Genomic DNA, 55,901 nt, shown 5'->3' on the forward strand with positions numbered 1-55,901 from the left:
TGGATATGCGCGATGCGGCCGAGGTTGGCCTCGATGGTACGGGCGAGATCCCCCTCCATGATCTGCATGTGATAGATGTCGTATTGCAGGAACAGGTTCTTCGAACCGACGCGCTCGATCAGCGCCAGCGCCTGCTCCGAATAGTTCAGGAAAAAACCCGGTATGTCGCGCGTGTTGATCGGCTCGATCAAAAGCCGGATGCCGGCCTGCTCCAGTTTCTCGGCTGCAAACGCGAGGTTCTCGGCTAAAGTATTTTCCAGCACCGAACGATCCACGCCCTGCGGCGCGATGCCGGCGAGGCAATTGACCTGCTCGCAGCCGAGCGCATGGGCATAGCTGATCGCCTTGGCGATGCCTTGCCGGAATTCCGGCGCGCGGTCGGGCAAAACCGCGATGCCGCGCTCGCCCTTGCCCCAGTCGCCGGCCGGGAGGTTGAACAGCACCTGTGTCAGGCCGTTCTTCTTCAGCCGGGCCGCGACCACGTCAGGCGTATGATCATAGGGGCCGATATATTCGACGCCCTTGAAGCCGGCGCGGGCTGCGGCATCGAAGCGATCGAGGAACTCATGCTCGCCAAAGAGCATCGACAGATTGGCTGAAAAACGCGGCATTCTTTTTCTCCTTCTTCTGCTTGGCCCTAGGCGTGTTGAGATTCAGGTCAGGCAGAGTCGAAAACGGTGACTTTCGAGAACCGGAGCGGAACGTACTTTCTGTACGTGAGCACCGGAAGCGCAGGAAGGCGCCGTTTGCAGGCCTGTCTCACCTGAATATCGGCGCGCCTAATCGAGCAACACAATCGCCGTCGGCGCATCCTCCTGGCTTTCGGCAAGGTCCTCGAATTCGGTGATCTTGTCGATTTCCGTGCCCATGGAAATGTTGGTGACGCGCTCGAGGATGAATTCGAGCACCACCGGCACCTGGTATTCCTTCATCAGCCGCTGCGCTTCCTTGAACGCGCCGGCGAACTCTTCCGGTTTGCGCACCCGGACCGCCTTGCAGCCCATTGCTTCTGCGACCGCGACATGGTCGACGCCGTAGCCGGCCTCCGGATCGTTGGCGCGGTTGACGTTCTCGAAGGCCAGGCTCACCTCGAAATCCATCGCAAAACCGCGCTGCGCCTGGCGGATCAGGCCGAGATAGGCATTGTTCACGACGACATGGATATACGGCAGTTTGTGCTGTGCGCCGGCCGCCAGTTCCTCGATCATGAACTGGAAGTCGTAGTCGCCCGACAGCGCCACGATGGTGCGATCCGGATCGGCGGCGCGCACGCCAAGCGCTGCCGGCAGCGTCCAGCCGAGCGGGCCGGCCTGGCCGCAATTGATCCAGTTGCGCGGCTTGTAGACATGCAGGAACTGCGCCCCGGCGATCTGCGAGAGGCCGATCGTGGTGACGTAGGTGGTGTCACGGCCGAACGCCTTGTTCATCTCCTCATAGACGCGCTGCGGCTTCAGCGGCACCTGCTCGAAATGCGTCTTGCGCTTCATCGTCTTCTTGCGGGTCTGGCATTCCTTCGCCCAGCCCGACCAGTCGCGCAGCTTTCCTGCCGTCTTCCATTCGGTGGCGACGTCGAGCAGCATCTTCAGTGCCGCACCGGCGTCCGAGACGACGCCGAGATCCGGCGCGAACACCCGGCCGATCTGGGTCGGTTCGATGTCGACATGGATGAATTTCTTGCCCTTGGTGTAGACATCGACCGAACCGGTGTGGCGGTTGGCCCAGCGATTGCCGATGCCAAAGACGAAATCGGCTTCCAGCATGGTCGCATTGCCGTAGCGGTGCGAGGTCTGCAGCCCGCACATGCCGGCCATCAGCCGGTGATCGTCGGGGATCGTGCCCCAGCCCATCAATGTCGGTATGACCGGCACGCCCGTTATCTCGGCGAATTCGATCAACAGATCCGACGCATCGGCGTTGATGATGCCGCCGCCGGCGACGATCAGCGGCTTTTCCGCGGCATTGAGCATCGCCAAGGCCTTTTCGGCCTGGGCGCGCGACATTGCCGGCTTGAACGGGACAAGCGGCACGTAGGCATCGATATCGAATTCGATCTCGGCCAGTTGCACATCGACCGGCAGGTCGATCAGCACCGGACCAGGCCGCGACGAGCGCATCAGGTGAAACGCCTTCTGCAGCGCCATCGGCACGAGATAGGGCTCCATGACCGTGACCGCCCATTTGGCGACGGGTACGGCTATGGCGGCGATATCGACCGCCTGGAAATCCTCCTTGTTGAGCCGTGCCCGCGGCGCCTGACCGGTGATGCACAGGATCGGGATGGAGTCCGCCGCCGCCGAATAAAGCCCGGTGATCATGTCGGTACCGGCGGGGCCGGATGTGCCGATGCAAAGCCCGATATTGCCCGCCTTGGCCCTCGTATAACCTTCGGCCATGTGCGAGGCCGCCTCGACATGCCGCGCCAGGATGTGGCGGATCGAGCCCCTCGCCTTCAGCGCCGAATAGAACGGATTGATCGCCGCGCCCGGCACGCCGAAGCCGCAGGAAATGCCTTCCTTTTCAAGAACGAGAACCGCTGCATCGACAGCGCGCATCCTGGCCATGTCCAGCCTCCTCAAGATTGTTGGTTGGTTGACAATGCCAGTGTCGTTTTCATTTTTCAATTTTTTCAGAATAATTTTTCATTTCGAGAAAACCCCTTCTATACACTGATTCCACTGGCTTTTTCGTTTTCCATGAATCCGGCCATCAAAATCGATGAAAAAGTTTTTCATTGCGATTTCGGCGAAACCGGCGACAATGCCGCCATGGAAACCAGCGAAAAACGCCAGCGCGGCCGGCCGCGCGCTTTCAACGGTCCGTCCGAGGCCGGTTCTGTACAGTCGCTGGACCGGGCCTTGCGCATCCTGGCCATCGTCGCTGAAGGCAGTGGCCTGTCGCTGAGCGAGATTTCGGCGCGTAGCGAGCTCGCGGCGTCCACCGCCTACCGCATGCTGACGACGCTGCAGAACCACGGCATGGTCGAGTTCGATACATCGGACCAGCTGTGGTCGATCGGCGTCGAGACCTACCGCATGGGTGCCGCCTTCCTGCGCCGCCGCAAGCTTGTCGACAGGGCCCGCGTGGTCATGCAGGAATTGATGGAGAAGACCGGTGAAACCGCCAATCTCGGCGTCGCCGAGGACGATTGCGTCGTTTTCGTCAGCCAGGTCGAGACCCATCAGGCGATCCGCGCCTTCTTCCGTCCGGGCACGCGCAGCTCCTTCCATGCCTCGGGCATCGGCAAGGCGGTGCTGGCGCAGCTCGAGCCGGAACGCGTCGCCGCCATCCTGCGCAAGTCGGGCCTGCAGCGCTTCACCGACAAGACGCTGTCCGACATTTCGGCGCTGGCCCATGACCTGGCTGTCATCAAGCACCGCGGCTGGTCGGTCGACGACGAGGAGCGGCATCCCGGCATGCGCTGCGTGGCCGCCGCCATTTTCAACGAGTTCGGCGAGCCGATCGGCGGTGTCTCGGTCTCCGGACCGACGGTGCGGGTGACGATGGAGCGGCTGGACGAGATCGGGCCGCTGGTGCGCGACGCCGCCGCTGAGGTGACGAGGATGATCGGCGGGTTCCGATTATAATGCGGAGAACGCTTCAGCTTTTGCTCGCCGCTTCACTGTGCGGATGCGTGGCGACGGCGCCCGAGCCCGCCCCTGTCTCCCAGCAAGTCAGCGAGATTCCGATCTCGCTCGCTTTGGAGGAGACAATCACGATCGGCATTCGCCAGCATTTGCAGGATCCTGTATCCGCCAAATTCGGGACGATGCGTGCCGGCGAGCGAACGCTCGACGGCCGCCGCGAAATCCTGGTCTGCGGCCATGTCGCTGCAAAGACGTCGTCCGGTGGTCATACAACAGGCCAACCGTTCGCCGCCAAGATCTATCCGGATGAAGGAAGCAGCTTCGAACTCATCGCCATGGGCGATCAATCGCAGAATGCGAGTGTTGCCCGCATCTGCCGTGCAGCGGGATTGCCGATCTCCGAACCGTAGCCCGCACCGCGGCGCGCTCAAATCAGGAAGGAGGGGCTGCGTACAGCCCCTCCTTTCCGTGTGGGGGTGCCTCCTCTTAAAGGCGGCAATAGTGGCGGTAGCCGTCATAGCCGACATAGGTGTCGGAGTACGGATCGTAACTGGCGTAGCGGTTGGCGCAGCGGCGGACGTGCCAGGAGCCACCCTCGTCGTCGACATAGACGGTGCGGGGCTGCTGGTTGAGCAGGCTGCCGAGCACGAACCCGCCGACGCCGGCGGCGATGCCGATGCCGATTTCGCGGTTGTGGTGATGGCTGTGGGCGGCCGACGGCTGGACGGTGCCGACCAGCGAGGTGGCGGCGACGGTGCTGGCGATGAGGGCAGAAGCGATTTTGCGCGTGAACATGACGATCTCCTTGTTTCGTTGCGAGAGGCGATCCATCCGCCTCTTGATCATCTGTCGTTTCGGCGCGGAAAAAGGTTCGAAAGAAATTTTGGATTTTCTTGAAGGCTGGAATCAGCCGATGGAAACCATGATCTGATCGATCGAGAGCTCAACGCAAAAAAGGGCGGCTGAAGCCGCCCTTTCCGCGAGGCAGGTCGTCTCGCTCAAAGGAAGATGATCACCTTCCCGTGGTGATGATGATGCTTGTGGTGATGATGCTTGTGGTGATGATGCTTGTGGTGATGGTTCCACCACCACCAGGGCTTGTCGTGGTGCTTGTGATGGTGGTGATGATGGCCGTGAGCGGAGGACGACTGGACGGTACCGGCGAGCGCGCCGTTGGCGAGGAAGATGGCGACCAGGCCCGAAGTAAGAATGCGCTTCAACATGATGATCTCCTTGATCGAGGCGATCATTCGCCTCTGGAGATCAGTTGCGGTGACGTGGTGAAAGGTTCGAAGGCTTTGGGTGAATTGTGAATAGTCAATGGTCCGAAAGGCGTTTGCCCATTCACCATTCATCCCATCCCAGTCACATGCCGCAGCCAAAACGCCATCGCGATAAAACCGACGATGGCGGCGATGCCGGTCCAGTCGATATTGGCGGCCTTCACGTCCCTGATGAGCTTCACCGCAAGCAGCCAGGCAATGACGACAAGCGGCAGGATGATGACAAGTCTGATCATGCGACACCCCGTTCGATGCGTTTGCACCTGAGAGATATGTAGGGATCGCATTGGCGGTTTTCAGCATGGCGGCCCGCCCACCTCGGCGGCGTCCATCAGCGATCGAAAACGGAGTTTTGTCTTTACTGGCGCACCAAATATGCTAACCGGAGCGCCGTGCCCTTGTAGCTCAGCTGGTAGAGCAGCGGTTTTGTAAACCGAAGGTCGGCGGTTCGATTCCGTCCGGGGGCACCACCCCTTCGCTCTTCGAGCTTCGGGTGGCAGGCCACCCAAAGCTCGTTAGACGAAGGAGGACTGCCGACGGTTCTATTCGGCGGAGCTGGCAGCACGACATCAGGCCAACTCGCAGCCGTCGGACCTTCTAGGAAAATGTCGCGGCCTGTATGGCCGCCGTATCGCCGAACGTGTTTCTCACCCTGACCGACCTGTATACATAGGCGGCCCAGATCCCTGTGACTATGAAGGATGCCAAAGGTGTAACCAGAGCCCCTCCGGCAAGCAAACGGTTTACCGGGACACCAAGCACAATCGATATCCAAACTGCGTCCAGTATGAACAAGAGAGGGATCGCAAACCACAGACATATGAACAGCTGCGGGAAGCGGTGGCTTCGCCGCAGCATCGAAACAAGCACGACCAGCTGAAGCACCAGAAATGCCAGATTGAGGGCTGCCTCGCCATAGATGGCCAAGGCCCCGTTGGGCACTGTAACAAGCTGTTGGTAGGTTTTGACCAGACTGGCCATATCGACAAGTGTGCGCAACGGCGAAAGGGACAGACTGATCGCCAGCAGGATCAGGCAGCCGCCGAACCCCACGAGGTCATCTGGGCTCTGTGAGGATTTGCGCGACGACCGGACGGCGAAGAAAACCGGCACACCAATCAGCAACAGAAGTATCAGCCAATGCCACATCTACCCACCCTCGAATGCATCCTTAGGTTGTTTAAATCGCACCTCTGGATTGTGCAAGCATTTTTACAGAGATCAAGGCATCGTAGAGATTTTCGGGTTTAGGTTTGCAGAGGACGCTTTCCGTCGCTCGCAATGGCCGCATCTCACCCCAAGTCAAAATGCCGCGGAAAGGCCTGGTGCAGCAGGAGCAGCATGGTCTTGCGCAGCACGTCGGTGTCGCGGCTGGACGGGTTGAGATGGTCCCAATACCAGGCGCCGTGAACCAGATAATTCAGGCTCTCCGACAGCGTGTCTATGTCGACGCCGGTGTAACCGCCGCTGCGCGAAATCTCGATCAGCAGTTCGCGCGCTTCGGCCGTGTAGGCGAGATCGCTGGGCAGGCCTATCTCGTTGTAGAGCTGCATGCTCTTGCGGTCGCTGGAGAACACGACGAAGACCGACACCCAATTCGGATGCTGGCGGGCAAAGCGTTGCGCGCAATCGACCGCGCCCAAGACCCGCTCGACCGGCGACAGGCCGGGCGCCCGCACCAGCGTCAGCCACAGCGCGTCATATTGGTCGCTGAGATATTGCAGGACGGCCCGGAACAGGTTCTCCTTGCTGCGAAAATGAAAGACCACCAGTGCGTTGGACGAGCCGACATGCCCGGCAATGCGCTGCATGGTGACGCTGGCCAGCCCCTCCTCCGCGATGAGCTCGATGGTGGCGTCGATGATGCGCTGGACGCTCGCTTCGCCGCGCTCGCGCCGGCGGTCCTTGGGCGCGGCGTCGTTCGTCGCACCCTTGGCCGCCTTGCTTTTTCCCGCATCCGGAGTGGCTATGCGTTGCGCCATTGTCGTCAGGCCTTTCCCCGGCGGCCGAAACATCCCGCCGCTGCCTTGGCATGCCGGCGCCCTGCGGACTCACAGCGCCGGGCGTGTCCCGGCATTCGTGTACCACTGACCACGAGCCGTCTCATAGGCCATACCCGCCCGGAACACGTCAGCGTCGCTATAGGTGCGGCCGACAATCTGGATGCCTGTCGGCACGCCGTTGGCGGCGCGGCCCGACGGGATCGACAGAACCGGGCAGCGGCTCAGCATGTTGAACGGCGTCGTCATCACCCAGCCCAGCGACGGGTTCACCTCTCGTCCATTGATCTCGACCTTGCCTTTGGTCTGATCGAATTCCGCCGGCACTGCGGGAAGCGCATTGGTCGGGCAGATCAGCACATCGTATTTTTCCAGCAACGGCCCCAGCGTCTGGTACATCCTGGCCGCCACGTCCAACGTTGCGACAAAGTCCGTGGCCTTCGACTTCTGGCCGTCCTGCGCAAACTGCCTGGCATAGCTGGTCATGTCCTTGCCGTGCTTGGCGAGCAGCGGCGACAGCGAGGCGCCGAAGAGATGTTCGAGATAGGCCATGCCGGCCTTGAGCACCTCGTCGCCCCAGCCGAGGTCCACCTCCTCGACGGTGGCGCCGAGCGAGCGGAACACATCGCAGGCAGCGAGCGTGTTCTTGCGCACGTACGCATCCACCTCGAAGGACCCGAGATCCATGGAGAATGCGATCTTCCAACCCTTGATCGGCTTGTAGTCGAGCGGCAGGCGCAGTTTCGGGCGCAGCGTGGCGATGTCGAGCGGGCTCGGCCCGGCCATGACGTTCTGCAGCAGGATCGCATCCCCGACGTTTCGGGCCAAGGGCCCGGTGTGGCAGTAGAAATCGAGATTGAACGGCGGCTCATCGGGATTGCGGCCGTAAGGCGGCTTGAAACCGACCAGGCCGCAGGCCGAGGCAGGGATGCGGATTGAGCCCGCTATGTCCGAGCCGGTTGCGATCGACGACGTGCCGGAGGCCAGCGTTGCCGCCGAACCGCCCGACGAACCGCCCGGCGTGAAATCCGGGTTCCAGGGGTTGCGCGTGACGCCCCAGCGCTTCGACCAGGTATAACCGGCGCAGCTGAATTCGGGCGTCGCGGTGCGGGCGTGGACGATGCCGCCGGCCTTCATGACACGCTCGTTCATGGTCGAGGTATGGCCGCCAATGGCGTCCCCGGACAGCAGCGAGCCATGCGAGGTCGGCTTGCCCTTGATGTAGCTCTCGTCCTTGATGCCGATCGGCAGGCCCTCGAGCGCGCCGGTTCTGGCGCCCTTGGTGTATTTCGCCTCGGCTTTTCCGGCGAGAGCCATCGCCTCGTCGAAATGCGTGAAGGTAAGGCAATTGATCGTCGCCTTGGTCGCCTCGGCGCGGCGGATGGTGGCCTGCATCAGTTCCACAGGCGACAGTTTCTTCGCCTTGAACAGCCGCAACGCCTCGCTGGCCGGCATGTAGCAAAGGTCGAGATCGGACATCGAAAATCTCCCGCGGCGGCTTTACGGCATCTGGCATTGGGGATGGCCGAGCCGCGATGCGCAGCCCGATGTTGGTCAGCTTCGGCCGGCGGCGCTGCTATTTCTGCAGATCGGTCCAGATCCTGGTGTAGAGCGCCTGGACGTCGGCGGGACAGGCCGGCATGAATTGGCCCTTGTCGGCAAATTCGGCCGGAACATCCACTTCGGGCGCGCCCTTCATATCGGCCGGCAGGAAGGGCTCGGAGCCCTTGATGCCATTGGCGTAGTGCGCGAAGGCCGAGATCATCGCTGCATTCCTGGGGTCCATGATGAAATTCTGGAAGAGCTTGGCGTTCTCGACGTTCTTGGCATCCTTGAGCACCGCGACATTGTCCATCCAGATTGGAAAGCCCTCCTTGGGATAGCCGTAGACGATCTTGTCGTTCTCCAGCCGCTCGCGCAGCGATATGCCGTTCCAGTTGACGCCGGCGGCAATGTCGCCCCTGCCGAGACCGTCAACGGCAGCGTAATCGAGCGACAGCCATTTCGCTTTCGCCTCGATGAGCTTGTCATGCACCTTCTTCAAAAGCACCTTGTCGTCGGTGCAGTACTTGCCACCCTCATAGGCGATGGCGAGGAACATGATGTCTCCCATTTCGGGCACGACATTGATCTTGCCCACGAGTTCCGGCGGCGGATCGAGGAAAATCGCCGAGGTGTTCGGATCGCCCGCATAGACCGATTTGTTGACCGAGATGCCGGTCGTGCCCCATTGCCACGGCACCGAATATTTGCGGCCGGGGTCGAACGGCACGTCGACCCATCTCGGATCGACGTTTCTAAAGTTCTCCATCGTGTTGGGATCGGTTTCCAAGAGCAGGCCTTCGCTGATCCAGATCGGCATCACGCTGGCCGAGGGCACGACGATGTCATAGCCGGAAGCGCCCTGGCGGACCTTGGCCAGAGCCGTATCGTTGGAGTCGTAGTCGGTGACGGTAACCTTGACCTTGTAGGTTTCCTCGAACTTCTTGATCAGGTCCGGGCTGGTGTAGTTGCCCCAATTGTAGATTTGGAGTTCGCCCTCGGCGCGGGCAATGCCGGTCATCGCCAGCAGCGACAGGCCGAGCGCCGTGGCGGTCGATTTCAACTGCATGCTTGTGTCTCCCATTGTTGGGACCGGCGGGATTGCGCCTCGAGTCCCTAAGTTCCCTTCGTCCTGGTGATCATTCACCGGCGAATGCCGGCTGACCAACTCGGTATCTCGGGCAACGGTATTAATTACTAAACATACAGTCAATATCTTTTAGCGACACAACTGCATCATCGGCACCGGCAGTGCGCCGGCGAAGCCGACATGATATGGTCAAGGTTGGGCCATTGATGAATTGGGGCAAGCCGTGGCGTGAGCGCCGCAGCCTGCAGGGCTTGGATCACGGTCATGCGCCTTTTTCTGGCGGTCGTGCTGCTGATGACCATGGCGCTCTTCTCCGCTGCGCGCGGCGAAGAGCGGATAGCGCTGGTTGTCGCCAATCCGGCCTCTGAGGGCTCACCGGCAATCGCCAACGCCGACCTCAGTGCCGAACTCGTTGCAGCGACACTACGATCGCTTGGCTTCACCGTCCGGCAGGTGTCGGATGGCGACCGCGCCGATGTCGCGCGCGCCATGCATGATTTCGCCCAATCCCTGGCCAAACCGGACTCCGTCGGCATCTTCTACTATGTCGGCCACACCGCGCAGGCCAACGGCAGGAACTATTTACTGACGCGCGGCACCCGGATCGATTCAAAGGAAACGGTCGACCAGACGGCATTGCCCCTCGATCTGTTCATGCAGGCGCTCGAGGCAACCCCGACATTGAAGGTGGTTCTGCTCGACAATCCCGGCGATGGCCACAACCCTACTTCCGGCGTGATGCAGGGTCTGGCGGCGGTCGATCCCCTCACCCACGCCATCGTCGCTCTGTCGGCCAAACCCGGAACCGTTGCACTGGACGAAGCCCGCCCCGTCACCGTATTTGCCGATGCGCTCACCGCTGCGCTGGTCAAGCGCGGCGCGGACATAGCCATCATCCTCGCCTCGGTCAGGCAAACCACTATCGACAAAACGTCAGGCGCCCAGTGGCCATGGATGGCATATGGCCGCTCGGCAGACGCTGCCTTTGTGCTGACGCCGGACCAGGTGGCCGGCGCGGCACCGGCGCTGCCGCTTGTGCCGGAACCGGCACCGCCGGCGATGGCGAGCGGCGGCTACATCTCCGGGAGTGGCGGTTGGGAGCCTGATGGCAGCGACTACGCCGATGGCAGCGGTCAGGAGCCCTACCCCATGGACGTTGTACGGGGCTCCGGCAGTCCCGATGCCGCGATGGGCGACAGCGCCAAGGAGGCGGCGCTCTACGAGGAATACAAACGCCAGGAACAGCAGCGCCAATTGCAGGAAGAGCAGGCTCGGCAACGATACGAAGAGGAAAAGCAACGTCTTGAAGACGCAGCTGTGGCCGCTGCCCAGAACAATCTCGGCGGGACCTATCCGCAGGATGGCGGAGCCACCGGCGCCGAACCGCCCCCCGATAAGGCAGGGATCCCCCCTGAGGACGGCATGACATCGGCCCCGCCACCCGCGACCGGCGCCGAAAGTCCGCCGGAGGCGCAGGCGCCACCGAAACCAGCGCCGCCGCCCATCGACCAGGCGCAAAGCCCTCCTTCCGGCGGCGCCCTTCCACAACCCGAGACGGGCGCTGTCGAGGTGGTGCGCCATCCAACCATCGATGCGCCGGATGAGATTGTCGCCGGCGAGACGGTGACCGTTTCGATCGCCCTTACCGAAGAGCAATTCACGCCCGAAGTGAAGGTGAAGGCAGCGCCGGGCTCGTCGGTGACGGAAGATGGCGCCCTGGCCATGGCGATGCCGGCGGGAACCGAGCAATGGCCGATCGATATCGATCTGTTCGCCTCCGGCTTCGATCTCGCTGACGGCGGCAAATGGAGCCGACGGACGACGCTCTACCGCCAGGGCGACAGCGACTTCGTCCGCTTCGACGTCAAGGCGCGGCCGATCGCCAAGGACAGCAAGCCGGCCCAGTTCATCGCGCGCATCTACAGCGCCGGGAGGTTCCTGGGATCGGCATCGCGGTCGGTTATCATTCGCCGCACCGCGCCTGTCGAGGCAGCCGCTCTGAGCGCCACAGCCGAACGCTCCGCAGCACCTGCCATGCTGATGCTGGCCGCAGCGGCGCCGCAGCCGGCGGTAACTGGCAATGTGACGCTCGGCGGCGCAGCCGGCGATGACGTCCCCGATCTCGACGTGACCATCCTCTATGACGATCCGAGCGGGCTGGGTTCGGGGCAGATCATCATCCATTCGCCGCATCTGGCCGGTCCGGTGACCGATACGTTCTCGACGCCACCTGAGATGGCGGCATGGCTGGACTCCGAATACCGCCGCCTGCTGCAGCTCGGATTGAGCCTGCGCGGCGCCGTTTCGCTGCAGCAGCCTGCCGCAAGCAGCGATACGGGGGCGCAAAAGCGCTTTGTCACGCTCGCCGCCGAAGGTTTTGGCGATGCGCTCTACCGCGACTATGTGCCGAAACCGTTCAAGGACGTGTTCTGGTCGCTGCGCGGCAAAGGCGAACTCCATTCGATCCAGATCACCTCGAACAGCCCGACGCTGCCCTGGGAATTGATCCGCCCGCGCAGCGCCGACGGCGCCGTCGCCGACGGTTTTCTCGGCATGGGCTACCGGCTGGCGCGCTGGGCTCCGCGCAGCAGTGCCTCACAGGTCGACAACCCGCTCGACCGCATGACCTTCACCGGCGTCGCGGCCGTCGCGCCCTCCTATCTCGACAAGCGCTCGCTGCGCTTTCAGCAGGACGAGATCGCGGCGCTGAGCAAGCTTTACGGCTACCGCCGCTTCGATGGCGATTTCACCCTCTTTCGAGAAACTGGTCGGTGAAGTCTCGACCGGTTTCATTCATTTCTCCGGTCATGGCGAGGTCAACCAGCCGAGCAGTGGCCGGCCGGTCTTTGCCATCGATCTCGTCGACCAGTCGCTCGACCCCGATACATGGGCCGCGCTGGTCGCGGCCGCGCATGGCAAGGGCAATCCGTTCTACTTTTTCAACGCCTGCGACACCGGCCGTTCGCAGATGCTCGGCGGCTTCGTGCAGGGCTGGGGTCCGGCAGTGCTGGCGGGCGGCGCTTCCGGCTTCATCGGCGGCATGTGGCCACTGACCGACCGCGCGGCAGCGGCCTTCTCGACCGATTTCTATGGCGGCATCAGCACGCGGATCAAGGACGGGCCGGTCTATCTGGCCGAGATCCTGCAGGATGTCCGCAGAGAATTCTACCAGACCGGCGATCCGACCTATCTCGCCTACACATTCTACGGCAACGCCAACCTGAGGATTGTCGCGCAGTAGGCGACGGATCGTCGTTGGCAGATTGGCTTCAGCCTACAACGCGTTTTGGGGGCATGGCACGCCGGCGCCGCCGCAGCGTGAGGCCATCGGCCTGGAGCTCATGTCTTCGGACTGCCGCACAAGCTCCGCAAAGAGAAGGGCGAAACTTCCCATCACAAGGAAGACGATAATCAGGCGTGTCACCGGCAATAGACAGGTCTCGACTGGCTAGCCCCCCAGCCACCCATCCTCTGTCGGCTAACATGATCGATCAGGCTTTACGAGTGTTTAAGCTCGCTCTTAACCATCACATTCGCCGTTCCGGCGACATGAAGCGCGAGCCGCCGATTTCGTTTCGCCGCGGCCGCAACTGGCCCGGACGATGCCTCCCTTTGCAGATGCGCTTGCCCATGCTACCCCACGCAACCGCCGCCGACCGCCATCGGCCGACCGCCATCGGAATGTCATGAGCAAAGCCAATCTCGCCTTCGTCTCCTCCGACACTGCCGATGCCAAGGCGGCGATGGAGAGCCTGTCGGCCCGCTATGGCCAGGCATCCTTCGACGACGCCCAGGTGGTGGTGGCGCTGGGTGGCGACGGCTTCCTGCTGCAGACCTTGCGCGACACGATGAGCACGGGAAAGAAGGTCTACGGTATGAACCGTGGCACCATCGGCTTCCTGATGAACGAGTACCGCGTCGGGGGCCTCACCGAGCGCATCGCGGCCGCCGTCGCCGAAACGATCCGCCCGCTGGAAATGCTGGCGTTGACGCATGAGGGCGAGACGGTTTCGGCACTCGCCATCAACGAGGTGGCGCTGTGGCGTCAGTCCTACCAGACGGCAAAGATCCGCATCACCGTCGACGAGCAGGTCCGCATCGAGGAACTGAACTGCGACGGCGTGATGATCGCGACGCCGGCCGGCTCCACCGCGTACAATCTTTCGGCGCACGGGCCGATCCTGCCGCTGGATGCGCCGTTGCTCGCGCTGACCCCGGTCAGCCCGTTCCGGCCGCGCCGTTGGCGGGGTGCCTTGTTGTCAAACAAGGCGACCGTACGCTTCGATATTCTGGAGTCGGAAAAGCGCCCGGTGAACACCGCCGCCGACCACACCGAGGTCAAGGCGGTGGCTTCCGTAACGGTCCGCGAATCGCCGACTGCGACGGCAACGCTGCTGTTTGATCCCAACCATTCGTGGAACGAACGCATTCTCGCCGAGCAGTTTCGCTATTGAGCCGGCGCAAAGAGTGACTACCTAATTAAGCATCGCGATTAAGCTTACGTTTTCACAATCGTGCCAATCCCGCCCGTTTCTGTTGACAAATCGCGGGCTTGCGCCTAATCGCAATACCAATCTTGCAGGCACGCTGTGCTTGCCGCGACGGATGCCGTTGCGCTTCCCCGAACCAGCCAAAGACAGCAACTCTTGTCCTCAGACACCACGACCGCTCTAGAAGCGTTGACCTTTTCAGACCTCGGCCTGTCGCCCAAGGTCCTTTCCGCAGTCACCGATGCGGGCTACACCGTGCCGACGCCGATCCAGGCTGGCGCCATCCCGCATGCCTTGCTCGGCAAGGATATTCTGGGCATAGCACAGACCGGCACCGGCAAGACGGCTTCCTTCGTGCTGCCGATGCTGACCCGCCTCGAAAAAGGCAGGGCCCGTGCCCGCATGCCGCGCACGCTGATCCTCGAGCCGACGCGCGAGCTCGCCGCGCAGGTCGAAGAGAATTTCATCAGATACGGCAAGAACCACAAGCTCAACATCGCGCTGCTGATCGGCGGCGTCTCCTTCGACGAGCAGGACAAGAAGCTGGAGCGCGGCGCCGACGTGCTGATCGCCACGCCCGGCCGTCTGCTCGATCACCGCGAGCGCGGCAAGCTGTTGCTCAACGGCGTCGAGATCCTCGTCATCGACGAGGCCGACCGCATGCTGGACATGGGCTTCATCCCCGACATCGAGCGCATCTGCGAGATGATCCCGTTCACCAGGCAGACGCTGTTCTTCTCAGCGACCATGCCGCCGGAGATCACCAAGCTCACCGAGAAGTTCCTGCATGCGCCGGTGCGCGTCGAGGTTTCCAAGGCGGCATCCGCTGCCACCAACATCATCCAGCGCCTGGTCAAGTCCGGCTCCAAGCCGTGGGACAAGCGCGAGACGCTTCGCAATCTGATAAAGGCCGAAGACGCCGAGCTGAAGAACGCTATCATTTTCTGCAACCGCAAGGTCGAGGTCGCGGAGCTGTTCCGCTCGCTGCTGAAGTATGATTTCGACGCCGGCGCCCTGCATGGCGACATGGACCAGCGCGCCCGCATGCAGATGCTGGCCAATTTCCGCGATGGCAAATTGCGCTATCTCGTGGCGTCCGACGTCGCCGCGCGCGGCCTCGACATTCCCGACGTCAGCCACGTCTTCAACTACGACGTGCCGATCCACGCCGAAGACTATGTCCACCGCATCGGCCGCACCGGCCGCGCCGGACGCTCGGGCAAATCCTTCACCATCGCCACCAAGTCCGACACCAAATACATCGACGCCATCGAGCGGCTGATCGGCAACAAGATCGAGTGGCATGACGGCGACCTGTCGACCGTGGTCGCCAGCGAAGGCGGCGAGGACGAAGCGCCCCGCCGTGGCCGTGGCGCTCCGCGCCGCGCCGGCCGCAAGGACGAGGACCGCAAGGCCCATGATCGCAAGGAGGGTGGCGAGCGCAAGCCGCGCGAACGCCATGCCAAGCGCAGCGACGACGCGCCAGCGGCAGATGCCGCGCGCGAGGAACAGCCGGTGGTAGCCGAGGCCGCGGTCGCCGACATCGGCGAACGGCATCAGCGCAAGGAAGCGATCCGCTCCGAAAACAGCGACCGCAAGGTCTCCGATCGCAACAACGAGAACCGCGCCCCGGAACGCGGCGACACAAGGCCGCAGCGCGCCAGCAACAGCCGCCCTGCCCGCGGCAACAACCGCGGTGAAGACAATGACGGCACCGTCGGCTTCGGCGACGACATGCCGGCCTTCATGAAGATCGTCGCCAAGGTCTGATTCCATGAGCCGCGGCGTCCCGAGGACGCGCGGCTTTCCTGGACGCGATTGGGATGCGAGATCTGGAGCCCGCTCAGGATCAATCAGCGCCATGCGCGGTAATCGCAAGACAGGCTCGATCTGCCCGATCTCTTCCGGCCTGGAGCGCTTCAAATACCCGTCGATGCTACAGGCTTTTGAGTTCCAGGCGGGATGCCAATAAATCCAGAAATGCCCGAACCTTGGCCGAAGATGACCGGCCTTCCTGCCACAAGGCATGGATCGGCACCGGTGCCGGCTCGAATTCCGTCAAAACCAGTTCGACGAGACCGTCGTCGACCAAATGTCTTATCTGCCACAGAGGCGAGAAGCCCAAACCCAGTCCGTGGATTGCGGCGGCATAGACCGAGGTCATCAGATTGGAGCGAAAAGCGCCTGCGACCTTCACGGTCCGGGGTTTCCCGTCGATCTGAAACGTCCATTCACCTGGACGCTCGTTAGCGGTTCTGATGATGCAACTGTGCTCACTCAGCTGGAAGGGATGGGCCGGCCGGTCGCACCGCGCGAAATAGGAAGGCGCGCCGAACACAACGCGCCGCAACGCTCCCAGGCGTTTGGCTTTCAAGTTGGAATCCGGCAAATCGCCGATGCGTATTGCCAGGTCGAGACCTTCGGCGCCAAGATCGGCAAATCCATCGGAAAGTTGAAGATCGACCTCGACCCGGGGAAATGTCCGCATGTATTCCGCGATGACAGGCATCAGGACGTTCGGGCCAAACAGAACCGGCGCCCCGATGCGCAGGACGCCTGCCGGCTCCGATCGTTGATTGATCGCCTGAAGTCTTGCGTCGTTTATTTCGTCGACCGCGGGTTTGATCCGGTTGAAAAAGGCTGCTCCGACTTCACTTGGTGTCGAGCGACGCGTTGTCCTGTGGATCAGCTCGACGCCGACTGATTGCTCCAGTGCCGCCAGGGACCGGCTGACCGACTGCAGCGAGCGGTTCAGCCGATGTGCGGCAGTCGTCAGACTTCCATGCTCGACGATCGCGATGAAAGCCTCGAAATCGTCCATCCGGCTCATGCATTCTCCCGACATTCGACATAATATATCGCAAAAACGGGTAATTGTAACGACAATTGCGACGTCGTACCTCTCTGCAAGTTGTCCCGCGAGGACAGGCTTGATGGAAGGAAATCGTCATGCAAGTAGCCAATCCAACTGTTCTGGTTGTTGGTGCCACAGGCCGAGTTGCGGGACTTGTCGTGCCTGAACTTGTCCGCCGCAATGCCAATGTTCGAGCGCTCGTTCGCGACCCTGCGAATGCCGAAAAGGCCCGGAAGGTGGGGGCATCCGAGGTTGCGACAGGAGATTTGCGAAATCGTCAGAGCCTCGAAAGGGCGGTCGCGGGCGTCGACGGCGTCTTTCACATTGGGCCGGCTTTTGCTCCCGATGAAGCAGCCATGGGCGTTGCCATGGTTGAGGCCGCCACGCGAGCAGGAGTTCGAAAGTTCGTCTTCTCGTCGGTGATCCAGCCTACCAATACGCGACTGAAGAACCATGCCAGCAAGGTGCCTGTCGAGGCTGCTCTCTACTCGACGACGATGGAATATACGATTCTGCACCCTGCCAATTTCATGCAGAACCTCGCAGCGGCCTGGCCGTCCGTCGTTGAACATGGTGTTTTCTCGGAACCGTTTCCAAAGACGGCGAAGCTGGCCCGCGTCGACTACCGCGATGTCGCTGAGGTGGCGGCGATCGCCCTAACCGAAGCGCGATTGTCCTACGCGACCCTCGATCTGTGCGCTGACGGCATGCACAGCCGGGAAGACATCGTTGCGATGATGAGTGAGGAACTTGGCAGACCCATCTCTTCTGGTGAGCCGACATTTGGCGAGTGGGCGGCCGAGGCACGCCTTCCCTACAATGACCGCCAAATGCAGGTGCTGGCCAAAATATACGCCCACTATGCCCACTATGGCCTTGGCGGAAACAGTCTGACATTGCGCGCCGCCCTGGGCCGCGAACCGCGTTCGTTGCGCGGCTTTATTCGAAACCTTGCCCAGCAAATGGCGCAGGCCGCCTGACTGCGCCCAGCCGCGCATACTTCCACTTTTCGAGAAGGAGATAGGTGATGCGACCGTCATCCCACAAGGTTTTGAAATCGAGGAAGCTACCGGCCTCCTACAATGCGCTGGTAATGCCATTCGTACTTTCCATCCTGATGTCGTGCATTGTTTCCGCGGTAGCGACGCTGATCAATGCGGGCTGGACAACCGGTTTCGTGGCGACCTGGCCGTATGCATGGGGAGCATCATGGCTAGTGGGCTTTCCAAGTCTGCTGCTGGTCTTGCCGATCGTGCGCCGTATCGTTGCGGCAATTGTCGATCAGCCGACCTCGTAGGCCTTGATTACGGAGTCCGACATGCCAAACAAGAACGGCCCTTGCGGGCCGCTTTTACCTTCGACTGACGGCTCGCAGCGCCATTGTCGACTTCCGCGACCAGATACCTGTCTTCATGCGGGCAGCCTTCATGCGCGCCGGCCCTCATGCCGATCGTCGTCCGAGCCTGACTCCCGAGCGCTCTCAAATGCAGCCGGCCAGCTTGCACTCTTGGCAAGCTCCTATCCTGGCCCGTCCGTCACATCGGGCCGGGCATCATCTTGGTCGGTTTTTCCAGCATCGGAAACTCTGCCTTGCTGCATTTCACGTTCGGGTTGGTCGGACTGAACATGCCGTTCGGATTGTCTCTGAACAGCCAGGCATGAAGGTCGTAGTGGACGAACTCCCTCGGAATGAGCGGATAGTGCCCTTCCATCGGTCCCATGAAGGTCTGGCCAAATAGTTTTGGAGGTTCCTTGGTGTCTGGCGTCAGGGGCACCAGCCATTCCACGCCAACCAATTTCAAGCCTTTCTTGGTCGGCTCGTAGATCAGCACATTGGGGCGCATCGGATCGAGTTTCTGACCGACACTCGGGACGTTGACGAAATGGATGCCCATAGCGCCCTTCGGATAGTCCATTGCGCCCTCGATCCTGTCCCCGCTGTAATAGACGCACCCGACAGTCGACAGATAAAGGTCGCGGACGGCGACCGTGTAGTCTTCATATTTGGCGAGCGATTCCTTCAAAGCTTCGATGTCGGCTTTGTTGGCGTCCTCGGCTCGAGCCGTGGCCGCTGCGCACCAAGCGGAGACCAGACCTGTCAAAATGAGGACGCCGCAACGCCCAAGACGAGCTGTTCTTGTCATGCATTCCTCCCAGATTTCCTATCTGGCCGTGCAGGACCGGGGCCGACTAAGTGACTGCGCGGCCGTTTGTATCGCCCCATCCCCTCTGGAACCGCACCAATGCTAATCCCTTCCAAGGCCTCCGGAAAGGAATTATTAGAAATCTCTAATGCGTTAGACCTTTTGACGGACCACAGGAGCCCAAAAAGAAAGCGGCCCCTTGCGGGGGCCGCCTTCGCATTTCGATGCCGAACAATTCAGGTCAGCGGCGAAAGCTGGATCTCGACGCGCCGGTTCTGCGCACGGCCGGCCGCCGTTCCGTTGGACGCGATCGGACGGGTCTTGCCGAATCCGGTGACGGCGAAGCGGCGCGAATCGACACCTTGGCCTGAGAGATAGTTGGCGACCGCCAATGCGCGGCGCTGCGACAGATCGAAATTGTGTTCGTCGCCGCCGGTCGAATCGGTATGGCCGAACACGTCGACCGTGGTCTGCTTGAACTTCTTCAGCACCAGCGCAACCGAGTTCAGCACCTGGTAGAAGCCGGGCTTCACCGCATCCTGGTCGACGTTGAAAGTAATGTCGGACGGCATGTTGAGGATGATCTGGTCGCCGGTGCGGGTGACGCTGACGCCGGTGCCTTCGAGCTGGCGGCGCAGTTCAGCCTCGTTCTGGTCCATGGTCGCGCCGATGGCGCCGCCGGCCAGCGCGCCGATACCGGCACCGATCAGCGCGTTCCGGCGGTCATTGCCGCCGGCAAGCAGGCCGAGGCCCGCGCCCGCCAGGGCGCCAAGGCCGGCGCCGGCTGCGGTGTTCGAAACCTTCTGCTCCCCGGTGTACGGATCGGTCGTGGTGCAGGCACTCACCAGCACAGCCGTCGCAACGGCGACGAGCACAGTCTTTTTCATAAGGATCGTCCCTCTCCAAAGCGCGGCCTTTGCGGCTCGCGCATATAAGCCCTTCTCCGGTCTTGTAACATGAAATGCGGCGAAAAACCGAGCGGCGAAAGCGGCTTTTCCCCGCTCGCGCCACTCTTCCGCTTCGGTGGCTGGTGCTGGCCTACCAGAGGTTCTTGCCGTCAATGACGACCACCTCGACCTTATCGAGGTCGAAATCGTCGAACAGCCGCGAATTGACTGATATCTTGGGATTGTCGAAGTCCGGTTTGCCGGTTGACCAGTCCGGCGTTTCGGTGAAGGTGCCGCAGCCACAAATGGCGCAAAACCCGTGTTTGACGGTCTTCGATCCCCATTGATAGAAGGAAACGTTTTCCGGCGAGCTGGTGAGCTTGAATTGCGACGGAACGTAGTAAGCCCACAGCGAACCGCGCTTGGAGCAGAACGAGCAGGTGCATTGTGTTACCGTCTCGGGCGCCTGCGAAACCTCGAACGTCGTCGCCTTGCAATGACAGCTGGCCTTGATGGTCATGAAAAGCCTTCCTCTCCGTTGCCCGCCACCCATGCGGCAAGGCACCATAAAGGAAGGCTCCTGACAACTGTCTGTCAGCAGGCTCCGGTCGACCGAGCCGACCGGCGCTCTGGCTAAAGCGGGCCCGTCGTCACCTCCCAATCGTCGTCACCTGCCGATATAGGCGGCCAGTTCGTCCGGCGTCCCGTTTGGGAAAGCCTGTTTCAGAAAATCCAGGAATGCCGACACGCGCGCGCTGAGCAGCCGCCGCGACGGGTACAGCGTCCATAGAGAAATTTCGGGGCCGTCAATATCCCCCCAATTCACCAGTGTGCCGTCAGCCAGGTCGTGGGCCACCAACGAAATGGGAAGCCGTCCTGCGCCGATTCCGGCTCGCACCGCATCGCGGACCATGATGAGTGTCGACAAGGCGAGGATCGGCTCGATTCTAAGTGTTGCCCAGCCACCTGGTGTCTTCACCTGCCATGTTTGCCGCTCGCCTGTCCCGCGCGCAACGCCAGGAGCGGCGAGCCCATCGGTCGGGCGAGGAAGGTCCGGGCTCGCCACAACGACCAGGCGGTCGCGGAGAAACGCCCGTCCGACCAGGCTTTCATCGGGATCCGGATTGACCCGGATTACCAGATCGTAGCCTTCCTCGATCATGTCGACATGCCGGTCTTCGGTGGTCACTTCAAGCCTCACCTCAGGATACCTCAGGGCAAATCCCGCAGCGATCCTCCCCATTGCAGTCTGCGAAAAATGCAAAGGCGCGCTGATCCGCAATCTGCCCTTGGGTCTCTGACCGCCCGAGGCAATCGCCGATGCCGTCTCGTCCAGTTCGGCAAGCAACGCCCCCGTCCGCTCGAAGAGCGCCCGTCCTTCTTCGGTCAGCTTCAGGTTACGCGCACCCCGTTCGAACAGACGCAGATCGAGACTGCTTTCCAATTCGCCAACGCGCCGGGACAATGTTGCTTTGGGCCGGCCGGTGGACCTTGCCGCTTTGCCGAAGCCGCCATGGCGAGCCACGAGGTTAAAATCGGCAAGGGCTAAAAGATCCATGACTGTCCCAGCAGCGAGACGACGTGTCTAAAAATGCCGTCTACTGGGGTCTTTGTGAGCCACACATATTGGGGCTGTAAGCAACCCAACAGGAGAAATTCCATGACCATTCTCGTTACCGGCGCCACCGGCAATATCGGCCGCCAAGTCGTCGAACAGCTCGCCAAGCGCGGCGCCGATGTGCGTGCTCTCGTGCGCGATCCGTCGAAAGCCAGTTTTCCGGCAGGCGTATCCGTCGCGCAAGGCGACTTTCTCGATGTCGATTCGCTGCGCAAAGCCATGTCTGGCGTTTCCACGCTGTTTCTCTTGAACGCCGTGGTGCCGGACGAATTCACCCAGGCTTTGATCGCCTTGAACGTCGCCCGATCGGCCGGCATCGAGCGGATCGTCTATCTCTCGGTGATCCACGCTGACGTCTATGTGAACGTGCCGCATTTCGCGGGCAAGTTCGGCGTCGAGCGAATGATCGAACACATGGACTTCAAAGCTACGATCTTGCGCCCGGCCTACTTCATCCAGAACGATCTGACGGTCGAAGACGTCATCACCGGCTACGGCACCTACCCAATGCCGATCGGACCCAAGGGTCTCGCCATGATCGACGCCCGCGATATCGCCGAGATCGCCGCCCTTGAGCTGCTGCGTCGCGAACAGTCCAAGGAGCCGCTTGCGTTCGAGCGGATCAACCTCGTCGGTCCGCAGACACTGACCGGGACGGATATTGCCGCAATCTGGTCAGACGTACTCGCCCGCCCGATCAGCTACAGCGGCGACAATACGGAGGGTTTTGAGCAAAATCTCAAGCAGTTCCTGCCCGCCTGGATGGCCTACGACATGCGCCTGATGGGCGAGCGTTTCTTCACCGACGGGATGCTGCCCGAGGCCGGCGACGTCGAGCGCCTGACGGCACTTCTGGGTCGCCCACTGCGCCCGTATCGCGACTTCGCCTCAGCACTCGCTGCTTCCGTCTGACGCAAGCGCCTTCAGCACCAAGGCCGGCCTTCCGATGAGAACTGCCAACAGAACTCAGTAGGAACGCGGTGGCACGAACAGGCAGATCGTCTTGCCTGCGTCGAGGCCGGCCTGGTGCGCGCACCAGTGGAAATCGCCGTCGGGTGAATCCTTGACCCGCTTGTCGCTCATCGGAACGACCTCCCCCGTTCCGGCGATGACATAGCCCTCCGGCTTTTCCAGCACCTCGCCGGTATGGGTGGTGCGGCAGTCGTAGTTTGCGCAGCAGGCGAAGGGATAACTCCAGCCTTGCGGCTTCGCCGCCGTAGGCTTGGCGTCATGGGCGAAGGCGGGTGCGGTCAGCACCGCCATCGCAAGCATCGCGATGGCAAAGATCGGGGTCACGAACAAGGAAAACAGGAGTCGGCCAGCCGGTTGAACGGCTCTAGCCGATCGGAGAGTGGCAGCAGACATGGAAGCGTTCCTTTCAAACGAGCATCAAGCGTTTCGCTTGCCCGTTCCCGGAACGTGTCTTCCCAGTGGCCGGATCGTCAGGTCGCAGATATGCCGCGTCCGGCCATAAATGCTTTTTCTCTTCCAGCCCTCGGATGCTGGGCTGATTCCTAGGCCGGCGCAAGAAGTTGCTGCGCGAGGCCGCACAACTACGCCGCTATCTGCAACCGCTGACGAGATCCAAGGCCAGGCTCAACTCCCGGCAGACGGGCAACGAAACAACGGGATTGGCCGTATGTGGTTCCAGCCTATGCGTCGCCTGGACCGGCGATCACATGCCCTTCATATTGCGGCAAGTCGTCGGCGATGGTGAACCATGGCGCCTTGGAGCCGACGAAGATGTGCGCGGTCGGCCGGATCGTCGGATCGTCAACCAGCGTGCCCATGGCGACATGGACATAGGCGCCGTCGCGGACCAGCGAATACAGCAACGAGCCGCAGCGGCTGCAATGCGCATCGTGGCCGCTGTCGCCGAAATGGATGAGTCCGTGATGCCCTTCGGCAAGGGCAAGTTTCTCGCGCTCGATGCCGGCGAAAGGCTTGAAGGCGGAACCTGTGGTGCGCCGGCAGTTTGAACAATGGCAGTTGGCGGCATAGACGAACTCGTCCGCCACTTCATACTGGACCGCGCCGCAAAAACATTTGCCGGTGAGCCTGCGACTCATGGTTCCTCCTTCGCTCCCCGCCCAGGGATATGTCAGAACAAAGTCAGGCCGAGTCGAAAGTGGCGAAAGCGCAGGAATCAGCCATTCGCAGCCCGGCCTCAGCTGGATATGGACATATCCTAGTCGAGGTCGGCCACGGCTTCACCGGCACCGCCCTCGATGCGCTGCGACAACGAGGCTTCCATGAAGTCGTCGAGGTCGCCATCGAGCACGCTCGACGGGCTGGTGCTCTCGACGCCGGTGCGCAGGTCCTTCACCAACTGGTAGGGCTGCAGCACATAGGAACGAATCTGGTGACCCCAGCCGATGTCGCTCTTCGACGCTTCTGTGGCATTGGCCACCGCTTCGCGCTTCTTCAGCTCTTCCTCGTAAAGGCGCGAGCGCAGCATTTCCCAGGCCTTCGCCTTGTTCTTGTGCTGCGAGCGTTCGGCCTGGCAGGCAACCGCGATGCCGGTGGCGATATGGGTGATGCGAACCGCCGAGTCCGTGGTGTTGACGTGCTGGCCGCCCGAACCGGATGAGCGGTAGGTGTCGATGCGTACATCGGATTCCGAGACGTCGATCTCGATCCTGTCATCGACGACCGGGTAGACCCAGACGCTGGAGAAGGACGTGTGGCGGCGCGCATTGCTGTCATAGGGTGAAATGCGGACCAGGCGATGAACGCCCGACTCGGTCTTCAGCCAGCCATAGGCATTGTGGCCCTTGATCAGGAGCGTGGCGGACTTGATGCCGGCTTCTTCGCCGTCATGGACTTCCAGCACCTCGACCTTGAAACGGCGCCGCTCGGCCCAGCGCGTATACATGCGCAAAAGCATCGAGGCCCAGTCCTGGCTCTCGGTGCCACCGGCGCCGGCATGGACTTCGAGATAGGTGTCGTTGGCGTCGGCCTCGCCCGACAGCAGCGTCTCTACCTGGCGGGCCTTGGCCTCGCCCTGCATCGAGCGGAGGGCGGCTTCCGCCTCGGCGATCACGTTCTGGTCGCCCTCTTCCTCACCCAGTTCGATCAGGCCGATATTGTCCTCCAGCGCCTGGGTCAGGCTTTTGACGCCGGCGATCCCGTCTTCGAGGCCCTGGCGCTCGCGCATCAGCTTCTGCGCTTCCAGCGGTTCGTTCCAGAGGCTGGAATCCTCGGCCCGCACGTTCAGGTATTCAAGCCGCTTTATGGCCTGATCCCAGTCAAAGATGCCTCCTCAGCAGGGTGATCGCCTGCCTGATCTCGTCGACAATGTTCTGCGTTTCCGCGCGCATGGCTGGTTGTTCTGTCCTGTTTTTGAAGTGGCGCTTGGGTCGGCGCGATACATAGGCACGGCATTGCTGCCTGTAAAGCGAAATGGGCCGGCTCAACAAGCCAGCCCATTCGACGTAAAAAATCAGGTCGTCAGTAGAGTCCGCCGCCGGGTGCCTGGATAGCTTCCGTAGCCTGCGGCGATAGCGGTCCGCCGGCGCCGTTGGACCCGTCGGCGCCCATGCCGATCACCCAATAGCTGTCGGCGGGGCCGGTGCCGGGCTTGAAGGCTTCGATGATGGTGCCGGGATCGCCCGACGCGGCACGCATGCCGGTCTTGCGGTTGATGGCGACCAGGTTCATGCCTTCCGGCACCTTGAAGTCGACATTGGGCGTGCCGTCCAGCGCAACGCGCATGAAGTCCTTGAAGATAGGCGCCGCCAGACCACCGCCGGTGGCGCCATGGCCGAGACCGCGCGGCGTGTCGTAACCCATGTAGAGGCCGACGACGAGGTTCGGCGTATAGCCGATGAACCAGGCGTCCTTCTCGTCATTGGTCGTTCCGGTCTTGCCGGCGATGTGGCGGCCAAGCTCGGCGATGGTGGCGCCGGTGCCGCGCTGGACCACGCCTTCCATCATCGAGGTGATCTGGTAGGCCGTCATCGGATCGAGCACCTGCTCGGAATTGTCGACCAGTTCCGGTTCGGGCTGGTTGTTCCATTCGGGCGCGTTGCAGCCTTCGCAGCCGCGCTCGTCCTGCTTGAACACGGTCTTGCCGTAGCGGTCCTGGATGCGGTCGATGAGCGAGGGTTTGATCGACTTGCCGCCATTGGCCATGATCGAATAGGCCGACACCATGCGCATCACCGTCGTCTCGCCGGAGCCCAGCGCCATCGGCAGATACGGCGCCAGATGGTCGTAGACGCCGAACCTCTCGGCATATTCCACCACCAGCTTCATGCCCATGTCGTTGGCGAGCCGCACCGTCATCAAATTGCGCGACTTTTCGATGCCGGAACGCAAGGTAGCGGGGCCTGCCACCGTGCCGTCATAGTTCTTCGGCGTCCAGGTCGTAGTGCCGCTCTGGATGGTGATCGGTCCGTCCATGATCACCGAGGCCGGCGTATAGCCATTGTCGAGCGCGGCCGAATAGACGATCGGCTTGAAGGACGATCCCGGCTGGCGCATCGCCTGCGTGGCACGGTTGAACTCCGACTGCGCATAGGAGAAGCCGCCGACCATGGCCAGCACGCGGCCGGTATGTGGATCCATGGCGATCAGGCCGCCCTCCACTTCCGGCACCTGGCGCAGCGTGTAGGCGCCTTCCGACCCTTCGTTCTTCTGCACGAAGATGACGTCGCCGGGCTGCAGTACATCGGCCGGAGACTTGGCCTTGACCGTCTTGCCATCGACCACATGGCGCATGGCAAAGCTCATGTCTTCCTTGCTGACGGCGCCTTCGATGCGTTCCTTGACGATATCGCCCGAAATCTGCCGCGTCGGCTGCAGGCCGATGGAAAGGCCGGTCGCCGAGCTGTCGAGCACGACGGCAAGCGACCATTCCGGCACGTCTTCCAGCCCCTTGACGTTGCCCAGCGCCACGCCCCAGTCGCCGGAGGCATCGATATGCGTCACCGGTCCGCGATAGCCGCGCAGCGTGTCGTATTTGAGCAAGCCGTTCTGCATCGACTTGCGGGCGATGAGCTGGATCTTCGGATCGAGCGTCGTGCGCACCGAAAGGCCGCCCTCATAGAGCGCGTTCTCGCCATAGCGCGAGATGATCTGGCGGCGCACTTCCTCGGTGAAATATTCACCCGCAAACAGATAGGAGCCGTTACGACGCGGCGTCACGCCGAGCGGCTCGGCCTTGGCCTTGTCGCCTTCCTCGCGCGTCACGTAGCCGTTCTCGACCATCTGGTCGATGACCCAGTTGCGGCGCTCGATGGCGCGGTCGGCATGCTTGAAGGGATGGTAGTTGTTGGGCCCCTTCGGCAGCGACGCCAGATAGGCGGCTTCCGCGACCGTGAGTTCGTTGACCGACTTGTCGAAATAGGTCAGTGCCGCGCCCGCAACGCCATAGGCGCCGAAGCCGAAGAAGATTTCGTTGAGATAGAGCTCAAGGATGCGGTCCTTCGAATAAGCCTGCTCGATGCGGAATGCCAGGATCATCTCCTTGATCTTGCGCTCGTAGGTCTGGTCCGAGGACAAGAGGAAGTTCTTCGCCACCTGCTGGGTGATGGTCGAGGCGCCGACCTGGCGCCTGCCCGAACCCAGATTCTGCAGGTTGACGTAGATGGCGCGGCCAAGCCCGGTGATGTCGATGCCGGGATGGTTGTAGAAATTCTTGTCCTCGGCCGACAGGAACGCCGCCTTGACCCGGTCCGGAACCGCCTGGATCGGCAGATAGAGCCGCCGTTCGCGCGCATATTCGGCCATCAGCGAGCCGTCGGAAGCATGGATGCGGGTCGTCACTGGCGGCTCGTACTTGGCCAGGACCTCATAGTCGGGCAGGTCTTTCGACAGATGGCTGATGTATATCGCCACGCCCGCGGCGACCATAAGCGCCAGCGTCGTGCCGATACCAAAGAAATAGCCGATAAGACGAATCATGCCCGCTCCAGTCCGAGGTCCGGGAATTTCCTAGACGAAGCCGCCTTTCGCGCAAGCCTTCGCAACTGTCCCGATCCGTGATGGAAAACCCATGTCGCCACCATGTGGGCAAAATACGGCAGTGCCCGGTTTCGGCATCCCCCACCTGAAATAAAAGCGCCTGGTGTTGTCGTCGTGCAACGCTGCCTCCGGTCGTGGGCGGCGGCGACCATCTCAGCCTCCGGTTCCCGTTCCCATCTTGGCGGAGGCAAACAGGGCGACGGCGTTGGTGATGCTCTGCGCCGCCTTGCCGCGCCAGTCGGCGTCGAGCAGTTGCGCTTCATCCTTGGCGTTGGAGAGATAGCCGAGTTCCACCAGCACCGACGGCACATCGGGCGCTTTCAGCACTTTGAAACCGGCCGAACGCTGCGGATTGTTGATCAGGCCGACGCTGGTGGACAACTGGCCGACCAGAGTGTGGGCAAAGCTCATCGAGAAATTATGCGTCTCGCGGCGGATCAGGTCGATCAGTATGTCGGTGACTTCCTTGTTGTCGTCCTTGATCACCATGCCGGCGAACTGGTCGGAGAGGTTTTCACGGTCGGCAAGCGCCTGCGCTTGCGGATCGGACGCCTTGTCGGAGACGGTATAGACGGTGGCGCCTCTGATACCCTTGACGCTGATCGTGTCGGCATGGATCGAGATCAAAAGGTCGGCCTCGTGCTGACGGGCGATGCGCACGCGGTCATCGAGCCGCAGGAACTCGTCGGAATCGCGCGTCATGAACACGTCGTAGTTGCCGACGGCGGCGAGCTTGTCGCGCAGTTCGGTGGCGAAGGCCAGCGTCACGTTCTTCTCGATGGTGCCGTTGAGGCCTTCGGCGCCACCGTCGATGCCGCCATGGCCGGGATCGATGACGATGGTGAAGCGATGCCCGGGATTGGAGATCGGCCCTGTGCCGACCCTGGAGCCCTTGTCGGTGGAGACGGTCGAGCCGGTGGTCAGCGCCTGGTTGGCAAGGGCTTCGTCGAACTCGCGGTCGGAGGCTGCCGACACGTCGATGGCGATGCGATAGCCTGCGCCGTCCTCGTTCTTGAGCACCTCGAGCTTGTCGACCGAGAACGGCCCCTTGCCGGTCAGGATCAGCCGCGATCCCTCGCCCTGATCGCCATAACGCACCGCCTTGACCAGGCCGCGGGCCTTGGCGTCCTTCGCGCCAATGGCGAATCGGGTGCGCGGCAGGTCCACGACCAGCCGGTTGGGGCCGCGCAGCAGGAACCATTTGATGTCGGGCTCGCGGTCGAAATCGATGACGATGCGCATCTTGGTTGCGTCGCCGGCCATCTTGTAGGCGGTGGCGCCGAGTGGCGCATCGGCGGCGCGTGAAACCGGCGCAAAAGCAAGGCAAAGCGCCAGCAGCAACAGCACACCGGCAGCGCGCAGGAAACGGCCTGCACGGCCATGGCCCTTGTCTGTGGTGCCCGCCAGTCCCATTTCTTTGCAGTCGCTCCCGGTTTGGCGCCTTGCGCCCGCGTGGTTGGTCGAAATGCCGGTCAGGCCGCAGACTCGATTAACGATTGGTATCCAGAGAAGGTTAACCAAGCCTTTTCATTGAGGATTAAGGCCTGTGCTTCCGTTACGGCACTGCTTTTTGCCGGCATCCGAAATCGGGGTTGCCTTCCACCCCGTCAAATCATAAAAGCGATGGTGGATCACTGCAATCCTGGAACCGCTTCTCCCGCAGCTTCCTGCTACAGGTCAGATGAAAGGCGGCTCCTTTCGCTCCAGCGAAAAGGCTTAGGTGATCGCGACGAATTTCGCAGGTGTGCGCCCGTGGCGGGGGAATCGCCTGCGTGAGGAAAACGGCCGGGTTTGTTCCCGTGCCGGCTCTGTATGAGCAAACAAGCTGGTCCGGTTCGTCCGGGCTTTGGTTCAAAAGGTTCTGCTGGTGACGATGGCTTCAAGCGCAATCATGGAAAGGTCCGCATCAAACCGCGCCATTGTGGCTGCGGGCGGCACCGCCATGGCGCTCAAGCGGCGTCCGGCGGACATTCAGACATCCGGCACCCACATCCCAGACACGCAGCAGCGGGCTTTGCCTCGCAAGCTGCGGCTGACGGCTGCCGGGAGGAAACGAAATAATGCCCAACAAAATGCTGATAGACGCCTCCCACCCGGAGGAAACACGCGTTGTCGTTATCCGCGGTAACCGTATTGAAGAATTCGACTTTGAATCCCAGGACAAGAAGCAGCTCAAAGGAAACATCTATCTCGCCCGCGTAACGCGCGTCGAACCTTCCCTTCAGGCAGCCTTTGTCGAATATGGCGGCAACCGTCACGGTTTCCTCGCCTTCAGTGAAATTCACCCCGACTATTACCAGATCCCGGTCGCCGATCGTCAGGCTTTGCTGCGCGCTGAAGCGCAGGAAGCCGAGGACGAGGAGAACGAGGACAATGACGGCGACGACCGCCAGAGCCGCGATCGCGGCCGGCGCGGCCGCCGGCGCGGCGGCAAGGGTCGTGAGCGCGGCGAACACAAGCGCGACGCCGGCGCCGATGATGAGAACGGCGAACATGGCGATGCCGGCAGCGATGCCGTCTCCGAAGCGCCTGCTTCCGAGCATGCCGCGGCCAATACCGGCGGGCATGACGATCATGCCGGGCATGGCGACAGCGAAGCTTCCGACGCCGAGACATCCGGGAGCGAACCGTCGGAAGGCGGCCCGACATCGATTGCGGCAAGCGTCGAAGCGGATGTGATCTCCGAAGCTGTCCCTGCGGCGGAGCCGGGTGACGAAAGGTCGTCCAGCGAGGCAAGCGGCGAAGCCACCTCCGGGGACAATGACCGCGGCATGCTGGAAGAGGTGCAGTCCTCGCATCCGGACGACCACGAGATCGAATCCGTAGGCGCCGAGGATGCGCTGGAAGAGGTGCGCAGCCGCCGCAAGCCGGTGCGCCGCCAGTACAAGATTCAGGAAGTCATCAAGCGCCGGCAGATCCTGCTGGTGCAGGTGGTCAAGGAAGAGCGCGGCAACAAGGGCGCTGCACTCACCACCTATCTGTCGCTTGCCGGCCGCTATTCCGTGCTGATGCCCAACACCGCACGCGGCGGCGGCATTTCGCGCAAGATCACCAGTGCGGTCGACCGCAAGCGCCTCAAGGAGGTCGTTGCCGATCTCGAAGTGCCGCAGGGCATGGGCGTCATCCTGCGCACCGCCGGCGAAAGCCGCACCAAGGCGGAAATCAAGCGCGACTACGAATATCTGATGCGGCTTTGGGAAAACGTCCGCAATCTGACGCTGCAATCCACCGCCCCTGCCCTCGTCTATGAGGAAGGCAGCCTGATCAAGCGCTCGGTGCGCGACCTCTACAACAAGGATATTGACGAGATTCTTGTCTCCGGCGAGGAAGGCTACCGCGAGGCCAAGGATTTCATGCGCATGCTGATGCCGAGCCACGCCAAGGTCGTTCAGCCGTTCCGCGACACGACGCCGATCTTCGTGCGCAACGGGATCGAGGCGCAGCTCGACCGCATGCTGCAGCCGCAGGTGACGCTGAAGAGCGGCGGCTACATCATCATCAACCAGACCGAGGCGCTGGTCGCCATCGACGTCAATTCGGGCCGCTCCACCAAGGAGCACTCGATCGAGGACACCGCTCTCCACACCAACCTTGAAGCGGCGGAAGAAGTCGCCAGGCAATTAAGGCTGCGCGATCTCGCCGGCCTGATCGTCATCGACTTCATCGACATGGAGGAGAACCGCAACAACCGCTCCGTCGAGAAGCGGCTGAAGGATCACCTCAAGAACGACCGAGCCCGCATCCAGGTCGGCCGCATCTCGCATTTCGGCCTGATGGAGATGTCGCGCCAGCGCATCCGCGCCAGCGTGCTGGAATCGACCATGAAGCCCTGCCCGCATTGCGGCGGCACCGGCCATGTGCGCTCCGATTCGTCGGTGGCGCTGATGGTGGTGAGGGCGATCGAGGAATTCCTGCTCAAGGATTCGCGCAGCCACATCACGGTGCGGACCCCGGCGGCGACCGCTCTCTATGTGCTCAACCACAAGCGCGGCACGCTGGTGGAACTCGAAAGCCGCTTTGGCCTGACCATCACCGTCGAGGCCGATGATACGGTCGGTGTGCAGCACTACGCGATCTTCCGCGGCGCCATTGCCGAAAAGCCGGAAGGCTTTGTCGAAGCGCGAACCTTCCCGGCCTATGTCGAGCCGGAAGAGCCGAGGACGAGATCGTCATCGAGGAGGAAGACGACGAGGTTGTGGTAAAGGCCGAGCAGCCGCGCCAGGCGCAGCCGCAATCGCAGCAGCAGCCGAGATCGGCTGAGGACGGCGAAGGCCGCGATCGCAAGCGTCGCAAGCGCCGCAGGCGGCGCGGCGGCAAGGATCGCGAACGCGAACATGGCGATCGCGAGCATGGCGCCGAAGGTGCTTCGGTTTCGGCGGCAAGCGACGACTTTGCCGCTGAACCAGGCGATGACGATGCAACACAGCAAGACGAAGCCCAGGTTGGCGCCGTCGAAACGGTGGAAGCATCAGATGACGCCCAGGGCAAGAAGCGCCGTCGCGGCAAGCGCGGCGGCAAGCGCAATCGTCGCGAAGACGGCACGGAGACCGAAGCCGGCGAAACCGCCTCGGTGGCCGAGGCCGCTGAAGTCGGAACGGCCGCAAGCGAGCCCGTAGCAGCCGTAGCGGTTGAAGAAGCAGCGGCTCCCGCCGCGGCGAACGACGACGCTCCAGCCGAAAAGCCGAAGAAGAAGCGCGCTTCAAGGGCAAAGAAGGCTGTGGTGGAAGTCGCCGATGAGACGGCGGCCGAGGCTGCACCGGAGGCTGCCGTCGAAGCAGCCGCCCCGCTGCGGCCGATGCCGCCACGGAAACGACCGTCGACGACGAGCCCGCCAAGGCTCGCCCGTCACGGCGCAAAGCCGTGGCCGCGGATACCTCCGCGGTGCCGGTGGTTTCCTCCAGCGTTGCCGACGAGGCAAAGGCCGAGGAAAAGCCGAAGCGCGCCGGCTGGTGGCAGCGGAAGGGCTTTTTCTAAGCTATTCAGCCGATTAAGATAGGTTCCTGACAAAAATCCCGCGCCGTTCAAACCACGGCGCGGGATTTTTGCATGCGCGAATGACGGAAGGCGTCAGGGGGCGAAAATCGACCAGTTCATCATCCTGGCCAGTTTTTCCAAGGCGATCGACCCCAGCTTGGAATTGCCGTTGGCGTTCAAGCCCGGCGACCATACGGCGAGCGAAGCAACACCCGGCACGATCCCCAATATGCCGCCGCCGACGCCGCTTTTGCCGGGAATGCCGACACGGAAGGCGAAATCGCCGGAACCGTCATAGTGGCCACAGGTCAGCATCATGGCGCCGATGCGCCGCGCCCGCTCGGCAGACACCACGGAGTGCCCGGTTGCCGGGTTTCTGCCGCCATTGGCGAGGAAGCGGCCGGCCAGCGCCAATTGCCGGCAGCTCATGGCGATGGCGCAATGGTGGAAGTACACGCCCAGCGCCAGCTCCGGTGCATGGTTGAGATTGCCGAAGGATTTCATGTAGTTGGCAAGCGCGAAGTTGCGATAGCCGGTGGCGCGTTCGGAAGCCGCGACCTCGCGGTCGATGATGATCGCTTCGTCATCGGCAAGGAACTGGATGAAGCGCAGGATTTCGCCGATCGCCTCGCGCGGCTGGTGGCCGGCAAGCAGTATGTCGGAGACGACGATGGCGCCGGCATTGATGAACGGATTGCGCGGAATGCCGTTCTCATGCTCGAGCTGCACGATCGAGTTGAACGGATTGCCCGACGGCTCGCGTCCGACACGCTGCCACAGCGCGTCGCCGACATTGCCGAGCGCCAACGTAAGCGTAAACACCTTGGAGATGGACTGGATCGAAAACGCCTGGTCGGCGTCGCCGGCGACCAGCACGCGGCCGTCATTGGTCACGGCGGCAATGCCGAATTTGTTCGGATCGACCTTGCCGAGCTGCGGAATGTAGGTGGCGACCTCGCCGCGATCGGAGCGCTCGGCCATCTCGGCGGCGACGTCGGCCAGCGCTTGTTCAAGATCCGGCATGCTCGTCCCCGCTATTTCAGCCAGCGCTCGATGCGCGCCAACGCCTCGACCATGTCGTCATGGCTGCCGGCATAGGAAAAGCGCATCGTGCGGTGTCCGGCCAGCGGATCGAAATCGCGACCGGGCGTCGCCGCCACATGCGCTTCGGCCAGCATTTTGCGCGCAAAGGCCATGCTGTCATTGGTATGCCGGGTGACATCGCAGAAAGCGTAGAAGGCGCCGTCCATCGGCGCCGCCAAGGGAAATCCGAGTTCCGGCAGGCGCCGCATCAACAGCTCGCGGTTCCAGGCATAGCGCGCCTTCACCGCTTCCAGCTCTTGGGTCGCCTTGAAGGCCTCGATCGCGGCGATCTGCGACAGTTCCGGCGGCGAGATGTAGAGGCTCTGGGCGATGCGCTCGATCGGCCTCACCAGAGCTTCCGGCAGCACCATCCAGCCGATGCGCCATCCGGTCATGCAATAATATTTCGAGAAGGAATTGATCACCGTCACGCCTGAGCCATGGGCCAGCGCCGTGGTGTCGGGCGCGGCATAGGCCAGCCGGTGATAAATTTCGTCCGATATCACCGCGATGCCGAGTTCTTCGGCTGTCCTCACCAGTGCCGACAACTCGTCGACGGGAATGACCGCACCTGTCGGATTGGCCGGGCTGGCGAACAACACACCCTTCAGCGGTTTTTCCCGGTGCGCCGATTTCAAATGTTCGGCATGAAGATAGGCGTCGCTGCCGAGCTCGATCTCGACGATCTGGATACCGAGCGCGGCCATGATGTTGCGGTAGGCCGGATAGCCGGGTGCTGCGATGGCGACGCGGTCGCCGGGATCGAACATCGCCAGGAATGCCAGATTGAAGGCGGCCGACGATCCCGTGGTCACGGCGATCCGGTTCGGCGCGACATCGATCCCGTAATGGTCGCCATAATGCGTGGCGATCGCCTTGCGCAGATCCGCCAGACCGAGCGTGTCGGTATAGCCGATGCGTCCGATCCTCAGCGCATTTGCGGCTGCTTCCCTCACGCCCACGGGTGCCGGATCGGATGGCTGGCCCACGGCCATGGACACGACAGGCACGCCCGTCGCCTTCAGCCGGTTGGCTTCGGCCAGAATGTCCATGGCGTGAAACGGCTCGACTTCACCGCGGCGCGACAGCGAAACTACCATTTGACCTCAATCTTTCCGTCCGGCCCGCCGCTCAAAGCCATCAACCGGCGGCAGCGCCGCACAAATGCCCGATTGATGTGAGGATCACAAGTTCGCCTAGTTTCGGTGCCGTGACTTTTCATCGTTCGCCCGCTCGTTTACCAGTGGACCTCATGCTGAGCCGACCCAAATCGACAATGTCCAAATCTTCCATGGGGAAGACAGCGCGCGGCTTCGCGACGCTTTTGCTTGCCGCCGCCGTCGCTGTCACCGGCTCGGTGACGGCCTTCGCCCAGGCGGTGCCGGTCGTGCGCGATGCCGAGATCGAGGCGCTGGTGCGCGACTATGCGCGGCCGATCTTCAAGGCGGCCGGTCTTGCCAATGACGGTGTCGATATCGTTCTGGTCAACGATCAGAGCTTCAACGCCTTCGTTACCGGGCGCCGGCTGTTCATCAACACCGGCGCGCTGATGCAGGCCGAAACGCCCAACGAGATCATCGGCGTCATCGCCCATGAGGCCGGCCACATCGCAGGCGGCCATCAGCAGAAATTGCGCGACCAGCTCGAGCGCGCCAAGACCATGGCCATCATCGCCACGCTGCTTGGCGCCGGCGCCATCGTTGCCGGCGCCACCACCAACAGCCGCGGCCTTGCCGGCGCCGGCATGGGTGTCGCCGCGGGCGGCGGCGAGATGGCGCAGCGCAGCATTCTTGCCTACCAGCGCACCGAAGAGTCGACCGCCGACCGCTCTGCCATCACCTATCTCAATGCCACCGGCCAGTCCGGCATGGGCATGCTGAAGACCTTCGCCCGCTTCCAGAGCGCGCTGTCGCTTTCCGGCACGCAGGTCGATCCCTACCGCATCAGCCACCCGATGCCGCAGGAGCGCATCGCCAATCTCGAAGTGCTGGTCAAGCAGAGCCCTAACGTCGACAAGGTCGATCCGCCGGCACTGCAGCAGCGGCACGACATGATGCGCATCAAGATCGCCGCCTATATGGGCGGCCAGGCCGCGGCCACGCGGCTGATCCGCAAGGCCCCGGGCAGCCTCGCCTCGCGCTATGGCGAAGCGCAGATGGCCTATCTCTACGGCAATCTGGGTGCGGCGCTGACCAAGGCCAATGCACTGATCAAGGAACAGCCGAAGAACCCCTACTTCCAGGAAATGCGCGGCGACATACTGATGAAGGCCAACAAGCCCAAGGACGCCGCGGACGCCTATGCCAAGGCGGTCAGCCTCGATCCGATGAGGTCGGGCCTGTTGCCCGTTTCTCTCGGCCAGGCGCTGATGGCCATCGGCACGCCCGATTCGCTGAAGAAGGCGGTGGTGCAGATCAACAACGGCCTCGGGCGCGACAAGGAAAACACGGTCGGATACCGCTATCTCGCCCAGGCCTATGGCGAGCTTGGCAACATTCCGGCGGCGGAACTCGCCACCGCCGAGGGCCATTTCTATTCCGGCGATTACACGAATGCGAAAATTTTCGCCATGCGCGCGCAAAAGGACTTGAAGCGTGGCGAACCCGGCTGGATTCGGGCGCAGGACATCATAAACTACAACCCTTCAGGCAAACTCAAGAAATGAACCTTCCGGTCGCCCGCGGCGACTAGGATAGACCGGAACCGGTAAAGAGGATGAGACGATGAACAAGGCAATATTGCTCGGCACGACGGGAGTGGCGGCTGCTCTTGCCATGCTCGCTTTCGGGTTCGTCGCCGGCAGTCCGCAGGTGGCCAAGGCCGGCACGGCGCAGACCGTGCAAACCGCCTCTGCCGACACCAAGATCGATCGCACTGAGATCGAGGGCATTATCCGCGACTATCTCCTGAAGAACCCCGAAGTGCTGCTCGAAGTGCAGGAGGCGCTCGAGGCCAAGCAGAAGGAAGAGCAGCGCATAGCCAGCCTCGGCGTCATCGAGAAGGCCAAGTCCGAGATTTTCAACTCGACCTTCGACGGCGTCGTCGGCAATCCGAAGGGCAAGGTCACCATCGTCGAATTCTACGACTACAATTGCGGCTTCTGCAAACGCGCCATCGACGACATGCAGGCTCTGACAAAGGCCGATCCGGAACTGCGCTTCGTGCTCAAGGAATTCCCGATCCTCGGGCCGGATTCGCAAAAGGCCAGCGTCGTCTCGATGGCTTTCCACCTGATGCATCCGGAGAAATACGGCGAGTTCCACAACGCCCTGCTCGGCGGCCAGGGCCGCGCCACCGAGGCGGCGGCCATCAAGGTTGCGCTGTCGCTAGGCGCCGATGAGGCAAAATTGCGCGAGAAGATGAAGGATCCGACCATCACCGAGGCTTTCTCCAAGACCTTCGACCTCGCCAACAAGCTGGCCATCACCGGAACGCCTTCCTACGTGGTCGGCAATGAGGTGGTGTTCGGGGCGCTCGGCCAGGAAGTGCTGGCTGAAAAGATCGAGGCGGCGAAAGCCGCGCTCTGATCTTGCACGCGAGCCTATTTCTCACGGGCACATTTCCGCCTGTTGTGGACAGTGAAAGATCGCACTTGTGCTCTTTCCGCGGGCGGCTATGCCCATTATAGAAGGCCCTGCGCGCCGGCTTGAGGCCGGCGTCGGAAAAGGTCGGCATTTTTGAAAACGATTTTCGTCCTGAACGGCCCCAACCTGAACGCGCTCGGCAAGCGCGAGCCGGGCATCTATGGCGGCAAGACGCTTGCCGCGATCGCCGACGACTGCAAGCAGGCGGGCGCCGCGCTTGGCCTCGAGATTGATTTTCGCCAGTCGAACCATGAGGGCGACCTCGTCGACTGGATCCAGGAAGCCGGCGACAAGGCAGCCGGCATCGTCATCAATCCGGGTGCCTACAGCCACACCTCGATTGCCATTCACGACGCCATCCGCGCTGTCGCGCCGCTGCCCGTCGCCGAAGTTCACCTCTCCAACATCCACGCGCGGGAACCATTCCGCCACGTCTCCATGGTCGCGCCGGTCGCTGTCGGCATGATCTGCGGGTTCGGGCCGCTTGGCTACTCGCTGGCGCTGCAGGCGCTGGCGGCACGCCTATGACCGGCCCACAAACAGAAGGCTCGAAAATGTCGATAAAGAAGACCGGTGTTGACCAGCAACTGATCCGCGATCTCGCGGGCATACTGAATGACACCAATCTCACCGAGATCGAAGTCGAGCTCGGCGACCTGAAGGTGCGCGTGTCGCGCCAGGCGCCGGCCGTCCACGCCATCGCCGCCCCGCAGGCCGGTTATGCTCCGGCAGCGCAGCAGCCCGCGGCGGGCGCGGCTGCCGCACCAGCAGTGGCCGACCCGTCCAAGAACGCGGTCCCCTCGCCGATGGTCGGCACCGCCTATCTCGCGCCCTCGCCCGACGCCAAGGCCTTCATCGAAGTCGGCCAGAAGGTCAAGGAAGGCCAGACGCTGCTGATCATCGAAGCGATGAAGACGATGAACCAGATCCCTTCGCCGCGCGCCGGCACGGTGACGGCGATCCTGTTCGAGGACGGCCAGCCGGTCGAGTACGGCATGCCGCTCGTCGTGATCGAGTAGAGCGGGCCGGATGTTCCAGAAGATCCTCATCGCCAACCGCGGCGAAATCGCGCTTCGGGTGCTGCGCGCCTGCAAGGAACTCGGCATCCAGACCGTGGTCGTGCATTCGACCGCCGACGCTGACGCCATGCATGTCAGGCTCGCCGACGAAAGCGTGTGCATCGGTCCGCCGCCGTCGCGCGACAGCTATCTCAACATCCACCAGATCGTCGCAGCCTGCGAGATCACCGGCGCCGATGCCGTGCATCCGGGCTATGGCTTCCTGTCGGAAAACGCCAAGTTCGCCGACATTCTCGCCGCCCACAACATCACCTTCATCGGTCCGTCGGGCGACCATATCCGCATCATGGGCGACAAGATCGAGGCCAAGCGCACGGCAAAGCGGCTCGGCATTCCGGTTGTGCCGGGCTCCGACGGCGCCGTCACCGACCAGAAGGAAGCCAGGCGCATTGCCGCCGAGATCGGCTATCCCGTGATCATCAAGGCTTCGGCAGGCGGTGGCGGGCGCGGTATGAAGGTCGCCCTTACCGAAGCCGATCTCGAGATCGCCTTGCAGACAGCCAGCACGGAGGCCGGCGCGGCCTTCGGCGACGATGCCGTCTACATCGAGAAATACCTGGAAAAGCCGCGCCACATCGAGGTGCAGGTATTCGGCGACGGCGCCGGCCGCGGCGTGCATTTCGGCGAGCGCGACTGTTCGCTGCAACGCCGCCATCAGAAAGTCTGGGAAGAGGCGCCCTCGCCGGCCCTCAACGCCGAGGAGCGCGCCCGCATCGGCAATATCTGTGCCAAGGCCATCGCCGACCTCGGCTACTCCGGCGCAGGCACCATCGAATTCCTGTACGAGAATGGCGAGTTCTACTTCATCGAGATGAACACGCGGCTGCAGGTCGAGCATCCGGTAACGGAGGCGATCACCGGCATCGATCTCGTCCACGAACAGATCCGCGTCGCCTCCGGCGGCGGGCTTTCGGTGCGCCAGGAGGACATCAAGTTCAACGGCCACGCCATAGAATGCCGCATCAATGCCGAGGACCCGCGCACCTTCACGCCTTCGCCCGGCACGATTACGCATTTCCATACGCCTGGCGGTCTCGGCATCCGCGTCGATTCCGGTGTCTATTCCGGCTACAAGATCCCGCCCTATTATGACAGCCTGATCGGCAAGCTGATCGTGCACGGCCGCAACCGCGTCGAATGCATGATGCGGCTGCGCCGGGCGCTCGACGAGTTCGTCGTCGACGGCATCAAGACGACGCTGCCGCTGTTTCGCGACCTGGTCGGCAATGCCGATATCGCCAATGGCGACTACGACATCCACTGGCTGGAAAAGTATCTGGCCAAAGAGGAATAGCGCCCGACTTGCCGCTATGATGCCGCGATGACCCGTCCTTACGCTCCCGGCTATCGCATTCCGACCGACCTGTTGCTCAAGGCCTATGCCTCGGGCGTCTTCCCGATGGCCGAGAGCGCTTCCGACCCGGAAGTGTTCTGGGTGCGGCCGGAGACGCGCGGCATCATACCGCTCGATGGCTTCCACACGCCGAAGAGCTTGCGGAAGACAATTCGCAAGCACCCGTTCGACATCCGCTTCGATTTCGATTTCGAGGCGACGATCGACGGCTGCGCCGAAAAGCGCGAGGAGCGCCGCTCGACCTGGATCAACGCGCCGATCCGCGAAGCCTATATCGAACTGCACCGTCTGGGGCACTGCCATTCGGTCGAGGCATGGCGCGAGGAACGGCTGGTCGGCGGCCTCTATGGCGTCTCGCTCGGTCGCGTGTTCTTCGGCGAAAGCATGTTCGCCCGGGAAACCGACGCGTCCAAGACCTGCCTGTATCATCTGGTCGAGCGGCTGAAGGCGCGCGGCTTTGCCCTGCTCGACACGCAATTCACCACTGAGCATCTCAAACGCTTCGGCGCGGTCGACGTGCCGCGCGTCAAATACGAGAAGATGTTGGCCGACGCGCTGAAGGGCGAAGCCGTTTTTTATCCCTGATCGGAGACCGAGCGGCCGAGCCGGCTCGACCGGTGAAAGGGGTCAGCCCTTCGCGGCTTCCATCGGCGTCTGCGAATGGAACATCATCTTCCAGCCGTTGACACGGTGGACATAGCCAGTGCTGACCAGCGCCGCGTAGGGCTCGCCGTTTTCCCGTGTCGCATGAGCCTCATAGGTCAGCATGATAATGTCGCTGCCGGGCTCGATGATACCCTTGAGGTCGATCTGAAGGTCGCGCCAGCGGTTGGGCTTGGTCGCGGTCTTGGCCAGATCGGCATTGTCCATTGCCTGTGCCATCTCAGGAAATGCCACCAGGCATTCTGTGTCGACATTGGCGGCGTAGTAAGCTTCGTCGCCCGTCCAGAACCCCTTTTCGAGTTCGAGCAGGTCGTCTTTGCTGGCCGTTATCCGTTTGCTGTCCGACATCAGAATATCCTCCAAGCGCATAAATGCGTCATCGTCCATGGCCCAACGCATAGTTGCCACCACGGTTCCGGAGGATCAGTTGGTGTTGGTCGCGTCAGGTTCCGTGGGGTCTGGCTGTTCGGCGGCCGGAGCAGCGGCGGGCTTTGGCTTGGACGTGTCGACCTTGGGCGTCTCGGCATTGGCCGCGTCGGGCGGCGGCACATCCGACTTCTGCTTGCAGCCCTTTAGCCAGACGTCATAGACGGCGTGCTCGACGGCGTTTAGGCCGGGGCTCTCGGCGAACATCCAGCCGGTGAAGATGCGGCGGATCTTGCGGTCGAGCGTGATTTCGTCGACTTCGACGAAGGAATCGGTCTTCGGCTCTTCATTCTCCGGCCGCGAATAGCAGATGCGCGGCGTCACCTGCAAAGCGCCGAACTGCACGGTTTCGTCGATGTAGACATCGAAGGTGATGATACGGCCGGTGATCTTGTCGATGCCGGCAAATTCGGCGACCGGATTGGTGATGCGATCGGAGATTGCGGGTGCTGCCGCAGGCGCCTGCGCCGCGGCAAACGCTGTCGGGAACATGGCGATAGCGCCAATTGCCGCCAGTCCGGCCATCGATGTCAGGCTGAAAATGTTCATGCGGAGATACCGGTGGTTTGGGCCCGGGTGATTCTGTCACGCCCAAGGCTATTCGCCGTTGTCATATCAGCAAGCAGCTAAACGCCAATTGTGGCGACAAAGGACCGGCCGGCGGTCAAGAACCAGGCGTCCACGCATCGTAGTCGCCCGTCACCTGCGGACGGTGCTGATTGGTGAGCACGGAACCCTTCGGGCGATAAGCCGCCGGTGTTCCCGTGAGGTTCGGCTCATGCGCCTTTTCCCATTCGCGCGGCCGATAGTCATCGCTTGGCGGCGCCACATCGACGCGGTGATGCATCCAGCCGTGCCAGCCCGGAGGGATCGCCGACGCCTCCGAATAATTGGCGTAGATGACCCAGCGGCGGGTGCGGCCTTCCGAATCGACGCCGCCTTCGTAGTAGACGTTGCCGGCCCCATCCTGGCCGACCTTGTTGCCGTGGCGCCAGGTGTGAAAACGGGTTCCCAGCGTCTGGCGGTTCCACCAGGTGAAAAACTGCAGAAGGAAAGTTTTCATTCAGATCCTCGCGGGGCGCACGGCGGTGCCAGCTTCCTGCTTATGGCGTCAGGACTCCGCGAAGGCAAGGGTTTTGCGGTGCCTGCGGCACTGACGGCATGCCGAAACGCTCAGTGATTGGCCGATCCATTTCGCACCTGCGAACCGACGCTTGCCAAGCCGGCTGCGTCTTCCTAAAGCTCTCATCGTCGGCGCTGCCGCATGACCCCGAAAATCGAAATCGATTTTCGGAAAGGATCATGCGCAAACCAAAGTGCTACAGCGTCCTTTGCGCGTCCACGGGACGCGCGGCGCTGTAGTCAACGCCGGCTGCGGGAGGTGAGGAATGGCCCCAGCTGTCGCCAGGATCAGTGCGGAGACAATACGCGCCCGCAAGGGCGGCGTGCCGGTCGTATGCCTTACCGCTTACACCTATCCCGTCGCCCGCCTGCTCGACGATCATGTCGACCTTCTCCTGGTCGGCGACAGCGTTGCCATGGTGCTGCATGGCCACAAGACCACGCTTGGCGCGTCGCTGGAAATGATGATCGTCCATGGCCAGGCCGTGATGCGCGGCTCGGCAAAGGCCTGCGTGGTGGTCGACATGCCGGCCGGCAGCTACGAGACTTCGGCCGCGCAAGCCCTTGCCTCGGCGCGCCGCATCTCTGAGGAAACCGGCTGCCAGGCGGTGAAGCTGGAAGGCGGCGTCGACGTCGCCCTCCAGATCGCCGCAATCGTCGCGGCCGGCATTCCAGTGATGGGCCATATCGGCTTGCAGCCGCAATCGGTGGAAAAGGACGGTGGCTACAAGATCAAGGGCCGCACGCCGGAGAATGTGGCCGCGCTCATGCGCGACGCCGACGCGGTCGCAAAGGCCGGCGCGTTTTCGCTGGTCATCGAAGGCACGGTCGAGACCGTTGCCGCCGACCTCACCCGGCGCATTGCCATTCCCACCATCGGCATCGGCGCCAGCCGCGATTGCGACGGCCAGATCCTGGTCATCGACGACATGGTCGGCCTGACGGTCGACCGGGTGCCGAAATTCGTCAAGGAATACGCCGATTTGCGCAGCGCGGTCGCCGATGCCGCGGCGCGTTATGCGGCGGAGGTGCGCAGCCGCACCTTCCCCGGGCCGGGCCACGTCTTTTCAGCCGCGAGCGACAAGGACAAGGCATGAACCGGCCCCCCATAAGCCAGCCGCTCGTCGTCGACACCGTGCCCGGCCTTCGCGCGCAGATCCGCGAATGGCGGCGCGAAGGCCTGAGCGTCGCCATGGTGCCGACCATGGGCGCTTTGCATGACGGCCATATCTCGCTGGTCGGGGCCGCGCTCGCAACGGCCGATCGCTGCGTCGTCTCGATCTTCGTCAACCCGGCCCAGTTCGCCCCCACTGAAGATCTCGACAAGTATCCGCGTCAGCTGGCCCGCGATCTCGACCGGCTGACCGAGGCCGGCGCACAGCTTGCCTTCACGCCTACGGTTTCCGAGATGTATCCGGCAGGCTTTGCGACGAAGATTTCGGTCGGCGGCCCGTCTTCTGGCCTGGAATCGGATTTCAGGCCGACCTTCTTCGAGGGCGTCGCCACGGTCGTGGCCAAGCTCTTTCTGCAAGCCCTGCCCGACTACGCCATCTTCGGCGAAAAAGACTACCAGCAGCTTTGCGTCGTCCGAAAGCTCTGCCGCGATCTTGACCTTCCGGTGGAAATCGTCGGCGCGCCAACCGTGCGCGATGCGCATGGCCTGGCAATGTCGTCGCGCAACGCCTATCTCGACGCCGCCGAGCTCGACGTCGCGCGACAGCTCAATGTCATCTTGCGCCAGACGGCGGCAGCGCTCGCGGCCGGTGCCGATGAAAACGGCGTGACCGGTAAAGCCACTGCCGCGCTTCTCGAGGCAGGCTTCGACAGCGTCGACTATGTCGCCGCGCGCGAGAGCCTGACGCTCACCTCGTGGCGGCGTGACGGCGATGGCCGCCTGCTTGCCGCGGCGTGGCTTGGCAGAACCAGGTTGATCGACAATGTGGAAGTTTACTCATTTATTCCCTGAAAAATTCCAATTCCGTTCACTTTGATTTGTATCGCAGAGCGGCCCGAGCGCTCTTAGACAACGGCTCATCAGGTACGTTCTGGCCAGCCCGTAAGCGCTCACGATACACCGAACGCCGCTGTGAGACGTTTCACAGACGTAACCAAGCCGGCTATGTTGTGTGCGACCCCAGGCAGAGACAGTGTGTGACCTGCCACTACGCTGCAATCCTTACGAGGCTCTACGTGTCTGTCCAGGCCAACATAGTCGGTCGCGCCCTGCCGCAGATCGTCGAGGCAATCTACGATTCGATTGTCGATGTCGGCCGTTGGCCATCGACGCTTGAATCAATCTGCAAATTGGCGCTCGGCCGGCTTGCCATGCTGGCGGTCGTCGATACGGCGAGAAACTCGGCCCGGTTTTCGACTTCCTGCGGCGATCCGGTTCTGCTTGAGCCGCTGCAGCGCGACTACGCCTGCGAGGTGCCCTTTTTCAAGGCGGTGCCGAAGATGGAAGTCGACATACCGTTCACCGTCGACAGCGTCTACGCCCTGCAAGGCCCTGACGCCCGCCAGAACTGGCTCGAAAGCCGCATCGTGCGCGAGTGGGTGGAACCCAACCGTCTCGACGATTTCTTCTGGGTAGCGCTGATGAAGCAGCCGGCGCGCACCGGCACGCTGATGGTGGTTACCGACAAGGACAGGCCCCAGATTTCAGCCAGGGATATCGACCTGATGTCCAGGCTCGCCCCCCATGTCCGGCGTGCGGTGACCATCGGCGACCTGTTCGAGGCCGAGCGGCGCAAGGCCGACATCTTTCGCTCGATCCTTGAGAGCCTCGACCATCCAGTGCTGATCGTCGCCGACGATATGCAGATCATTTTCGCCAATCCGGCAGCCGAAGCCCTGCTCACCGAAACCGCCTCAGTGTCCTCGGTGCGCGGCCAGCTGTCCTTCGCTTATGCCAACGCCAACACCGCCATCGGCCGCGCCGTCCAGCTCGGCACGCGCGACGAATTCGCGCTCGGACCGTCCGGCATCAACATTCCGCTGGTGAAGGCCATGTCTCCGGCGGTGGCGCATGTCATGCCTCTGGCGCGACGCGACATTTCGGCCCGCATATCGCCGCGCGCCGCCGCGGCCATTTTCATTGCCGCCGCCGGCGCCGCATCAGTGCCGGCGCTGGAAGCGATCGCTGCGCTGTTCGGACTGACCGCAGCGGAAAAGCGTGTCGCCGGCCATGTCGCCGCCGGGCTGACACGGCGTGAAATCGCGGCTGCCAGCGGCGTCTCGGACGGCACCGTCAAATCACAGCTGGCAACCATCTTCGACAAGACCGCCACCGGCGACCAGCGAGAGCTGGAACTCCTGATGCGCGAATTGACGCCGCCGCTGCGCTCGGCCTGAAGCCATACTCGGAGCCAATCGTCAAATCTTTCAACTATTTGCCGGTACGCACGCGTAATCCACAATACCAAGCCGGCATCGTTGCAATTCGGCCAAAATCATGGTGCGGTTCTGCTCCGGTCCGGAGACGGTGCATCGTGCACGACCGGACGTGGAAACGATTTCCTGGGCGGTCCCCGAACTTGATACCGACACGAATTGAACGGCTGCTGCCTTACCTCTTCCTGCTGGCCCTGCTTTGCATCGCGCTCGCTTTCCGTCCGCTACTGCCGGTCGATGAGACGCGCTATCTCAGCGTCGCCTGGGAGATGTATCTCGGTGGACATGTCTTCGTACCGACGATGAACTTTGCGCCCTATCTGCAGAAGCCGCCGCTGTTGTTCTGGCTCATCGATCTCTCTTGGAACATCTTCGGCGTGAGCCGCGCGGCGGCGATGCTCGTCATCTTCGCCGCCTCGTCGCTGGTCATCTGGCTGACGACGCTTCTGGCCAAAACCCTGTTTCCCGAGCGCCAGGACATCGCCAGCCGCATCCCCTGGCTGGTGGCCGGCAGCACCGTCTTTGTCATCTATTCGACCCTGATCCTGTTCGACATGCTTTTGACGGCCTGCGTGGTCGCCGCACTGCTGTCGTTGCTGGGCTTCGCCAGGACCGGCAACCGCTGGCAGGCGGTGCTGGCGGGTCTGTTCATCGGGCTCGGCGTGCTGGCCAAAGGCCCGGTCGTGCTCATTCACATCGGCGCGCCCGTCCTACTCTATCCCCTCTGGCGTGACCGGCGAGCCGGCCTTGCCCCTTTGCAGTTCTTTGCCGGGGCCGGCCTGGCAATTCTCGCCGCCCTTGTCCCGGTCGCCATATGGCTGGCGCCCGCGACCATCCTGACCAAGGGCAGTTTCGTCTACGACCTCGTCTGGAACCAGTCGGCGGGTCGGGTTACCGGAAGCCTGCACAATTCGCATGGCCGGCCGTTTTACTTTTACCTGATGCTGTTGCCGCTCATGTTCGTGCCCTGGGCCTTTATCCCCCCGGTGTGGCGGCTGAGGCCGGCTGCCCGGATACGCAGCCTGATCGACACCAAATCCCCGGATCTGCGTGCCCTGCGCCTGCTGTCGTTCTCGTTCATTGCGGTGCTGCTGGTCTTCAGCGCCATATCCGGCAAGCAGCCGCACTATGTCGTGCCGGCACTACCCTTCGCGACCATTCTGCTGGGCTACTTCATGGCTGAGATTTCAGTCGCCAGGCTGAGGGCGACGGCCTTTGTCATGCTTGCCCTTTTCGCCATCGGCCACGCCGCCGCCTCGGCGACCGTGTTCAAACGCTACGATCTCACGCCGCTGGCGAGCTTCATCGACGAACGAAAGGACGCGGACTGGGCCGTCGCTTACGACTATCAGGGCGAGGTCGGTTTCCTTGGGCGAATAGAGAAGCCATTCGAGAACGCCGACAAGCCCGAGGAATGGCTCAAGTCTCACCCCGGCGGCTACGTCATCGAAAAGCAATCGAAAGATCCGGGCACATCCGAACAGATCGCCTTCCGGCAGCCGGTGGAACGCGGCTATCTGGTCGTGCTGAAAGGACAGCACTGAGCGTTTCGTCGGGCGCCTATCCCAGCGGTTTCTCGAAGATCAGCGCCGGCAACCCCGAACCGCCGCCGCAATCGGCGGTGCTGCCGACCGGCAAAAATCCCTTCGAACGGTAGAAGGCGATGGCCGGCACGTTGGCCTCTTCCACCTCGACGCGCAACCTGTTCGCCTCGGGAAAGCTGGCTTCGACCTCGTCCAGCAAGGCCTGGCCGATGCCTTGCCGCTGGCAGGCCGGCAGTACATAGAGCTGGTTCAGCAACACGATCTTCGCATCCGCCGTTGCGGCGGCAAAAGCCATCCCGCCGATACGCTTGCCGTCATCGGCGACCAGGAATTCCGAGTTCGGCCTTGTCAGCCGCGCCTTGAGCGAGGCGATCGAATGCCAGTCGTCGGTAATTTCGGTCACCCGCTGGGCGCCATAGATCGTGTCGTAGGTTGCGTGCCAGGTTTCGACCAGCAGCGCGCGGACGGCGGCAAGGTCACGTTCGCTGGCGGTGCGGACGAACATTGTTCTATTCGATACCGAGCTTGGCCTTGACCAGATCGTTGACCGCCTGCGGGTTGGCCTTGCCGCCGGTGGCTTTCATCACCTGGCCGACGAACCAGCCGGCCATGGTCGGCTTGGCGCGAGCCTGCTCGACCTTGTCGGGGTTGGCGGCGATCACCTCGTCGACCGCTTTCTCGATGGCGCCGGTGTCGGTGACCTGCTTCATGCCGCGGCTTTCGACCAACTGGCGCGGATCGCCGCCCTCGTTCCAGACGATCTCGAACAGATCCTTGGCGATCTTGCCGGAGATGGTGCCTTCCTTGATCAGGTCGATCACGGCACCGAGCTGCTCCGGTGTTACAGGAGCATTTTCAATGCCCTTGCCGGCCTTGTTAAGCTGGCCGAGCAGGTCATTGATGACCCAGTTGGCGGCAAGCTTGCCGTCGCGGCCCGAGGCCACCTGCTCGAAATAGTCGGCGATCGGCTTTTCCGACACCAGGATCGAGGCGTCGTATGTCGACAGGCCAAGTGAGGAGATCAGGCGCGCCTTCTTGTCGTCGGGCAGTTCCGGCAACTCCTTGGCCAGCGCGTCGACATAGGCCTGGTCGAACTCCAGCGGCAAAAGGTCGGGATCGGGGAAGTAGCGGTAGTCATGCGCCTCTTCCTTGCTGCGCATCGAGCGCGTCTCGCCTTTGACGGCGTCGAACAGCCTGGTTTCCTGGTCGATCTTGCCGCCATCCTCGAGGATGGCGATCTGTCGGCGCGCCTCGAACTCGATGGCCTGGCCGATGAAGCGGATCGAGTTGACGTTCTTGATCTCACAGCGCGTACCGAATTCGCCGCCGGGCTTGCGAACGGAGACGTTGACGTCGGCGCGCATCGAACCTTCGTCCATGTTGCCGTCGCAAGTGCCGAGATAGCGCACGATGGTGCGCAGCTTGGTGACATACGCCTTGGCCTCGTCGGCGGAGCGCATGTCGGGCTTGGAGACAATCTCCATCAGCGCCACGCCGGAGCGGTTGAGATCGACATAGGACATGGTGGGATGCTGATCGTGCATCGACTTGCCGGCGTCCTGCTCCAGGTGCAGGCGCTCGATGCCGATCTCGATGTCCTCGAACTCGCCCTGCCGGTCGGGACCGACCGAAATGACGATCGTGCCTTCGCCGACGATCGGCTGCTTGAACTGCGATATCTGGTAACCCTGCGGCAGGTCGGGATAGAAATAGTTTTTCCGGTCGAACACCGACTTGTGGTTGATCTGCGCCTTCAATCCGAGGCCGGTGCGGATCGCCTGCTTGACGCATTCCTCATTGATGACCGGCAGCATGCCGGGCATGGCCGCGTCGACCAGACTGACATTGGCGTTGGGCGCCGCGCCGAAAGTCGTCGACGCCCCGGAAAACAGCTTTGCTTCCGAGGTCACCTGCGCGTGAACCTCGAGGCCGATGATGATCTCCCAATCGCCGGTGGCGCCGGGGATAAAACGTTTGGCGTCGGGCGTGCGGGTATCGATAAGGGTCATGGTGGCCTGCGCTTTTGGCTCGCGAAAACTGCGATTTTCGCGAATTTGGGTATCGGTCTTCGCTAGTGCAAACCGCTTCGCGAGACAAGCGCCCAAAGCAGCGCAGAGCAGCGGGCTGGTCTTTTCAGCCCCTTTCGGCCGCTCGGCAACCGATAGAATGAACGCCGCCGGCCGGTATTCGGTCGGCGGTTTCTTCGTCAGGTCAGGCCGTTGCGATATAGGCCCTGATTTCGTCGGCCTCGCGCTCGACATCCTCGATGCGGCGCTTGACCACGTCGCCGATCGACACGATGCCGTCGAGCAGCCCGTCCTTTTCCACCGGCAGATGGCGGAAACGGCCTTTGGTCATGATCTCCATCACCTCGTTGACCGTGTGGTTCTCGTTGCAGATCTTCACTTTCGGCGTCATCGCCGAGCGTACCGTTATATCAAGTGCGGCAGCGCCTTCCCTGGCGACGACCCGCACGATGTCACGCTCGGAAAGGATGCCGACGATCTTGCGATCGCCGTTGGTGATGACCAGTGCACCGATCTTGTGGTCGGCCAGGATTCGAATGGCTTCGCTGAGCTTTACATTCGGCCCGAGCGTGAACACGTCATGGCCTTTTCTCTCGAGAATTGCCTTAACCGTCATGGCGTCCTCCTCCTCCTGCTTGGCTAGCCAGCTCCCGCCCTGACCGGCTTCACATAAGAGTGAACATCGTGCGCCGTGATCGGTTGCTTTTCAAGTGTGCCAGTGGGGTGTGCCAGTGGGGTGCGCCAATAGAGTGCGCTAGTGGGGGGTGCGCTGGTCGTCGGGGATCTCCCATTCAGGCGCCCGCCAGCGCCGGTCGAACCAGCGCAATCCGAAGAAGCCTGCGACGAGGCCGCCAATGTGCGCTTCCCAGGCGATCTGGCCGGGTTCTCCGAGCCCGAGACCGTAAAGGCCGGTGGCGAGATTGATGACCATCCAGGCGCCGAGAAAATTGACGACGCCGCGCATGCGCAAAACGACTGCGATCGGCAGCACGGGACCGGCAAAGGCCGCCCTGCCGGAGGAGCGGTCGGTACGGAACCCGAAGCGAGCCGCCGCACCCATCATGCCCGATATCGCCCCGGAAGCGCCGACCAGCGGTGCTTCGCCGTATGGATGGACCGCCCAGAACAGCACCACCGCGGCCAGCCCGGTGGCGGCGAAAAACAAGGCGAACCAGAACCAGCCGAGACGGTTGGCCAGCGGCGACCCGAAGGCGGCCAGCGCAACCATGTTGATGGCAATGTGGGCAACGCCACCATGCATGAAGGCATAGGTGAAAGGACGGGTGAAGAGGAACCAGTCGAAACCGTATTGGCCGGTGTAGAGGACCGGAATGAAGGCGCCGTCGGTGAGCAATGTTATCTGCTGCTCTTCGGTCAGCACATATTGCTGCAGCAGGAAGACGGCAACGCAGATGCCGATCACCGCCAGCACCGCCGGTGGCAGGTTGAACACCGGCTCGCGGCGCGGCGGCGGCGCCTCCGCGGTCTGTTCGGTCTCCAGGGGGCCGGCCGGTTCGCTCATATGCTCTGATCCAGGGATTTGCGTGTCGCGAGCATCTAGGCCATGCCCGGACAAATCACAAACTACGAATCACAAAGCGCGAATCACAAACCGCGAATCAAAAAGAAGCCGTCCAAGGTTTCCCTTGAACGGCTGGTCGAGCCCCCTGCTCCCCTAAAACTATTGACCGAAGTGCTGTTGGTCGTCGCGAAACGACCGCTTCTGGAGTGGTTTTGGTGTGCCATGGCAAGCCTGCGCGCGCAACGTAAACCACTTGTTAACCTTAACGCCCCCGACCCGTGAACAAGTCTTAACGACGCTGGCACGCATCCTGCTCCGGAACGCATGTAGGTCATCGGAGGGCGCCCTTTCTGTTCACCGATGGGACCATCAGACGGCAGAATGCGCGGAGTTTAATAGCATGAACCAGAACGGATCAATCGCGCTGTTCCATTATTGGAATCGCCTGCGTGGTGGACGTCCTGCCCCAAAGCGTTCGGAGATCGAACCTGCCGACATCAAGGCGCTTTTGGCCGACACCTTCATCCTGGAAAGGGATACGCGTGGCGAAGCGGTGTTCCGGCTTGCCGGCACCAGGCTTTGCGCCGGCTACGGCCGCGAGCTCAAGGGTTTTTCGTTCCCCTCGCTATGGCGTGAGAAGGACCAGCGGCTGGTGTCGCGCCTCATTCACGGGGTTTTCGAGCAGAAATCCGTGGTGCTGATCACTTATGAGGGGTTCAGCCGCAGCGGCCGTTCCAACCACTTCGAACTGCTTGCGCTGCCGCTCGATGGCGGCGTCGAGAACCCGCGCTGCCTCGGCGTCATCAGCGCCGTGGAAAAGCCGTTCTGGCTGGGCGCCGACCCGATCACCGATGCGCTGATCGATGCCATCCACGTCATCGATCCCGACAAGGACCCGATGTTCCTGAAAAACCGGCCGGAAATATCCGTTCCGTCGTTGGCTCCCGAACTCGAAGCGCCGGAGACCATCTCGGCGCTCGGTCGGTCGCGCCGTATCCGCCACCTCGTCGTGTTCGACGGCGGGCGCGAGCAATAGTCTCCAAGCCGGCGCTAATCTTAACTATCGGCGACCCACTTTTCTCCTTTGTTAACCTGCTTGGCTGTAGTTTTGGCCGAGATTCCACGCACGACGCGGGAATGCCAACGGGGTGTAGGCAGTCATGAGGTCAGCGGCGGTCGAATACGCGCCGTCCCGCGCCGAAAGGCGTAACTTTCAGCGCGTCCGGGTCAAGATCTACGGGCGCTTCATGCTGGAGGACCGCACCGAACACCCTTGCCAGGTCGTCGATATGTCACCGGGCAATGTCGCGTTGCGCACCGAGCGCGTCGGCATGCCGGGCGAAAAAATCATTGCCTATATCGATCATATCGGCCGCATCGAGGGCGTGGTGACGCGCACTTCGCAGGACGGCTTTGCCATGACCGTCATTGCCTCGGATCGCAAGAAGGACAAACTGGCCGCGCAGTTGACCTGGCTCGCCAACAAGCATGAACTCGACCTGCCGGAAGACCGCCGCCACGAACGCGTGGCGCCGCGCAACCCGACAAGCGTGCTGCAGCTCACCGATGGGCGCCAGTATCAGTGCCGCATCATCGACCTGTCGCTATCGGGCGCGGCGGTCGAGATCGACGTCAAGCCGGCGCTCGGCATCCAGGTGATGCTAGGCACCATGCGTGGCCAGGTGGTGCGTCATTTCGAGGATGGCGTCGCCATCGAATTCGCCGTCATCCAACGCCCGGAAACGCTCGATTCCGAGTTCAACGCCCCGCGCGCCTGAACGATCGGCAACAGGCAGCAAAAACGAACCGGCCCTTCGCGGCCGGTTTTTTGTTGCCGGCGTTCCGCCTGCCTCTGCAGCTTGTAGCGGCACGCAGCAAATCCACGGCTCCACCCGGAAATCCGCGCCCCGACACCGCGGTTTTACGCCGAGACCCTGAACGATTTTATACTCAAATAGATCAAATTTTACGCGTATTCTATTGAGGTTTTACTCAATGTCTACTTCGGGTTTTTGCGTCAAATAAATCCAACGCTGTCATTGTCTCCTCAAACGGGGAGACTGACGAATGGCAAAGACGTGGGGCAAGCTGTTGCTCTTGGCAATGGCGATGCAGCTTTCCGCTTGGGGAACGGCGCAAGCAGCAGGACCGGCCTACATGCACACTGGCGGCCGCACGACACAGCCGGTCGGTCACTACGAATTCTGCCAGAAGCTGCCGCAGGAATGCGCTCAGCGCACGCCGAAGCAGGCGCCCGTCGAACTGACGCGCAAGCTGTGGGCGGCGATCGTCGACGTCAACAATTCTGTCAACACCCGGATCGTGCCGCGCACCGACATGGAAATGTGGGGCAAGGAAGAGGTCTGGTCCTATCCCGACAGCGGCTTCGGCGACTGCGAGGACTATGCGCTGGAGAAGCGCCGCGAATTGATGGCGCTTGGCGTTCCCGCCGGCAATCTCTTGATGACCGTAGCGCGCCAACAAAATGGCGACGGCCATGCGGTGCTGACCGTGCGCACCAGCCTCGGCGAGTTCATCCTCGACAATCTGGAGTCCAAGGTGCTGTCCTGGACCGACACCGACTACACCTACCTGAAGCGCCAGTCCGACCAGAATTCCGGCGTGTGGGTGACGATCAACGACGGCCGCGCCGACGCGGTTGCCAGCGTCCGCTAGGACGCCATTACAGAGGTCAAGCACATCGAATAATGCGACGTGCCTAACGAGAAAGCCCGGTCGAGTCCCCACCCTCCCCGTCCCCAACGACCGGGTTTTAAGGAGCCGGCCCCGTCCCCGGGCCGGCTCCACCATTTCAGACCATGATCCCGAACCGAAGGACCGCGTCAGCGAAAGCGAGAAACGATTTTTGCTGCGCTGACCTGCCGTTCGGAAAAGATCATCGTCAAACAGGAATAGAGTTCAGGCCTTCTTCAGCCCGGCCTTGAAGCGCTTGCCGTTGGCGACATAGTGCGCGGCCGAGGCGCGCAGCCTGGCGACAGCGGCATCGTCCAGCGTCCTGATCACCCGCGCGGGCGAGCCGACGATCAGGCAATTGTCGGGGAACTCCTTGCCTTCGGTGACTAGCGCGCCGGCGCCGACCAGGCAATTCCTGCCGATCCTGGCGCCGTTGAGCACTATGGCGCCCATGCCGATCAGGCTGTTGTCGCCGATCGTGCAGCCATGCAGCAAGGCGCGGTGGCCGATCGTGCAGCCCTGCCCGATCGTCAGGGGAAAACCGGGATCGGTGTGCATCACCGTGTGTTCCTGGACATTGCTGTCGGCGCCGATGACGATCGCCTCGTTGTCGCCGCGGATGACCACGCCAAACCAGAAGCCGGCATTGCGACCGACGCTGATGTCGCCGATCAACGTCGCGTCCGGCGCGATCCAGTTGCTGTCGGGATCATCGAAACGGGGCGCTTTTCCGTCGATTGCATAGGTCGGCATTTGCAGTCTCCGATTCGTCGCAGGCCGGGACAAACCCTAGAACAATCCTACGAAAACCGCGTAGCGGTTTCCCCCAGCAATTGCCTCAAGGCAAATACCGCGCCAGCGATTCCACCAAAAGCTGAAGCGCACCAGGAGAGCCAATGCCCCAGGAGGCAATGGCGATCAGCACGATGCCCAGCGTCAGCGCCCAGGCGATCACCGTGCAGCCGCAGGACATCAGCATCAGCGTCGAAATGCGGCCCTCGCGCCGCGCATCGAGCGCATCGTTGGCGAGCATGAACGGACCGGCGCAAGCGGTCGCGGCCAGCGAGCGCAGGATGTACGCCGGCGACACATAAGGCTCGGCAAAGGCAAGCCGGCGGCCCGCCGCCAGTTCCATCACGGACCCGGTAAGCCCGCAGGCGGTGAGGCCGACGGCGAAAGCGAAGAGAACGGGCAGCAGCAGGCTCATCTTTACCTTCCGTTTACCATCAAATCGCACAGTCGCGTCCAGCGCAGCAAGAGCCATGCCGCGGCATGTGTGCCGCCCAGGGACAGAGGGCGGCGACTATGGGGATTGCGATGAAGCAGGCAGCGACCGCAGAAGAGTTCAACGTCGTCGATTCCGTGCTGATGAAGCGGGTGTTCTATGCTTTTGCCGCATTGGCGCTGCTGTCGCTGGCGATCAGCCTTGGCGGAAAATGGTTCGGCCGCTCGATCGCCATGGCCGGCTACACCGACGACACCACGGTCCACAGGGTAGTGATCGGCAACAATGTCATTGCCGTGCCGGCCAACGCCATCCGCTTCCTGCAGGCGCGGCGCGACGGCATCGCTTCGCGCCTCGACCTCTATCTGCGCTATCCCCAGATGGACGGCTACAGCGAAGCCGCCCGCGACGATTTCAACCACACGGGCACGGCCAAAAACATCATCTTCCTGTCGTTCGAACCGCAGATGATGTCGCGCGACATGAGCGGCCGTTTCGCGCCGATCTACAGCGCGCTCATCAGCCAGCCCGGCGCGCCCGGCCCCGGCGGCACGACGATTTACGGCTTTAGCGAAAAATCAGGCTATCTCAACGAGGTGCTTGCGGTCGCCGACCGGCCCGGGAAGGACCCGTTCGTCGCCCGCTGCCTGAGCGGACCGAGCGCCGAGGAATCGCTGGCGCCCTGCGAGCGGGACATCCAGGTCGGCGACAGCCTCAGCCTGACCTACCGCTTTCCCCGGGAGTTGCTGGGCAACTGGCCGGCGCTTGACGCCGCTATCGTCGCCGAGGCCACGCGCGTCCTGAAGACGGGGCGCTAGCCTGCCTCTGTTCGGGCGAAGCGAAGCGGCGCAGAAGTTTACGACCGTTGGCGGGACAGCCCCCCTTTGTCCTGCCGGACATCTCCCCGCAAGGGGGAGATTACGCCCCCATCACTGCTTTCGCCAATTATCGAGGTTGCAGAAGAAGAGCCGAGGACGGAACTGCCGATCTCCCCCCTTGCGGGGGAGATGTCCGGCAGGACAGAGGGGGTGGGAAGGATCGCCGAGGCTTGCTCTTCATCTCCCCACTTCGTTGGAGATAGGCAACTCCGATCCCCAGTTCCGCGATCAGGCCAGATCGATGTCGAGGATCGCCATCGAGAAATTATAGTCGCCGTCGTCCTCGTCCTTGAAGACGATGCCGAGGAACTCGTCGCCGACATAGACCTCGGCCGAATCTTCCTTGCGCGGCCGCGCCTTCACCTCGAGTTTGGGATTCTGGAAGACGCGCTTGAAATAGGCGTCCAGCTTTCTGATTTCGTCCGGCTTCAAAAGTCTTCTCCGATCGTCGGGCTTGCTCGTTGGAACGCGCTTCTGGCACGTCGACAATGGCGATGTAAAGGCAAGCCGGCTGGATAGAACGCGAACCCTGGGGCCGGATGATTTCAGGTCGAATCCAAATCCGCCTCTAAATCAAGGAGGTAGAGCATGATGTCGTCCGAAAACCGCCTCACACTTTTCGGCATCATGCTTCAGAGGCAACGGCGCCGGCAACCGGACTTCAGTCCGGCGCGCCGGGTGTTGCAAATCAGATGTCGAAGCTGACGACCTGGTCCATCGATTGCGACGGCAAAAGCTGGTCCATCTGGCGCGAAGGCTGGTCGCAGCCGGTCTCGCCGACGACGCGGGCCGGTACGCCGGCAACCGTCTTGTTGTGCGGCACCGGCGACAGCACGACCGAGCCTGCCGCGATCTTCGAGCAATGGCCGATCTCGAT

The 55,901-nt window shown here is 62.4% G+C and carries 55 protein-coding genes, 1 tRNA gene and 1 pseudogene (2 of these 57 only partly in view); 25 read left to right on the forward strand and 32 right to left on the reverse strand.

Annotated features, from left to right (window positions below):
* Both hyi and gcl read right to left on the reverse strand, forming a co-directional pair.
* On the reverse strand, positions 1–611 hold the 5' portion of the coding sequence (gene hyi / locus NLY33_RS21675; RefSeq protein WP_023706964.1) for a hydroxypyruvate isomerase. 187 nt of this gene lie to the left of the window's left edge; 611 of the gene's 798 nt are visible here — the first part of the coding sequence; its start codon is at positions 609–611; its stop codon lies beyond the left edge, outside the window.
* 168 nt (positions 612–779) lie between these two features.
* Complete coding sequence (gcl, locus tag NLY33_RS21680; RefSeq protein WP_023748777.1) at positions 780–2,561, reverse strand: glyoxylate carboligase; 1,782 nt, start codon at positions 2,559–2,561, stop codon at positions 780–782.
* A gap of 204 nt (positions 2,562–2,765) precedes the next feature.
* On the opposite strand from gcl, the gene bhcR reads away from it, so the two are divergent.
* Both bhcR and NLY33_RS21690 read left to right on the forward strand, forming a co-directional pair.
* Positions 2,766–3,584, forward strand: a complete 819-nt coding sequence (bhcR, locus tag NLY33_RS21685) for an HTH-type transcriptional regulator BhcR (protein ID WP_023681470.1) — start codon at positions 2,766–2,768, stop codon at positions 3,582–3,584.
* 47 nt (positions 3,585–3,631) lie between these two features.
* Positions 3,632–3,994, forward strand: a complete 363-nt coding sequence (locus NLY33_RS21690; protein ID WP_245260572.1) for a hypothetical protein — start codon at positions 3,632–3,634, stop codon at positions 3,992–3,994.
* A 76-nt stretch (positions 3,995–4,070) separates the two neighbouring features.
* Here NLY33_RS21690 and NLY33_RS21695 read toward each other — a convergent pair whose 3' ends face one another.
* The 3 genes from NLY33_RS21695 to NLY33_RS21705 all read right to left on the reverse strand — a co-directional run bounded on the left by NLY33_RS21695 (position 4,071) and on the right by NLY33_RS21705 (position 5,103).
* Positions 4,071–4,379 carry a BA14K family protein gene (locus tag NLY33_RS21695; RefSeq protein WP_023667455.1) on the reverse strand — a complete coding sequence of 103 codons (309 nt, stop codon included), beginning with the start codon at positions 4,377–4,379 and terminating at the stop codon, positions 4,071–4,073.
* Positions 4,380–4,582: 203 nt separating this feature from the next.
* On the reverse strand, positions 4,583–4,807 hold the full coding sequence (locus NLY33_RS21700) for a hypothetical protein (RefSeq protein ID WP_023706969.1): 225 nt from the start codon (positions 4,805–4,807) through the stop codon (positions 4,583–4,585).
* Positions 4,808–4,935: 128 nt separating this feature from the next.
* Complete coding sequence (locus NLY33_RS21705) at positions 4,936–5,103, reverse strand: hypothetical protein (RefSeq protein WP_023706970.1); 168 nt, start codon at positions 5,101–5,103, stop codon at positions 4,936–4,938.
* 158 nt (positions 5,104–5,261) lie between these two features.
* Between NLY33_RS21705 and NLY33_RS21710 the strand changes: the two genes are divergently transcribed.
* A tRNA-Thr gene (locus tag NLY33_RS21710) sits at positions 5,262–5,337 on the forward strand.
* A gap of 127 nt (positions 5,338–5,464) precedes the next feature.
* Here the strand turns inward: NLY33_RS21710 and NLY33_RS21715 are convergent.
* The 4 genes from NLY33_RS21715 to NLY33_RS21730 form a co-directional block, all read right to left on the reverse strand.
* Positions 5,465–6,016: a DUF2569 family protein gene (locus NLY33_RS21715; protein ID WP_023708484.1), complete on the reverse strand. Its 552-nt coding sequence runs from the start codon at positions 6,014–6,016 to the stop codon at positions 5,465–5,467.
* Positions 6,017–6,159: 143 nt separating this feature from the next.
* Positions 6,160–6,849 (reverse strand): TetR/AcrR family transcriptional regulator, encoded by a 690-nt coding sequence (locus NLY33_RS21720; RefSeq protein ID WP_023706998.1) that lies wholly within the window; start codon positions 6,847–6,849, stop codon positions 6,160–6,162.
* A 69-nt stretch (positions 6,850–6,918) separates the two neighbouring features.
* A complete protein-coding gene (locus NLY33_RS21725) occupies positions 6,919–8,346 on the reverse strand; it encodes an amidase (RefSeq protein WP_023706999.1) in 1,428 nt (475 codons plus the stop codon).
* A gap of 97 nt (positions 8,347–8,443) precedes the next feature.
* Complete coding sequence (locus NLY33_RS21730) at positions 8,444–9,478, reverse strand: extracellular solute-binding protein (RefSeq protein WP_023707000.1); 1,035 nt, start codon at positions 9,476–9,478, stop codon at positions 8,444–8,446.
* 285 nt (positions 9,479–9,763) lie between these two features.
* Between NLY33_RS21730 and NLY33_RS21735 the strand changes: the two genes are divergently transcribed.
* From NLY33_RS21735 to NLY33_RS21750, 4 genes are all read left to right on the forward strand, one after another.
* Positions 9,764–12,274: a caspase family protein gene (locus tag NLY33_RS21735; protein WP_023707001.1), complete on the forward strand. Its 2,511-nt coding sequence runs from the start codon at positions 9,764–9,766 to the stop codon at positions 12,272–12,274.
* Positions 12,237–12,740: a CHAT domain-containing protein gene (locus tag NLY33_RS21740; RefSeq protein ID WP_023707002.1), complete on the forward strand. Its 504-nt coding sequence runs from the start codon at positions 12,237–12,239 to the stop codon at positions 12,738–12,740. The genes NLY33_RS21735 and NLY33_RS21740 overlap by 38 nt, the downstream gene beginning before the upstream one ends.
* Positions 12,741–13,185: 445 nt before the next feature.
* Positions 13,186–13,953 (forward strand): NAD kinase, encoded by a 768-nt coding sequence (locus NLY33_RS21745; protein ID WP_023681482.1) that lies wholly within the window; start codon positions 13,186–13,188, stop codon positions 13,951–13,953.
* Between the two features lie 192 nt (positions 13,954–14,145).
* The gene (locus NLY33_RS21750; RefSeq protein ID WP_031196539.1) at positions 14,146–15,759 is read left to right on the forward strand and encodes a DEAD/DEAH box helicase; all 1,614 of its coding nucleotides are present in this window, start codon (positions 14,146–14,148) and stop codon (positions 15,757–15,759) included.
* A 166-nt stretch (positions 15,760–15,925) separates the two neighbouring features.
* On the opposite strand, the gene NLY33_RS21755 is transcribed toward NLY33_RS21750, so the two are convergent.
* Positions 15,926–16,819: a LysR family transcriptional regulator gene (locus NLY33_RS21755; RefSeq protein ID WP_023691233.1), complete on the reverse strand. Its 894-nt coding sequence runs from the start codon at positions 16,817–16,819 to the stop codon at positions 15,926–15,928.
* A gap of 119 nt (positions 16,820–16,938) precedes the next feature.
* Here NLY33_RS21755 and NLY33_RS21760 point away from each other — a divergent pair, with 119 nt between their 5' ends.
* Entirely contained in the window at positions 16,939–17,823 is an 885-nt protein-coding gene (locus tag NLY33_RS21760) for an NmrA/HSCARG family protein (RefSeq protein ID WP_023691232.1), read from the forward strand.
* A gap of 47 nt (positions 17,824–17,870) precedes the next feature.
* Positions 17,871–18,140: a DUF2798 domain-containing protein gene (locus NLY33_RS21765; RefSeq protein WP_023667468.1), complete on the forward strand. Its 270-nt coding sequence runs from the start codon at positions 17,871–17,873 to the stop codon at positions 18,138–18,140.
* Positions 18,141–18,378: 238 nt separating this feature from the next.
* On the opposite strand, the gene NLY33_RS21770 is transcribed toward NLY33_RS21765, so the two are convergent.
* The 4 genes from NLY33_RS21770 to NLY33_RS21785 all read right to left on the reverse strand — a co-directional run bounded on the left by NLY33_RS21770 (position 18,379) and on the right by NLY33_RS21785 (position 21,432).
* Positions 18,379–18,987 (reverse strand): hypothetical protein, encoded by a 609-nt coding sequence (locus NLY33_RS21770; protein WP_023708481.1) that lies wholly within the window; start codon positions 18,985–18,987, stop codon positions 18,379–18,381.
* Positions 18,988–19,223: 236 nt separating this feature from the next.
* Positions 19,224–19,874 carry a YiaD family glycine zipper/OmpA-like lipoprotein gene (locus NLY33_RS21775; protein WP_023667470.1) on the reverse strand — a complete coding sequence of 217 codons (651 nt, stop codon included), beginning with the start codon at positions 19,872–19,874 and terminating at the stop codon, positions 19,224–19,226.
* Between the two features lie 151 nt (positions 19,875–20,025).
* Positions 20,026–20,394 carry a GFA family protein gene (locus tag NLY33_RS21780; RefSeq protein ID WP_023667471.1) on the reverse strand — a complete coding sequence of 123 codons (369 nt, stop codon included), beginning with the start codon at positions 20,392–20,394 and terminating at the stop codon, positions 20,026–20,028.
* A 147-nt stretch (positions 20,395–20,541) separates the two neighbouring features.
* Positions 20,542–21,432, reverse strand: a complete 891-nt coding sequence (locus tag NLY33_RS21785) for a LysR family transcriptional regulator (RefSeq protein WP_023708480.1) — start codon at positions 21,430–21,432, stop codon at positions 20,542–20,544.
* 102 nt (positions 21,433–21,534) lie between these two features.
* Between NLY33_RS21785 and NLY33_RS21790 the strand changes: the two genes are divergently transcribed.
* A complete protein-coding gene (locus NLY33_RS21790) occupies positions 21,535–22,404 on the forward strand; it encodes an NmrA/HSCARG family protein (RefSeq protein WP_023708479.1) in 870 nt (289 codons plus the stop codon).
* A 54-nt stretch (positions 22,405–22,458) separates the two neighbouring features.
* Here NLY33_RS21790 and NLY33_RS21795 read toward each other — a convergent pair whose 3' ends face one another.
* The 5 genes from NLY33_RS21795 to NLY33_RS21815 all read right to left on the reverse strand — a co-directional run bounded on the left by NLY33_RS21795 (position 22,459) and on the right by NLY33_RS21815 (position 28,872).
* On the reverse strand, positions 22,459–22,857 hold the full coding sequence (locus tag NLY33_RS21795) for a hypothetical protein (protein ID WP_023708478.1): 399 nt from the start codon (positions 22,855–22,857) through the stop codon (positions 22,459–22,461).
* A 287-nt stretch (positions 22,858–23,144) separates the two neighbouring features.
* The gene (locus NLY33_RS21800; RefSeq protein WP_023708477.1) at positions 23,145–23,561 is read right to left on the reverse strand and encodes a GFA family protein; all 417 of its coding nucleotides are present in this window, start codon (positions 23,559–23,561) and stop codon (positions 23,145–23,147) included.
* A 119-nt stretch (positions 23,562–23,680) separates the two neighbouring features.
* A protein-coding gene (prfB, locus tag NLY33_RS21805) for a peptide chain release factor 2 (RefSeq protein ID WP_155921589.1) occupies positions 23,681–24,812 on the reverse strand; the annotation gives its coding sequence in 2 pieces (ribosomal slippage) (positions 23,681–24,745 and positions 24,747–24,812; 1,131 coding nt in all).
* Positions 24,813–24,942: 130 nt separating this feature from the next.
* Positions 24,943–27,399, reverse strand: a complete 2,457-nt coding sequence (locus tag NLY33_RS21810; protein WP_023805260.1) for a penicillin-binding protein 1A — start codon at positions 27,397–27,399, stop codon at positions 24,943–24,945.
* A gap of 213 nt (positions 27,400–27,612) precedes the next feature.
* Complete coding sequence (locus tag NLY33_RS21815) at positions 27,613–28,872, reverse strand: N-acetylmuramoyl-L-alanine amidase (RefSeq protein WP_023708476.1); 1,260 nt, start codon at positions 28,870–28,872, stop codon at positions 27,613–27,615.
* A gap of 647 nt (positions 28,873–29,519) precedes the next feature.
* Between NLY33_RS21815 and NLY33_RS21820 the strand changes: the two are divergent.
* Positions 29,520–32,433, forward strand: a pseudogene (locus tag NLY33_RS21820) (Rne/Rng family ribonuclease).
* Between the two features lie 93 nt (positions 32,434–32,526).
* Here the strand turns inward: NLY33_RS21820 and NLY33_RS21825 are convergent.
* On the reverse strand, positions 32,527–33,456 hold the full coding sequence (locus tag NLY33_RS21825; RefSeq protein ID WP_023707004.1) for a glutaminase: 930 nt from the start codon (positions 33,454–33,456) through the stop codon (positions 32,527–32,529).
* A gap of 11 nt (positions 33,457–33,467) precedes the next feature.
* Positions 33,468–34,616, reverse strand: coding sequence for a pyridoxal phosphate-dependent aminotransferase (locus NLY33_RS21830; RefSeq protein ID WP_023707005.1), 1,149 nt, complete (start codon positions 34,614–34,616; stop codon positions 33,468–33,470).
* 152 nt (positions 34,617–34,768) lie between these two features.
* Here NLY33_RS21830 and NLY33_RS21835 point away from each other — a divergent pair, with 152 nt between their 5' ends.
* The 6 genes from NLY33_RS21835 to aat all read left to right on the forward strand — a co-directional run bounded on the left by NLY33_RS21835 (position 34,769) and on the right by aat (position 40,118).
* Positions 34,769–36,181, forward strand: a complete 1,413-nt coding sequence (locus tag NLY33_RS21835) for a M48 family metalloprotease (protein WP_023707006.1) — start codon at positions 34,769–34,771, stop codon at positions 36,179–36,181.
* Between the two features lie 58 nt (positions 36,182–36,239).
* On the forward strand, positions 36,240–37,043 hold the full coding sequence (locus NLY33_RS21840; protein WP_023708475.1) for a DsbA family protein: 804 nt from the start codon (positions 36,240–36,242) through the stop codon (positions 37,041–37,043).
* A 150-nt stretch (positions 37,044–37,193) separates the two neighbouring features.
* A complete protein-coding gene (gene aroQ, locus NLY33_RS21845; protein ID WP_023667485.1) occupies positions 37,194–37,628 on the forward strand; it encodes a type II 3-dehydroquinate dehydratase in 435 nt (144 codons plus the stop codon).
* A gap of 26 nt (positions 37,629–37,654) precedes the next feature.
* Positions 37,655–38,119: an acetyl-CoA carboxylase biotin carboxyl carrier protein gene (gene accB / locus NLY33_RS21850; protein WP_023681496.1), complete on the forward strand. Its 465-nt coding sequence runs from the start codon at positions 37,655–37,657 to the stop codon at positions 38,117–38,119.
* Between the two features lie 10 nt (positions 38,120–38,129).
* Positions 38,130–39,473 carry an acetyl-CoA carboxylase biotin carboxylase subunit gene (accC, locus tag NLY33_RS21855; protein WP_023681497.1) on the forward strand — a complete coding sequence of 448 codons (1,344 nt, stop codon included), beginning with the start codon at positions 38,130–38,132 and terminating at the stop codon, positions 39,471–39,473.
* Positions 39,474–39,500: 27 nt separating this feature from the next.
* Positions 39,501–40,118, forward strand: a complete 618-nt coding sequence (gene aat, locus NLY33_RS21860) for a leucyl/phenylalanyl-tRNA--protein transferase (RefSeq protein ID WP_023681498.1) — start codon at positions 39,501–39,503, stop codon at positions 40,116–40,118.
* A gap of 42 nt (positions 40,119–40,160) precedes the next feature.
* Here aat and NLY33_RS21865 read toward each other — a convergent pair whose 3' ends face one another.
* The 3 genes from NLY33_RS21865 to NLY33_RS21875 all read right to left on the reverse strand — a co-directional run bounded on the left by NLY33_RS21865 (position 40,161) and on the right by NLY33_RS21875 (position 41,685).
* On the reverse strand, positions 40,161–40,544 hold the full coding sequence (locus NLY33_RS21865) for a hypothetical protein (protein ID WP_023702474.1): 384 nt from the start codon (positions 40,542–40,544) through the stop codon (positions 40,161–40,163).
* 75 nt (positions 40,545–40,619) lie between these two features.
* Positions 40,620–41,171, reverse strand: coding sequence for a DUF2155 domain-containing protein (locus NLY33_RS21870; RefSeq protein WP_023667490.1), 552 nt, complete (start codon positions 41,169–41,171; stop codon positions 40,620–40,622).
* A gap of 115 nt (positions 41,172–41,286) precedes the next feature.
* Complete coding sequence (locus NLY33_RS21875; RefSeq protein WP_023667491.1) at positions 41,287–41,685, reverse strand: NADH:ubiquinone oxidoreductase subunit NDUFA12; 399 nt, start codon at positions 41,683–41,685, stop codon at positions 41,287–41,289.
* Positions 41,686–42,010: 325 nt separating this feature from the next.
* Here NLY33_RS21875 and panB point away from each other — a divergent pair, with 325 nt between their 5' ends.
* The 4 genes from panB (at position 42,011) to NLY33_RS21895 (ending at position 46,678) form a co-directional block, all read left to right on the forward strand.
* Complete coding sequence (gene panB / locus NLY33_RS21880) at positions 42,011–42,841, forward strand: 3-methyl-2-oxobutanoate hydroxymethyltransferase (RefSeq protein ID WP_023702475.1); 831 nt, start codon at positions 42,011–42,013, stop codon at positions 42,839–42,841.
* Between the two features lie 11 nt (positions 42,842–42,852).
* Positions 42,853–43,710 carry a pantoate--beta-alanine ligase gene (gene panC, locus NLY33_RS21885; protein ID WP_023706622.1) on the forward strand — a complete coding sequence of 286 codons (858 nt, stop codon included), beginning with the start codon at positions 42,853–42,855 and terminating at the stop codon, positions 43,708–43,710.
* A 224-nt stretch (positions 43,711–43,934) separates the two neighbouring features.
* Positions 43,935–45,095 (forward strand): helix-turn-helix transcriptional regulator, encoded by a 1,161-nt coding sequence (locus NLY33_RS21890; RefSeq protein WP_023706621.1) that lies wholly within the window; start codon positions 43,935–43,937, stop codon positions 45,093–45,095.
* Positions 45,096–45,277: 182 nt separating this feature from the next.
* Positions 45,278–46,678, forward strand: a complete 1,401-nt coding sequence (locus NLY33_RS21895; protein ID WP_050587445.1) for an ArnT family glycosyltransferase — start codon at positions 45,278–45,280, stop codon at positions 46,676–46,678.
* A 16-nt stretch (positions 46,679–46,694) separates the two neighbouring features.
* On the opposite strand, the gene NLY33_RS21900 is transcribed toward NLY33_RS21895, so the two are convergent.
* The 4 genes from NLY33_RS21900 to NLY33_RS21915 all read right to left on the reverse strand — a co-directional run bounded on the left by NLY33_RS21900 (position 46,695) and on the right by NLY33_RS21915 (position 50,227).
* Complete coding sequence (locus tag NLY33_RS21900) at positions 46,695–47,183, reverse strand: GNAT family N-acetyltransferase (RefSeq protein WP_023688376.1); 489 nt, start codon at positions 47,181–47,183, stop codon at positions 46,695–46,697.
* A gap of 4 nt (positions 47,184–47,187) precedes the next feature.
* Entirely contained in the window at positions 47,188–48,687 is a 1,500-nt protein-coding gene (gene gatB / locus NLY33_RS21905; protein WP_023688375.1) for an Asp-tRNA(Asn)/Glu-tRNA(Gln) amidotransferase subunit GatB, read from the reverse strand.
* Positions 48,688–48,889: 202 nt separating this feature from the next.
* Positions 48,890–49,321 carry a CBS domain-containing protein gene (locus NLY33_RS21910; protein WP_023667498.1) on the reverse strand — a complete coding sequence of 144 codons (432 nt, stop codon included), beginning with the start codon at positions 49,319–49,321 and terminating at the stop codon, positions 48,890–48,892.
* A 138-nt stretch (positions 49,322–49,459) separates the two neighbouring features.
* The gene (locus tag NLY33_RS21915) at positions 49,460–50,227 is read right to left on the reverse strand and encodes a rhomboid family intramembrane serine protease (RefSeq protein ID WP_023706620.1); all 768 of its coding nucleotides are present in this window, start codon (positions 50,225–50,227) and stop codon (positions 49,460–49,462) included.
* 400 nt (positions 50,228–50,627) lie between these two features.
* On the opposite strand from NLY33_RS21915, the gene NLY33_RS21920 reads away from it, so the two are divergent.
* From NLY33_RS21920 to NLY33_RS21930, 3 genes are all read left to right on the forward strand, one after another.
* Positions 50,628–51,263, forward strand: a complete 636-nt coding sequence (locus NLY33_RS21920) for a PAS domain-containing protein (protein WP_023706619.1) — start codon at positions 50,628–50,630, stop codon at positions 51,261–51,263.
* A gap of 124 nt (positions 51,264–51,387) precedes the next feature.
* Entirely contained in the window at positions 51,388–52,005 is a 618-nt protein-coding gene (locus NLY33_RS21925; RefSeq protein ID WP_023667501.1) for a PilZ domain-containing protein, read from the forward strand.
* 289 nt (positions 52,006–52,294) lie between these two features.
* Positions 52,295–52,903, forward strand: coding sequence for a transglutaminase-like cysteine peptidase (locus NLY33_RS21930; RefSeq protein WP_023695381.1), 609 nt, complete (start codon positions 52,295–52,297; stop codon positions 52,901–52,903).
* A 243-nt stretch (positions 52,904–53,146) separates the two neighbouring features.
* Here NLY33_RS21930 and NLY33_RS21935 read toward each other — a convergent pair whose 3' ends face one another.
* Positions 53,147–53,674 carry a gamma carbonic anhydrase family protein gene (locus tag NLY33_RS21935; RefSeq protein WP_023695382.1) on the reverse strand — a complete coding sequence of 176 codons (528 nt, stop codon included), beginning with the start codon at positions 53,672–53,674 and terminating at the stop codon, positions 53,147–53,149.
* An 85-nt stretch (positions 53,675–53,759) separates the two neighbouring features.
* Complete coding sequence (locus NLY33_RS21940) at positions 53,760–54,128, reverse strand: DUF6949 family protein (RefSeq protein ID WP_023667504.1); 369 nt, start codon at positions 54,126–54,128, stop codon at positions 53,760–53,762.
* Between the two features lie 110 nt (positions 54,129–54,238).
* On the opposite strand from NLY33_RS21940, the gene NLY33_RS21945 reads away from it, so the two are divergent.
* Positions 54,239–54,964 carry a hypothetical protein gene (locus NLY33_RS21945; protein ID WP_023706618.1) on the forward strand — a complete coding sequence of 242 codons (726 nt, stop codon included), beginning with the start codon at positions 54,239–54,241 and terminating at the stop codon, positions 54,962–54,964.
* A gap of 288 nt (positions 54,965–55,252) precedes the next feature.
* Here the strand turns inward: NLY33_RS21945 and NLY33_RS21950 are convergent, their stop codons facing one another.
* Positions 55,253–55,456 carry a DUF3126 family protein gene (locus NLY33_RS21950; protein WP_006200852.1) on the reverse strand — a complete coding sequence of 68 codons (204 nt, stop codon included), beginning with the start codon at positions 55,454–55,456 and terminating at the stop codon, positions 55,253–55,255.
* Positions 55,457–55,712: 256 nt separating this feature from the next.
* Positions 55,713–55,901: the final stretch of a serine O-acetyltransferase gene (cysE, locus tag NLY33_RS21955; RefSeq protein ID WP_023695384.1), read on the reverse strand. It continues 660 nt past the right edge of the window; only the last 189 of its 849 coding nucleotides appear in the window; its start codon lies off the right edge, out of view; its stop codon occupies positions 55,713–55,715.

Origin of the sequence: Mesorhizobium sp. C432A (assembly GCF_030323145.1) — a bacterium.
In the GTDB taxonomy this organism is placed as follows: domain Bacteria; phylum Pseudomonadota; class Alphaproteobacteria; order Rhizobiales; family Rhizobiaceae; genus Mesorhizobium.

Bases quoted from the DNA above. Each gene is read 5' to 3' on its own strand.
- gcl (WP_023748777.1), bottom strand. From the start codon at position 2,561: ATGGCCAGGATGCGCGCTGTCGATGCAGCGGTTCTCGTTCTTGAAAAG.
- bhcR (WP_023681470.1), top strand. From the start codon at position 2,766: ATGGAAACCAGCGAAAAACGCCAGCGCGGCCGGCCGCGCGCTTTCAAC.
- NLY33_RS21695 (WP_023667455.1), bottom strand. From the start codon at position 4,379: ATGTTCACGCGCAAAATCGCTTCTGCCCTCATCGCCAGCACCGTCGCC.
- NLY33_RS21700 (WP_023706969.1), bottom strand. From the start codon at position 4,807: ATGTTGAAGCGCATTCTTACTTCGGGCCTGGTCGCCATCTTCCTCGCC.
- NLY33_RS21705 (WP_023706970.1), bottom strand. From the start codon at position 5,103: ATGATCAGACTTGTCATCATCCTGCCGCTTGTCGTCATTGCCTGGCTG.
- NLY33_RS21715 (WP_023708484.1), bottom strand. From the start codon at position 6,016: ATGTGGCATTGGCTGATACTTCTGTTGCTGATTGGTGTGCCGGTTTTC.
- NLY33_RS21720 (WP_023706998.1), bottom strand. From the start codon at position 6,849: ATGGCGCAACGCATAGCCACTCCGGATGCGGGAAAAAGCAAGGCGGCC.
- NLY33_RS21725 (WP_023706999.1), bottom strand. From the start codon at position 8,346: ATGTCCGATCTCGACCTTTGCTACATGCCGGCCAGCGAGGCGTTGCGG.
- NLY33_RS21730 (WP_023707000.1), bottom strand. From the start codon at position 9,478: ATGCAGTTGAAATCGACCGCCACGGCGCTCGGCCTGTCGCTGCTGGCG.
- NLY33_RS21735 (WP_023707001.1), top strand. From the start codon at position 9,764: ATGCGCCTTTTTCTGGCGGTCGTGCTGCTGATGACCATGGCGCTCTTC.
- NLY33_RS21740 (WP_023707002.1), top strand. From the start codon at position 12,237: ATGGCGATTTCACCCTCTTTCGAGAAACTGGTCGGTGAAGTCTCGACC.
- NLY33_RS21745 (WP_023681482.1), top strand. From the start codon at position 13,186: ATGAGCAAAGCCAATCTCGCCTTCGTCTCCTCCGACACTGCCGATGCC.
- NLY33_RS21755 (WP_023691233.1), bottom strand. From the start codon at position 16,819: ATGAGCCGGATGGACGATTTCGAGGCTTTCATCGCGATCGTCGAGCAT.
- NLY33_RS21760 (WP_023691232.1), top strand. From the start codon at position 16,939: ATGCAAGTAGCCAATCCAACTGTTCTGGTTGTTGGTGCCACAGGCCGA.
- NLY33_RS21765 (WP_023667468.1), top strand. From the start codon at position 17,871: ATGCGACCGTCATCCCACAAGGTTTTGAAATCGAGGAAGCTACCGGCC.
- NLY33_RS21770 (WP_023708481.1), bottom strand. From the start codon at position 18,987: ATGACAAGAACAGCTCGTCTTGGGCGTTGCGGCGTCCTCATTTTGACA.
- NLY33_RS21775 (WP_023667470.1), bottom strand. From the start codon at position 19,874: ATGAAAAAGACTGTGCTCGTCGCCGTTGCGACGGCTGTGCTGGTGAGT.
- NLY33_RS21780 (WP_023667471.1), bottom strand. From the start codon at position 20,394: ATGACCATCAAGGCCAGCTGTCATTGCAAGGCGACGACGTTCGAGGTT.
- NLY33_RS21785 (WP_023708480.1), bottom strand. From the start codon at position 21,432: ATGGATCTTTTAGCCCTTGCCGATTTTAACCTCGTGGCTCGCCATGGC.
- NLY33_RS21790 (WP_023708479.1), top strand. From the start codon at position 21,535: ATGACCATTCTCGTTACCGGCGCCACCGGCAATATCGGCCGCCAAGTC.
- NLY33_RS21795 (WP_023708478.1), bottom strand. From the start codon at position 22,857: ATGTCTGCTGCCACTCTCCGATCGGCTAGAGCCGTTCAACCGGCTGGC.
- NLY33_RS21800 (WP_023708477.1), bottom strand. From the start codon at position 23,561: ATGAGTCGCAGGCTCACCGGCAAATGTTTTTGCGGCGCGGTCCAGTAT.
- NLY33_RS21810 (WP_023805260.1), bottom strand. From the start codon at position 27,399: ATGATTCGTCTTATCGGCTATTTCTTTGGTATCGGCACGACGCTGGCG.
- NLY33_RS21815 (WP_023708476.1), bottom strand. From the start codon at position 28,872: ATGGGACTGGCGGGCACCACAGACAAGGGCCATGGCCGTGCAGGCCGT.
- NLY33_RS21825 (WP_023707004.1), bottom strand. From the start codon at position 33,456: ATGCCGGATCTTGAACAAGCGCTGGCCGACGTCGCCGCCGAGATGGCC.
- NLY33_RS21830 (WP_023707005.1), bottom strand. From the start codon at position 34,616: ATGGTAGTTTCGCTGTCGCGCCGCGGTGAAGTCGAGCCGTTTCACGCC.
- NLY33_RS21835 (WP_023707006.1), top strand. From the start codon at position 34,769: ATGCTGAGCCGACCCAAATCGACAATGTCCAAATCTTCCATGGGGAAG.
- NLY33_RS21840 (WP_023708475.1), top strand. From the start codon at position 36,240: ATGAACAAGGCAATATTGCTCGGCACGACGGGAGTGGCGGCTGCTCTT.
- accB (WP_023681496.1), top strand. From the start codon at position 37,655: ATGTCGATAAAGAAGACCGGTGTTGACCAGCAACTGATCCGCGATCTC.
- accC (WP_023681497.1), top strand. From the start codon at position 38,130: ATGTTCCAGAAGATCCTCATCGCCAACCGCGGCGAAATCGCGCTTCGG.
- aat (WP_023681498.1), top strand. From the start codon at position 39,501: ATGACCCGTCCTTACGCTCCCGGCTATCGCATTCCGACCGACCTGTTG.
- NLY33_RS21865 (WP_023702474.1), bottom strand. From the start codon at position 40,544: ATGTCGGACAGCAAACGGATAACGGCCAGCAAAGACGACCTGCTCGAA.
- NLY33_RS21870 (WP_023667490.1), bottom strand. From the start codon at position 41,171: ATGAACATTTTCAGCCTGACATCGATGGCCGGACTGGCGGCAATTGGC.
- NLY33_RS21875 (WP_023667491.1), bottom strand. From the start codon at position 41,685: ATGAAAACTTTCCTTCTGCAGTTTTTCACCTGGTGGAACCGCCAGACG.
- panB (WP_023702475.1), top strand. From the start codon at position 42,011: ATGGCCCCAGCTGTCGCCAGGATCAGTGCGGAGACAATACGCGCCCGC.
- NLY33_RS21900 (WP_023688376.1), bottom strand. From the start codon at position 47,183: ATGTTCGTCCGCACCGCCAGCGAACGTGACCTTGCCGCCGTCCGCGCG.
- gatB (WP_023688375.1), bottom strand. From the start codon at position 48,687: ATGACCCTTATCGATACCCGCACGCCCGACGCCAAACGTTTTATCCCC.
- NLY33_RS21910 (WP_023667498.1), bottom strand. From the start codon at position 49,321: ATGACGGTTAAGGCAATTCTCGAGAGAAAAGGCCATGACGTGTTCACG.
- NLY33_RS21915 (WP_023706620.1), bottom strand. From the start codon at position 50,227: ATGAGCGAACCGGCCGGCCCCCTGGAGACCGAACAGACCGCGGAGGCG.
- NLY33_RS21920 (WP_023706619.1), top strand. From the start codon at position 50,628: ATGAACCAGAACGGATCAATCGCGCTGTTCCATTATTGGAATCGCCTG.
- NLY33_RS21925 (WP_023667501.1), top strand. From the start codon at position 51,388: ATGAGGTCAGCGGCGGTCGAATACGCGCCGTCCCGCGCCGAAAGGCGT.
- NLY33_RS21930 (WP_023695381.1), top strand. From the start codon at position 52,295: ATGGCAAAGACGTGGGGCAAGCTGTTGCTCTTGGCAATGGCGATGCAG.
- NLY33_RS21935 (WP_023695382.1), bottom strand. From the start codon at position 53,674: ATGCCGACCTATGCAATCGACGGAAAAGCGCCCCGTTTCGATGATCCC.
- NLY33_RS21940 (WP_023667504.1), bottom strand. From the start codon at position 54,128: ATGAGCCTGCTGCTGCCCGTTCTCTTCGCTTTCGCCGTCGGCCTCACC.
- NLY33_RS21945 (WP_023706618.1), top strand. From the start codon at position 54,239: ATGAAGCAGGCAGCGACCGCAGAAGAGTTCAACGTCGTCGATTCCGTG.